This window comes from Salinicoccus halodurans (genome assembly GCF_900114445.1).
In the GTDB taxonomy this organism is placed as follows: domain Bacteria; phylum Bacillota; class Bacilli; order Staphylococcales; family Salinicoccaceae; genus Salinicoccus; species Salinicoccus halodurans.
The window spans coordinates 82,342-126,083 of the sequence record NZ_FOTB01000004.1 but is presented as its reverse complement, the minus strand read 5'-3'; the positions used below and the strand labels follow the sequence as shown (position 1 = coordinate 126,083).

Sequence of the window (43,742 nt, the reverse complement as noted above, 5' to 3'; positions counted from 1 at the left end):
CGGCCTTCGTTGGGCGCGACGATGTCCACATGCTGGGGTATCCGGCCTTCGTTGGGGGCGACGACGTCCACATGGCGCGGGTGCTGGCATTCGTTGGGGGCAATGACGTCCATATGCCGGGGTATCCGGCCTTCGTCTGGGGCGACGACGTCCACATGGCGGGGGTGCTGGCCTTCGTCTGGGGCAACGACGTCCATATGGCGGGGTATCCGGCCTTCGTCTGGTGCGACGACGTCCATATGGCGCGGGTGCTGGCATTCGTTGGGGGTAACGACGTCCACATGCCGGGGGTGCTGGCCTTCGTTGGGGGCGACGACGTCCACATGCCGGGGGTGCTGGCCTTCGTTGGGGGCGACGACGTCCACATGCCGGGGTATCCGGCCTTCGTTGTATTTGTGGCGGCCGCCACAAACACAAGACCCGCCGCCCATCTCACAGAGACGGACAGCGGGTCTTACATCATCATTTGAATTTTTTCATCTTCTCTATCGTTTTATACCCCAGCATATTCAACACGCTTTTTGGGCTGGAATACGGCGGGGAATAAGCGACTTCTATATTTACGAGATCTTCGGCAGTGCCGCCGAGCCTGATGTGCGCCGCCAGTAAATCGATGCGTTTGTCGACACCTTCCGTACCGACGACCGCAGCGCGCAGGATTCTGCCGTCTTCTGTCGAAACATAGATCCGCACACGGATCGGCACGCTGCCGTCCATATAGCCGGCCTTGTTCTTCTGCTTATGATCGACGATGAAATGATCATACTCCCGGACTTCATTCTGCTGCAGTCCGAGGGTGGCTATGTCATAATCGAAGAAACGGATGATGTTTGTGCCGAGAAGCCCCTCGAATTTCACATCGTCATCGCCGCCGATCTGATTGGCAATGACATAGGCCATGCGGTGCGCGCCCCAGGCGAGGGCCACCGTCGTCTTCCGATCGACGTGCTGATAAAATGTCTCGATGGCGTCCCCAAGCGCATAGACGCAGTCGGCGCTCGTACATCCGGTCTCATCGGTACAGATGAATCCCGCATCATTCAATGCCACACCGGAGCCACCGAGGAATTCCGTTCTCGGCAAAATGCCGATGCCCGCTACGATCATCGGCGCATCAACTTGTTCCCCGTTGCTCAGCGTCGCAACATTTCCGTCGACTTCCACGATTTCAGTGTTGAGCCTGACATCAACGCCCTGACGCTCCATCTCTTCGATGAAGAAATTCCCGAGATCATCTTCGAGAGGCCGGTAGACTTCCTCGCTTCTGTGAATAAAGGTCACATCCATGCCGCGCCTGACAAAGTTCTCTATCAGCTCGAGGCCGATATATCCGGCGCCGATGACGACCACCTTATTCACATCATGTTCCGCAATATGGGCCTTGATGTCATCGAGGTCTTCCAGGTTATGCAGGACAAATGCCTGCGGCACATCGAGCAGCGCCGGTATTGTGCGCGGTGCGCCGCCCGGCGACAGTATGAGATAATCATACGCTGCTTCAAACTCCCTGTCTTCCTCGAGATCCTTCACAAGCAGTTTCCTGCCCTCGCTGTCCACACTGCGCACTTCGTGATGCGTCTTCACGACGATATCACGTTCCGCCATGGTTGCAGGCGTCGCGGCGACCAGCTTGTCCCGGTCACTCACCTCACCGCCGATGTTATAGGGCAGACCGCAGTTGCCGAAGCTGATGTCGCGCCCCTTTTCGTAGATTGTAATATTGATATCGGGGTTTATTCTGCGGAGTTGGGCCGCAGCCGTTGCGCCACCGGCCACACCGCCGACGATAATTACCTGTTTCATATTAAACACCTTCGTTGAAGTAGAATAGGGCCACTGTGCCATTACCTGTGTGGCTGCTGATTGTCGGGCCGATCATGCTGATTTTCACTTCAGCCGCATTTGTCTCTTCCATTATTTTCTTCTGCAGCTGTTCCGCCTGGTCGTGTGCATTCGCATGTGTGATGTGGACTTCTGCAGCAACATTGTCTGCCTTCATGTGTTTGACCATGCTCGAGAACACCTTCTTTAGGCCCCTGTGTTTCTCAAGCGGAACAAGCCTGCCGTCCTCGACATGGAGCAGAGGTTTGATGTTGAGCAGCCCGCCAAGGAAAGCCTGGCCTTTCGACAGGCGGCCGCCTTTTGCGAGATAGTCGAGGTCGTTTACCGTAAAGAAGTGGCGGATGCTTTTCACATCACTTTCCACCTTCTCGAGGATTTCCTCTTTGGACAGCCCCTCTTCAAGATATCCATGGGCGCGCTCCACGATGAGGCCGAGGCCGTAGCTTGCCGCTTTCGTATCAATGATTGTAATGTCGGCATCAGGGTAATCCTCCAAAACCGTATCCCGTGCAATCACAGCACTCTGATAAGTGCCGGACAGCTCGCTTGAAAATGCGATGTACAGGACAGATTCGCCCTTTTCGACATATGTCATGAACATATCCGTGAACTGCTCCGGATTCGCCTGGCTCGTAAGCGGTCTTTTTCCGCTGGAAATTTCGTTAAGCACTTCCTGGCTGGAGATTTCGATCTGATCCAGATAGTCTTTTCCGTCGATGGTGATCTTCAGCGGAATGAACTCAATGTTTTTTGACTTGAAATCCTGCTGTGATATGTCAGAACAGCTGTCTGCAAATAACTGCATATCAGTCTCCCCTTTCATTTATAGGTTCAGTTTGAAATAATCGTTGAGGAATTTGCCGACGCCGTCGGTTTCATTCGATGATGTTACATAATCCGCAGCTTCCTTCACTTCCTCGATCGCATTGCCCATGGCAACCCCGTGTTTTACATATTTTATCATTTCAGTATCGTTGTCTTCATCGCCGAATGCGATGGTGTGTTCCTGTTCGATGCCGAGGTAGCCGCGGACATAGTCGACACCGACCGCCTTATTGATCCCTTTTTTGACGATCTCGATGACAGGGTAGGGCGCACCCCAGCGGCGGTGTTCAATCGTTTCGGCAAACAGGTCATCAAGCGCCTTCCTTATGCGGGGCACTTCAGGCTCCTCCGCCTGGATCAGTATCGACGTCGGCCCCGATTCCATATTCTGCACCAGATTGCCGATTTTCACCTGCGGGTTGCCCATGCTGAACGCTTCGAAAAGCACTTCGTCATGATAGTGGATATAGACGTTATCCTTCACTTCCGCAATGATATTCTGTATATTCAGATCCGGTACACGATCCACTATTTCCTTCGCCACTTCAAGGTCAAGTTCTTCATGGACCGTTTTGAAATAAAGATCCTGGGGATGGTGGACGAACGCCCCGTTGAAGTTGACGACAGGCGTCGTCATTTCAAGTTCCCAGTAATAAGGTTCGCTCGCCCTGTAGGGGCGGCCGGTGGAGATCATGATTTCATGACCCTGTTTCTTCAAGTGCGACAGCACTTTTTTTGTATATGGACTGATTTTCTTCTCATCTGTCAGAAGTGTACCGTCCAGGTCGAGACATATTAAATATTTGTGCATCAGCTATACTCCTTGTTAATCTTTCATAAAACTATCATATCATTTATATTTTAATAGTGTAATTTTTTTGGTATATTATATAGTATATACTCTAAGAAGGAGTGATATTAATGGATAAAGCTATGGAAGAAAGCATGATGGGCGCACTTGAGAATGTAATTGACCCTGAGCTTGGTATAGACATTGTGAACCTTGGACTTGTGTATGGCGTACATCTCGATGAAGATGGCAAAGCCGGTGTTGAAATGACACTCACATCCATGGGCTGCCCGATGGGGCCGCAAATTGTTGAACAGGTTGAAACTGCACTCGGCGAACTGCCGGAAGTGAAGGAAACCGAAGTCAACATCGTCTGGAACCCGCCGTGGGGCAAAGACAAGATGAGCCGCTATGCAAAAATCGCACTTGGCGTCAGCTAAGATCATATACGTAGGACACCTGCCGATTTGGGCAGGTGTTTTTTTACGCAAAAAACCCCGATCCGCCGGGACCGGGGTTTTTATTCATATGAAGATATAGTAGTAGAGGATGGAGAATGTTCCGAGTGCGAAGCAGTAGTAGCTGAATATCGCAAGGTTTCCATTCGCCATGACATTCTGGAGCCATTTCACCGCAAAATATGTGGCAGCAACTGTGACAAGGAAGCTGAGTGCGTACGGCAGTGCGAGTGCCGCAAGATCAGGGTCATTGACAAGGTCGCCGACGGAAATGAGTGCAGTGCCGAGTGAAACCGGGATGTACAGCAGGAAGACGAAGCGGAGTGCACTCTTCTGGTTCAGGCCGACAGCCATCGAACCGACGAGTGTTGCACCACTGCGGCTTATGCCGGGTGTCAGGGCGATACATTGTGCGAGCCCTACGATGATGGAGTCTTTCACAGTAAGCTCCCCGTCACGTTTCTGTCCGCGTTTGTTTTTGATGATCCAGAGCGCGATACCTGTAACAAGCAGCATGAATCCGACGAATCCCATGGATATGTTCTCCCCGATGACATCTTTGAGGAGGACGCCGAGCACCCCGACGGGAATCGTTGCGATGATGAGGTACATTGTATATTTGAAATCTTTTACAGCCTCCTCATCCCTCTCACGCCTGAAGAAATACCTGTAGAGGTTGCCGAGTATCGCATAGATGTCCCGGCGGTAGACGAACAGGATTGCCAGCAGTGAAGCGGTATTCAGAAAAATTTCAAAAGACAGTCCTTTTGCTTCAATATTGAACAATTCTCTTGCTATGACGAGGTGGCCGCTGGATGAAACGGGTATAGGTTCAGTGATTCCCTGCAGCAGCCCCAGGAATAAGTATTTGATAAGTAGTATGATGTCCAAAAATAAGCCCTCCTAAAATCTCTAAGATATAATATAAATTAATTTGGTTTGAAAAGCTATCAATTACTTGAAAATGCGGGGAGAAAGTGTATAATTAAGTTATGGTCAAAAAAGGTCAAACTTTTATGAATCACTTATTTTCGAAGGAGTGATACACTTGGATATTAACAAAATGACGTATACGGTCCAGTCGATCATCGAGCGTGCCCAAGCGATTTCAGTCGATCTCAAGCTGCAGTCAATTGAAATTGAAGCAGTGATGAAAGCGATGCTTGAGCTGGACGGGAGCATGGCGCCGGATGTCCTGGAACGTGCGAATATTGACACATCCGCACTGCTTGCGGAATACGATGAAAAATTAGGGAAATATAATGTAGTGAGCGGCGACAACGTCCAGTACGGGCAGTACATGTCGAACGGCTTCACACAGCTCGTCAGCCGGGCTGAGAAGATCATGGCGGAGATGAATGATGAATACGTCTCCGTCGAACACCTGGTGCTCTCAGCGGTTGAAACCGAACCGATTATGAAAGAAATCGTGGGGAATAAAGACCAGGTGATCAGAGAGATCATCAACAAAGTAAGAGGGGGAAACCATGTGACAACACAAAATCCGGAAGTACAATATGAAGTATTGGAAAAATACGGCCGCGACCTTGTGGAGGAAGTGAGGAACGGCAACGTCGATCCTGTCATCGGCCGTGATGAGGAAATCCGTAATTCGATCCGCATTCTGAGCCGTAAACGGAAAAACAATCCGGTGCTGATCGGTGAGCCCGGGGTCGGCAAGACGGCGATCGTTGAAGGGCTGGCACAGCGCATCGTGCGCAAAGACGTGCCGGACAGTCTCCTGGACAAGACGATTTTTGAACTGGATCTGTCCGCACTCGTCGCAGGTGCGAAATACCGCGGTGAATTCGAAGAGCGGCTGAAAGCGGTCCTGAAAGAAGTGAAGGAATCCGACGGCCGGATCATTTTATTCATAGATGAAATCCATATGCTCGTCGGCGCCGGCAAGACGGAAGGTGCGATGGACGCAGGCAACATGCTAAAACCGATGCTCGCCCGCGGCGAACTGCACTGCATCGGTGCCACGACGCTGAATGAGTACCGTGAGTACATCGAAAAGGATTCGGCGCTGGAACGCAGATTCCAGAAGGTGCAGATTCCGGAACCGGATGTCGAAGATACGATTTCAATACTGCGCGGCCTGAAGGAGCGCTACGAGGTGCACCACGGTGTAAGGATTACAGACCGTGCACTTGTGGCTGCGGCGGAACTGTCCGACCGTTATATTACAGACCGCTTCCTGCCGGATAAGGCGATCGACCTGATGGACCAGGCGAGCGCGACCATCCGCACGGAGATGGGGTCGAATCCGACGGAGCTCGATCAGATCAACCGCCGTGTCATGCAGCTTGAAATCGAAGAGCAGGCACTTAAGTCTGAGGATGATTCAGTGTCCAGGAACAGGCTGGAGGAGCTGCAGAAGGAATTGTCCGAAGCGCGTGAAGCGCAGCAGGCGCTGACGCAGCGCGTCGAGAAGGAAAAAGCACAGATTCAGAAAGTGACCGGCAAGCGGGAAGAACTGGATCGCGTCCGCAAGGAACTCGAGGAAGCGGAAAACAACTACGAGCTGGAAAAAGCAGCTGAACTCCGCCACGGTCGGCTGCCGTCACTCGAGAAGGAGCTTGCAGAACTGGAAGCACAGCTCCAGGAGGAAAGTGCAGGGGAGAACCGCATCATCCGTGAGGTTGTGACGGAAGATGAAATCGGCTATATCGTCAGCCAGTGGACGGGCATCCCTGTCACCAAACTCGTGGAAACCGAAAAGGATAAACTGCTGAAACTTGCAGACATACTGCACGAACGTGTGGTGGGGCAGGACGAGGCGGTCGACCTGGTGTCGGATGCAGTCATCCGTGCAAGGGCCGGCATCAAAGATCCGGACCGTCCGGTCGGGAGCTTTTTATTCCTCGGTCCGACCGGTGTCGGTAAGACGGAACTCGCGAAGACGCTCGCTGCAACGATGTTCGATTCTGAAAAGCACATGATCCGCATCGACATGAGTGAGTATATGGAGAAACATGCCGTGTCCAGGCTGATTGGTGCACCTCCGGGCTATGTCGGGCATGAAGAGGGCGGACAGCTGACAGAAGCCATCCGCAGACAGCCGTACTCCGTCATCCTGCTGGATGAAGTGGAGAAGGCCCACTCCGATGTATTCAACATCCTGCTCCAGCTGCTCGATGAAGGGCGTCTGACAGATTCGAAAGGACGCGCCGTCGACTTCAGGAATACGATCATCATCATGACATCCAATATCGGATCGCACCATCTGCTCGATTCAATGATAGAAGGCGGCGGGATCACCGATGAAGTTCGGGATACTGTGATGAGCGAAGTGCATATGTACTTCAAGCCTGAAATCATCAACCGCATGGATGACATCGTCATGTTCAGCCCGCTGTCCAAAGACAACATGAAGATGATTACAGATAAACTGATCAATGACCTGAACCGCAGACTGCTGGATCAGCATATGACAGTGGAAGTGACAGATGCAGTCAAAGACTGGATTTCAGACGAAGCATACGAACCGCAATTCGGTGCCCGTCCGTTGAAACGCTTCATCCAGCGCCATATCGAAACACCGCTTGCAAAAGAGCTGATTGCGCGGGACATGGAAGACGGCCTCAAAATCAAAGTGGATTATAAAGACGGCGAATTGAAATTCGATATGTAATGAATACAAAAAACCTTCCCGGAACCTGGTTCCGGGAAGGTTTTTTGTGCCGGCTAACGCTCCATGTGGCCGTCGCCGCGCGGACGAATGCCGGCTAACGCTCCATATGGCCATCGCCGCGCGGACGAATGCCGGCTAACGCTCCATGTGGCCATCGCCGCACGGACGAATGCCGGATAACGCTCCATGTGGCCATCGCCGCGCGAACGAATGCCGGATAACGCTCCATGTGGCCATCGCCGCGCGAACGAATGCCGGCTAACGCTTCATGTGGCCGTCGCCGCGCGGACGAATGCCGGGAAGCACCCCATGTGGCCGTCGCCGCGCGGACGGAAACCGGTCTTTATTCTACATATTCGTTCTTTCAACCGGATTGGCAAAGAACTTCTGTGTTTCAATCCTGATCACCTTATAAAGGAAGAGCAGGCCGATCAGGTTCGGAATCATCATCAGCGCATTGGCTGTATCGGCGAATGCCCACACTGTGGTGAGATCCATTACTGTGCCGAGGAATGTGGCGGTGATGTAGATGACGCCGTAGACGGCCACATATCTCAATCCGAACAGGTACTCGAAGCATTTCGTACCGTACACATACCAGGCGATGATCGTGGAAAATCCGAAGAATATGACGGATATGGATACGATATATTCACCGGCAATACCTAGAGTTGAACCGAATGCGGCACTGGTCAGGGCCCCCGCTTCGAGGTTCGGATCGTGTGTGATTCCGGACAGAAATCCGCCTGACGGATCCCAGAAACCGGTGACTATCAGCACGAGCCCCGTCATCGTACAGACAACAATCGTAACGATGAATGTACCGGTCATCGCAACGAGTGCCTGTTTCACAGGGTGTGTCGTTTTGGCATTACCTGCAATCAGGGCGATTGTACCGAGCCCGGCTTCGTTGGAGAATATCCCTTTCGAAACACCGTGCTGCATCGCCTGGGCAACAACGACACCGGAAAATCCGCCTGCCGCTGAAACAGGGTTGAATGCATGATGGAATATCAGTTCGAATGCCGGGATGATCTGGTCGTAGTTCAATACGAGAATCAGAATGGAACTGCCTACATATAAAACAGCCATGACCGGCACGAATACGCCGGCAACGTTACTGATCCGCCTGATGCCACCGAAGACGATCAGACCGGTCAGAACAACGAGGATGACGCCTGTAATCCATCCTGATACATGGAAGCTGTTGTCCATGACATCGGCAATCGTGTTGGACTGGACGCCGTTCCCGATGCCGAGCGCTGCGAATGCTGCAAAGAATGCGAATAAAACTGCGAGCCACTTGAATTTCGGGCCGATCCCTCTTTCTATGTAATACATGGGCCCGCTGGAATACTCGCCGTCGGAATTTTTAACCCGGTAGATCTGTGCAAGCAGGGCCTCTGCATATTTTGTCGCCATGCCCAGAAGTCCGACGACCCACATCCAGAACAGTGCGCCCGGTCCGCCAAGAGTGATGGCTGTTGCCACCCCCGCGATATTTCCGTTGCCAATCATGCCGGCAAGTGAAGTCATGAGCGCCTTGAAATTACTGACGTCACCTTCCGCGTCTGCATCCTCCTCATCTTTAGTAAATGCGAGCTTGAAAGCATACCATAGCTTCGAGAACTGCAGGCCTCTCAGCTGTAATGTTAAAAAGAGACCGGTCCCTGCGAGTAATATCAGACTGGGCGGCCCCCATAATACTGCGTTGATACGATTCAAAATCTCTAACATAATCCCACTCCTGTTTTTGTGAAAACGCTGTCAAATTGTGCTAAAAAAATATTGGATGAAACAATGATTGATTTATTCACTATAACAGAGAAATAAATTTTTGGTATTGTAATAGTTCGCATTTAAACCATATATTTTCATTTAGAATATAATTTCTCTTTTTTTGAGTGGGAGAGACTTCTGTCCTGCCATGATAAAAAAACCACCCGGCGTTTGAAACCGGGTGGGAACTTGAGTTTTATGCATCGCGGAATCTGCGCAGAAAGTCCTGCAGTCTCGGGTTGTCTGATGTGTTGATCACTTCATCCGCTGTGCCGGATTCAGCGATCACACCGCCGTCCAGGAACAGCACGCGGTCCGCCACTTCCAATGCGAAGTCCATTTCATGCGTGACGAGAACCATTGCCATATCTTCGTTATCCGCAAGGTCACGGATGACTTCAAGGACTTCACCGACAAGCTCCGGATCAAGGGCGGATGTGACTTCGTCAAAAAGCATGATCTTCGGCTTCATCACAAGTGCGCGCGCCATGGCGACACGCTGTTTCTGGCCGCCTGAGAGATGTGACGGGTATGCTTCGTATTTATCGTTGAGCCCGACCCGGTCGAGCATCTGTCTGGACAGTTCGACTGCATCTTTTTTGCTCATTTTCCTCACTTGTACGAGCGGTGTGACGCAGTTGTCCAAAATCGTCTTATGGGGGAACAGGTTGAAATGCTGGAATACCATGCCAATTTCATTTCTCACTTTACTGAGATGTTTTTCATTGGCTTTCTTCATTTTGCCGTCCCCGCCGGCTTCCATCTTCCATAGATTCGTCCCGTCCACTATGATATCCCCGTCCGTCGGTTCCTCCAGGGTCATCAGCAGCCGGATGATGGTCGTCTTACCGGAACCACTGGGCCCGATGATTGCGATTTTCTCAGACGGCCGGATATCCAGGTTGATCCCTTTTAAAACATGAGTATCGCCGAATGATTTATGGATATCTTTATATTGAACAATCGGTTCCATTATTCAGTCACCTTCACTTTCGTGTTCTTTTTATCGAACCTGCGGTTCAGTTTGTCCTCAAGTTTTCTGATCAGCAGCGCTGACGGATAGCTGAGCAGCAGGAACAGGATGGCTACGATTGTCAGCGGTTCGATGTATGACCACGTGTTTGCACCGTATGTCCGTCCCAGACTCAGAATGCCGACCACACCGATTGTCGCTGCAAGCGGCACTTCCTTGAATAAAATGATCAGATAGTTGCCGAGCATCGGAATCGTAGGCGGCAGCGCCTGCGGAAGCACAACTTTCATCCATGTATCTTTTCTGGAAAAGTTGAGTGCCTTCGCCGCTTCCCACTGGCCTTTATCGACACTTTCGATGCCTGAGCGGTATACTTCTGAGATATAAGTCGAGAAGTGCACGCCCAACGCGATCATCGCCGCAACGAACGGGGTAAATGATGTCCCGATATATGGCACCATCGGCCATGCGAAATAAAGGAAGAATATCTGTACAATCGGAGGTGTCGACCGTATGAATTCCCGTATCCAGTAGATTACGAAATTAAACGGTTTCAATGGTGTCGATTCGAGCATGAGCCAGATGAATCCGGCCGCGATGGCAAGCAGATAGCTTGTGAACGTCAGGCCGAGCGTAACGTTTATTCCCTTGATGATGAAAGGAAATGCATCAATGAATGTTTCCCAGCTCCACATCAGCTTGCCACCCCTTTCCTGGCGATTTTCTCACCTTTTTTAGACAGCCAGATTAATGGCAGAGCAATGATGAAGTACATGATGAGCACCATCAGATAAGCCAAAGGACCTTCGGACAAGTTGGTGGAACGGTAAATGTCCCCGTAGTAGAGTATATCCGTCAGTCCGATCAGTGATACCAGTGCCGTCCCTTTAAGTATCTGTATGGAATAGTTCCCGAACTCAGGCAACATCAGGCGCAGTGCCTGCGGCAGTATGATATGCCTCATCCGCTGCACAGGGGACAGATTCAATGCGATGGCGGCTTCGGTCTGTCCTTTATCCACAGCAAGGATTGAAGTCCTGACCACTTCCGACATGTATGCCCCGTAGTTCAATGCAATGGCAATCACCCCGACCCACCAGTTGCTGCCAAGATGGATGTCGAACAATATCGGTACCGCATAGTAGAGCCAGAACAGTTGGACAATCAGGGAGGTCCCTCTGAACACCTCTACATAAAACGCCGTCACACCGCGGATGATGGGGTTTTTCATCATCCGCGAGAGACCGGCAATAAACGCCATGATATATGAAAATAGCGCTGCTGTTAAAAAGATACTGACCGTCGTCCATAATCCCTGAGACAGGTACGTCAGTATATTCAAGGCGGAATCAAACATCCACTCACTCCTTATTCAGAAAATAAAAAGGTCCAGTCTTTCCTAAAGGATTACTGGACCAAAGCATAATTATTAACCTTCGCTTCCACCTTCGCATAACTCTGAAGCAGTGATTCCATCAACTTCCACGCGGTTGTTTTCTGCAGTGAAACCTTGGGAATTATCCAGAATTTCATCAATGGTTCCATCTTCTTTTAATGTTTTCAGCGCTTCATTGTAAGCTTCGCGGAGACCTTCATCCTCCATGTTGAATGCAGCTGCACCGAAGCTTGGAATGCCTTCGATATCCGGCTGTTCGAAGTCTTCTACGATTTCCACTTCGTCGCTGCCGAGTGATTCATATGCAGCACGGAGTGTCGCTTCAGTCGCTGCAGTTACGTCAGCATTTCCGGATTGTACAGCAGCGAGCTGTCCCGGAATATCTGCAACTGACATGAACTGGCTCGGATCCACGCCTTCACTTTCAAGGAATTCAAATTGGGTTGTCCCTTCCATCAGTGCCACTGTCACATCAGGATTTTCTGCAATGTCAGCATAGCTGTGGATATCGTGGGGATTGCCGGCCGCAACAACCAGACCCTCACCATATTGCATTTCAGGTTCTGCAAACAGTGCATTTTCACATCTGTCCGGCTGGATCGCCATACCGGCAGTTATGACATCGTACTGACCAGCCTGTACACCAGGAATCAGTTCGCCCCAGTCCGTCAGATGGCCCTCCACGTTTTCAACACCCATTTCTTCGAATACAGCAGTCGCAATATCAATTGCCGCACCCTCAAGTTCTCCTGTCTCCGAATTTTCATATGCATAAGGCGGTTCATTCGCGAAACCGATATTCACCGTGCCGGCTTCCTGCAGTTCAGCAACGCGGTCATCAGCTTCAGCATCGCCTTCACCGCCGCCTCCGCCGCATGCACTCAGTACGAGTGCCGCCCCGAACGTAAGTAAGATCGAAAGTTTCTTCAAAACAATCTCCTCCTAGTAAGTATTTTTTTCCTTAAATTGGATACATCGTACACGAACAGTATACCGAAGTGACTTTCTATGTCAAATTCATGATGAAAAGTATAAAAATGGGTTTTGAAGCGTGCAAGGGTTACTTAATACAGTGGAGTTGTAAATTAAAAGCAAACCTCATCTGCATTTTACTACAGATGACAGATAATTCAAACTACTTTTGAGGAAAATTACAACCAATTCGAATAATTATTGTACTAATACACCTTGTATTGGGTCCCCCTGTATATGTATAACCAGAGGATTCGCCGGATATGAATAAAGACCTCTCAGTGTCCAGGGAACCACTTTACCGGTCACTGTAATTCCACAATGGCCGATAACATCACTTTGCCCTCACTCCCAAAGCCGGCACAAAAAATCCCACACCTCATCAGAAGAGGGTGGGATCATTATCAAACCATTCTATTTTTCTGCGACCGGCCGTGTGGCTTCACGGTAGGAGCGGTCGAGTTCCGCTTCATATTCAGCGCGCTCTGCATCATCCCATTCCAGGATGCTGCTCATCAGTTCCACGACACCGTCGCGGTACTGATTCACCTTGTCGATCGAGAAGTACATATCGCTGCTCCTTCTCACAAAGTAGTCCGTCGGCTTGTACACCATCTCATGCTGGATGGAATACAGCACCTGGGCGTGGACTGCGAGGGGCAGGCCGTAGCGGTTGAACTCGGCAGTGTCTTTCAGGTTGCCGGCAATTTCAAATATCAGTTCCGTGTTGCTGCCGTATTTCTTCGCAACTTCGCGGCCGTCATCCACCGTCAGGCCGAATGAAGGGGCACGTCCCGCCATGCGCTGCACATACGGCCAGTAGTTGTCACTGCCGCCGATGTCGCCGCCTGACATCGGTTGATGTTTCGTATCACTTTTCCTGAATTTCAGACCGTAATCGGATTCCAGACGTTTGGTAACCAGATCCACAATCTCCTTGGCCATATGGCGGTAGCCCGTCAGTTTGCCGCCGGCGATGGTGATCAGGTTGCTGTCCGCTTCCCAGATCTCATCCTTCCTGGAAATGTCGGACGGATCCTTGCCTTCTTCCAGTATCAATGGCCTGAAACCGGCCCAGGTGGACTCGATGCTGCTGTCCCTGAGGTCGAGGCCGGGGAACATATAGTTCGCCGCATCCAGCAGATAATGCCTGTCATCGGCGGTCACCGCCGGCATCTCCTTATCATCACCGTCATAGAACGTATCCGTTGTACCGACATACGTCTTACCATTGCGCGGTATCGCGAAAATCATGCGTCCGTCGGACTTCGCATCAAAATAGACCGCCTGTCCGAGCGGGAAGTCCTCATGATCGAATACGATATGGACACCCTTTGAAAGCTGCAGCTGCTTTTTGCCTTTCTTCGCTTCAGGGTCATGGGAGCGGACATCATCCACCCACGGCCCCGTCGCATTGATCACCCGGCGGCCGAGGAGCTGGTAAGTTTCACCGTCCAGCTGATCTTCGGCACGGATGCCGACAATCTTCCCTTTATCATAGACGAAGCCGTCCGCCTTCACATGGTTCACCGGATCGGCACCGAATTCAGCCGCCTTCTTCATCACTTCAATCGTCATGCGTGCATCATCGGTCTTATACTCGACATAATAGCCGCCGCCGAGCAGCGCATCACGTTTAACCAGCGGCTCTTTTTCAAGCACCTGATCAACAGAGAGCATCTGACGGTGTTCACTTTTCCTCACCTCTGCAAGCATGTCGTATACGCGGAGACCGATGCTTGTCGTAAAGCGGCCGAACGTCCCGCCTTTATGGAAAGGCAGCAGCATCCATTCAGGTGTCGTCACATGCGGCCCGTTTTCGTACACGATGGCACGCTCACGGCCGGTTTCACGCACAACGCCGACCTGGAACTGCTTCAGGTAGCGCAGTCCGCCGTGGACAAGCTTCGTACTTCTGCTGCTCGTCCCTTCGGCAAAATCCTGCATCTCGACAAGGGCGACCTTCATGCCGCGCTTCGATGCATCCAGTGCAATCCCCGCACCTGTAATGCCCCCTCCGATGACAACGATATCGTAATCCACTTCCTGCATATGCTTAAGCTGATCTTTTCTGGTTAATGTATTGAGCATGATGTCCCTCCTAATTTTTTGGGTAATAAAGGGCCCGCGGCCTTTATTATTCTTCGTTCTGAGTGTGTTTGCGTTTAGGTTTGAATGTCTGCGTGGCTTTCACTGCAGCCTGCCAGCCTTCATATAAGTCTTCCCGTTCAGTCTGTTCCATCTCCGGTTTGAACACGGTATCCGTGTCGCTGACCCTTTTCAGCTCATCCGTGGAGCTCCAGAAACCGACGGCAAGTCCTGCAAGGTACGCAGAGCCGAGTGCAGTCGTTTCAATCACTTCAGGGCGCTCGACTTCCGTATCGAGCAGATCCGACTGGAACTGCATCAGGAAGTCGTTGGCAACAGCACCACCGTCAACGCGGAGCGTCGCCATTTTTATATCAGAGTCCTTCTGCATCGCATCCAGGACGTCCTTCGTCTGGTAGGCGAGAGACTCGAGCGTCGCTCTGACGAAGTGTTCTTTCTCAGTGCCGCGGCTCAGGCCGAATATGGCACCGCGTGCCTCGGAATCCCAGTAGGGCGCACCGAGTCCGGTGAATGCCGGAACGACATAGACGCCCTCTGTCGATTCAATGCGGGTAGCATAATTTTCAGATTGCGGGGAAGACTTGAACATGCGCAGCCCGTCGCGCAGCCACTGGATGGCGGAACCGGCTACGAAGATTGAACCTTCGAGTGCATATTTCACTTCGCCGTCCATTCCGTATGCGATGGTCGTAAGCAGTCCGTTCTCACTTTTGATGGCTTCCGTGCCCGTATTCATCAGCAGGAAGCAGCCGGTGCCGTATGTGTTCTTCGCATCGCCTTCGTTGAAGCATGTCTGCCCGAAGAGGGCAGCCTGCTGGTCCCCGGCAACCCCGGCAATCGGAACATTGCGTCCGAAGAAGTGGGATGTCGTCGTCTCGCCGTATACCTCACTGGAAGATTTCACTTCGGGCAGCATGGACTCCGGTACTCCCAGAATATCCAGCAGCTCCGTATCCCATTTGAGATCGTGGATGTTGTACATCAGCGTCCGGCTTGCATTCGTATAGTCCGTGACATGCACTTTGCCTTCCGTAAATCTCCAGATGAGCCATGTATCGATCGTACCGAAGAGCAGATCGCCGTTCTCCGCCTTTTCACGGGCGCCGTCCACATTGTCCAGAATCCATTTCACCTTCGTCCCCGAGAAGTAGGGATCGAGCAGAAGGCCGGTCTTATCGCGGAACGTCTCCTCGTAATCCTGATCCTTCAGCTCCTCGCATATATCCGCAGTCTGCCTGGACTGCCAGACGATCGCGTTATATACGGGCCTGCCGGTATTCTTGTCCCAGACGACGGTCGTTTCACGCTGGTTCGTTATACCGATTGCTTCAACCTGTTCTGCGGAAATATCATTCTCTGTCAGGGCGCCGGCGATTACGGCGAGTACTGAGCTCCAGATTTCATTGGCGTTATGTTCCACCCAGCCGGACTGCGGAAAGTACTGTTTGAATTCCCTTTGGCTGTCCGCCACGATATTGCTGTCCTTGTCAAAAAGGATGGCACGGGAACTTGTGGTCCCCTGGTCAATTGACATGATGTATTTTTCCATAGATTAAAAACCCCTTTTATGATTTGTTTTTTACATAAGTTTCGATGTATTTTCCTTAAGGATGCTCTTATTAAGAAATACCCCGAACAAAAGAACTAAAACGGTGGCGGCGATGGCTATAATCAGGAAAATGTCCGTTTTACCGGTGAACACCGTGTTGTAGACCGCTGCTCCAAGTGCACCGCCGGTGAGCGGTCCGATGAATGGAACCACCGCGTATTTAAAGTTGGATGTTCCTTTGCCGGGAATCGGCAGAAGGAAATGGGCGAGTCTCGGTCCGAAGTCACGTGCCGGGTTGATTGCGTACCCTGTTGTACCGCCGAGTGACAGACCGATTGCTGTAATCAGGAAGCCGACGATGAGCGGGTTCAGTCCTTCCGTGAAATCATTTGCACCGATGAATAAGAGGCCCATCACCAGGATGAAAGTGCCGATGATTTCACTTGCGAAGTTGGAGACGTAGTTGGGATATGAAGGCCCTGTTGAAAATACACCCAGTTTTGTCCCTTCGTCCTCTTCAGCTTTGAAGTGCGGCATAAAGTGCAGCCAGACGATGGCAGCACCGAGCATGGCTCCTGTAATCTGGGCGATGATGTACGGGATGACCATTCCCCATTCAAAATCACCTGCGACAGCGAATCCAAGCGTTACGGCCGGATTGATGTGGGCGCCTGAAAACTGCCCGATGGCATAGATGGCAAACGTCACGGCAAACCCCCAGCCGAACGCGACAACCACCCAGTCTGATCCCCTGGCAAGGGATCCTTTCAAATTGACGTTGGCGACAACACCGCACCCGAAGAGGGCAAGGATTGCCGTACCAACAAATTCTGCAATGTAGACATTCACTGCAAATCACTCCTTTGTTTGTTTAAATGCGCCGATAAAACTTAAAAAAGCCCGCACTCATAGCTATGTACAGCTATAAATGCGGGCTCTAGATCTCCGTGTCCTATCAACTTACTCACTAATTTATACCATTTTGGTAACGCTGTCAACTTATTTCAGAAATAAATAATGCAGGCATGCATATTTTATTCAGCGGACTATTGGTTGAACCACAGAGCACGGTTGGATGTGGTAACATATTTTGCACCGGCGGCCAATGCATCTTCAACTTCGGCCTGCGTTTCGATCAGGCCGCCTGCAATGACATCGGCATTCACTTCCTGGGTGAACAGATGGATGACTTTCGGCACGACGCCCGGAAGGATCTCGATCAAGTCCGGTTCGGTCTGTTTGACGAGTTCGATGCTTTTCTCGATCGCGGAAGTGTCGATGACGAATATGCGGAGGACCGTCTTCATCCCGAGACTGTTCGCCTTCTTTATCAGCCTGCCGCGCGTCGTGATGATGCCGGTGGGTTTAAAACGCTGATGGATGAATTCCAGTGAAGCGATATCAGCGGAAAGCCCTCTGATCAGATCAAGGTGCAGATAAACTTCAAAACCATGCTGTTTCATCGTGGTCAGATGGCTTTCGAGATGTCCGATATGGATATCGAGGACGACGCATTCCCTGTAGTCACTGCCGATGAGCTTTTCAAAATCCTTCATCGATCTGACTGCCGGTAGTATTTTAACCATTGTGATACTCCATTCGTAATTGATTTCAATAATATTCCATGATAGCTGAAACGGACAGTTTTGTATAGTTTTACCCTTATAAGTGTGTATAGGGAAGCGCAGTACAGGGTATAGGGAGTTGGATGAAGGTCATTTCGAGCCCGGAATGCGGGCCGCTCCGTATCGATGTTCCTGATCCATGTTATTTAATGCATTTTTAAATGGGGACTATATAATAGAAGAAAGTGGTATGACCACTGAGCAGTAATCATAGGACAGGAGGAGATTTACAATGGATTCAAAAAGAGTGAGGGGGCTGCTCGGAGTGGAGCATGCAATCATCCAGGCACCGATGGCGGGCGGCATTACGACGAGCGGACTCGTGTCGGAAGTGTCGAATGCCGGAGGGCTCGGAATGATTGCTGCCGGAAGCCTCGGCCCTGAGGATCTGCGTGGTCTGATACAGGAAACGAGGGCACGGACCGGAAGGCATTTCGGAGTGAATCTGTTCATTCCGCGGGATTTCGAAGTGACGGACCGAGACATCAGCCGGGCACTCGGACTTCTGCGGCCGGCGTATGAAGCTTTCGATCTCGGGCAGAAAGAGATCACGCCGCCCGCCCCGGAAGATATCCGTGAAAAATTCGAAGCCCAGCTCGATGTCGTCATCGAAGAGGGAGTGCCGATTGTCTCTTTCATCTTCGGCGTTCCGCACGATGATCAGATCCTGCGCCTGAAAGAAGCGGGCATCATCATGCTCGCGACTGCAACGACTGCAGAAGAAGCCGCAGCCATCGAGGCCGCCGGCATGGATGCAGTCATACTCCAGGGTTCGGAGGCCGGCGGCCACCGCGGTGCATTCCTCAGAAGCTCAGAAGACAGCCTCATCGGCCTCATGTCCCTCATTCCGGATGCAGCCGCCCGGGTGGATATTCCTGTTATAGCGGCGGGCGGCATCATGACCGGCAGGAATATTGCGGCCGCCGGGATACTCGGAGCGGAAGGTGTGCAGATGGGGACCGCATTTCTGGCGGTGCACGAAAGCGGGGCGCATCGGCTTCATAAGAGCATCCTGACTGAATTCAGGGATGCTCCGGCTGTGCTGACAAAACTGTTTACAGGCAGACAGGCGAGGGCCGTGAAGAACAGGTTCATATCCGAGTTCAGCGGCGTTCAGGAAGAGATGGTGGATTACCCTGTCCAGCGCAGTCTGACACAGCCGTTTCAGGATGCGTCAAAAGAGAGCGGTGTGCCCGATTATGCAATGCTGCTCTCGGGCCAAGGCAAACAGTCTGCGCGCGATATCTCTGCCGCGGATCTTATGGAAAGGCTGGCCGCTGAAGCGGAGGCGTTTAAATTCAGGATATAGGAAGATGATGCGACTGGCTGTTTTTCAAGTGTACCGGTTTTTATTTCTAACTGGATGGCGGGCAGGAACTGAAATGTGTTATACATTAAAACGATGCATCAATTCACATTAAAAAGGTCGGTTATAAGCGCTTTTGCCGCCGAAAAAGGGGGGCCGGGAAAGTACAAAACTGCCGCGTCTTGAATATAAACCGGATGCCGGCTGAGCCCGGCAGGAAGCCTGGAGTTCACCCGGCGACACCAGTCCGGATTTCAAATTCCCGAAACTGAATATGAAATAATAAAACCCGCAGCCGGTTATGGTCTGCGGGTTTTAAAATCGTATTAATGGTTGTGCTGTGCTTCATTTTCCTCGTCGGGATGTTTAAGCATTACGTCAAAGATGGCGATTGTGGCTGTAATGATCACTGCCAGCGCAACACCGCTCCAGAACATATAAGGGCTGCCGCCGCCAAGACTGTTCAGGACGAAGTTAACCATCTGTGTAAGCATGAATGCCCAGATAAAGCTGATTACGTATCTCATGGTCCTGCCTCCACTACATATATTATATAAATTAATAATAACTTAAAAGGGTGTATATGTATAGTGCCAATCAGAGTGATTGGTGTCAAAAAGCAAACAAAATATATTTTTCACAAAATCACATGATAAACAGAACATGGACGCATTCTTTTTGTAAACGCTTACAAATTTCAGAAAAAAATATTGGCTGAGGGTATTGAAAAGGGTTATGCAATGGTGTATATTTAACCTTTGTAATATACAAATTATTGTTACAATTCAAAAAACAGATGTTGCATATTGTAATCTCCGGAATTACAATATGTATAACATCGGATTTGCTGCACTGTCTGATAAATCACATCGTAATCCTGATCAGGCAAAAGACTGTTATATTCCATTTGGGAGGATATACAGCGCCGCAGCGGTTTTGATTTTCAAGAGAGATAACAAAGGGTTGAAGAGTAAGAAAAGAATGGGTGGGTAAAAATGTCTGAGAAATTACTTGAGGTCAACGATCTTACGACTTCGTTCAAGATCAAGGGTGAGTATTATCCGGCGGTCGACCATGTTTCGTTCAGCATCAAACCGAATGAGGTGCTGGCGCTTGTGGGAGAATCCGGGTCAGGGAAGAGTGCTACGGCATTTTCGCTGATGGGCCTGCACACGAAGGCCCGCATAGAAGGGGAAGTGAGATTCCAGGAGAGGGAACTGACGGAACTCAGTACCGGTAAGATGAATAAAATACGCGGCGGAGACATGTCGATGATCTTCCAGGATCCGATGACCGCTCTGAATCCGCTGATGAAAGTAAAACTGCAGATTATGGAAACACTGAAACTGCATGGGACGAAATCGAAAAATGAGAGAGAATCCTATGCGGTTGAATTACTGGATAAAGTCGGGATACCACGTCCGGAAAGGGTGGCTGAAGCTTTTCCGCATGAATTGTCCGGGGGGATGCGACAGCGTGTCGTCATCGCCATCGCCATTGCGAACAGGCCGAAACTCCTGATTGCGGATGAACCGACGACTGCACTGGATGTGACTATCCAGGCACAGATACTGGACCTGATCCGGGACCTGCAGGATGACCTGGGCTCAGGTGTCCTTCTGATCACGCATGACCTTGGTGTTGTTGCTGAAATGGCGGACCGTGTAGCGGTGATGTACGCCGGGCAGATTGTCGAAGTGGCACCGGTGCGGGAACTGTTCAAGAACCCCCGGCATCCATATACACGGTCGCTGCTGAATTCGCTGCCGTCCGAAGACATGCTCGGAAGCAAGCTGCATGTAATCGAAGGTGTCGTCCCGCCGCTCAACAAGATGGACAGGGACGGCTGCAGATTCGCCCCGCGCATCCCGTGGGTCCCCGCTTCGGAACATGAAGACAATCCGGAGCTTCGTGAGATTGCCGGCGACCACTTTGTAAGATGCACATGCTACAGGAATTTCCATCTGAATAATGAAGAAACGGCAGCTGAATCATTGGAAACCGGTACCGGAGGTAGAGCCTGATGACACTACTTGAGATAAAAGACCTTAAAGTGCATTATCCGATCAAAGGCGGATTTTTCAACACCGTCAAAGACTATGTCAAAGCGGTGGATGGTGTGAGCATCAATATTCCCGAAGGGACGTCCTACGGCCTGGTCGGTGAATCCGGTTCGGGCAAAACGACAACGGGCAAAGCGGTGATGGGACTGAATCATATCACCGGGGGGGATATTTTATTCGACGGCCGGAAACTGAACACATCGGGCAGGAAAGTCGATGTCCGGGATGATATCCAGATGATCTTCCAGGATCCGTATTCTTCATTGAATGCCCGGAAACGTGTAATAGATATCGTCGCTGAGCCGATTCGGAATTATCATAAACAATCCAAAAATGAACTGATGGAAGCAGTGCTGGATCTTCTGGACCGCGTGGGGCTTCCGAGAGATGCCCTGTATAAATACCCGCATGAATTCTCGGGCGGTCAGCGTCAGCGGATTGGTGTGGCACGTGCCATCGCCCTTAATCCGAAACTCATCATTGCTGACGAACCTGTATCGGCACTGGATGTCTCCGTCCAGGCACAGGTGCTCAACTTCATGCAGGAAATCCAGCGGGATATGAACCTGACGATGATGTTCATCGCCCATGACCTGGGCGTCGTGCGTCACATGTGCCAGCATATCGGCATCATGTACCAGGGACGCCTCGTGGAAGAGGGGACAGCAGAGGATATATTCTCAAACCCACAACATATATATACGAAACGTCTGATTGCGGCCATTCCCGACACGAATGTGGATAGAATCGAACGCAACCTGGAAATGAGGCAGACGGTCAAGACGGAATATGACCAGAACTTCTCAGACTATCTCGACGACGGGGGAAGAGCGTTCCCATTACAATCCATTTCGGAGACGCACAGAGTTGCGCTGCCGGTGAAAGGGTGATGAACTGATGCTGAAATTTACGATTAGACGTTTACTCGTCACATTTCCACAGCTGGTCGTGCTCAGTGTCCTGGTCTTCATAATGGGCTCACTGATGCCCGGAGATGCATTGTCAGGCCTGATCGATCCGACGATACCGAGAGAGGCGATCGAAGCGAAGCGTGAAGCGCTCGGACTGAACAACCCATGGTACATACAATACAGGGACTGGGTGTTCGCGATGTTCCAGGGCGACTTCGGGAATTCGATTTTCCACCAGCGTCCGGTACTGGATGTCATCGGTGACAGACTGCTGAATACTATCTGGCTGTCGCTCTTCTCGACAGTCCTGATCTATCTGCTCGGTCTGCCGCTCGGCCTCGTATCCGGCCGCTACAATGACTCTCTGCTTGATACGACGATCACAGGGTATACATACCTTGGCTTCGCGACGCCGCAGTTCATATTCGGATTGGTACTGCTCTGGATTTTCGGGTATAACCTGGGATGGTTCCCGACCGGCGGCTCAGTAGGGCCAGGCATAGAACCGGGGACGCTTGACTATGTCCTCAGTAAGATGAACCATCTGGTGCTGCCGAGTTTCGCAATTGCACTGATCGGCCTGGTCGGTACGGTGCAGTATCTCAGAAGCGGCATTATCGAAACGAAACAGAAGGACTTTATCGTATTGGCGCGTGCCAAAGGGGTGAATGAGTCCGCAGTGTACAACAGACATATATTCAGAAACTCCATACTTCCGATTGCGGCATTCTTCGGCTATGAAATCGTGGCGCTCCTGGGCGGATCAATTTTCATAGAGATGATCTACAGCTACCCGGGCATGGGCAGACTGTTCCTCGATTCCATATCGACGCGTGACTTCAGTGTGGCAAACGTTCTTATCCTGTTCTACGGGTTCATGGCAATTGTTGGTGCACTGCTGTCCGACATCATCCTGAGTATCGTAGATCCAAGGATACGCATCAAGTAAGGGGGCGGATAAAATGGATAATAAAGATAACAGAGGCAGAATGGGCCGGGGGCGGGAGGAAAACCGTTCCGAAGAGGAAAGAAACGAACAGGAACGCGTCCGCCGCCGCGAACAGATCGGAGACCGTGAAACGGCAAGTGACGGAAGACCCCGGGCCAAAGACGCATTTGAAGCAAGAAGCGATGATGAACACAGATATGAGAAAGGCGATATGGACATGAGCGTCAAAGCGGATCTCCCGCACGGTGTCGCCGGCCATGGAGCCCTGGATTCAAAGAACCTCCCGAAAAGTACACCGGGATGGAAAATACTGATTCAGGAAGTCATCGCCGACAAACTGGCACTTTTCTCACTCATCATATTCGTACTGATCACATCCTATGTGTTTGGACTCACGATGTTTCTCGACCGCCAGACGATCGTCACGGTGGACCTTTTCGCAATCAACCAGCCGCCGAATGAAGAATTCAGGCTGGGGACGGACTACGGCGGCCGTGATATATTCGGGCAGCTGATCATCGGGACAAGGAATTCGCTTGCGATCGGTATTCTCGTAACCATAATGAGCGTCGGCTTCGGCATTGCGTACGGCGTCATTTCCGGGTACTTCGGCGGACAGATTGACAACATGATGATGCGCGTCGTCGATTTCTTCATGGTCCTTCCGTTCCTTATGATCATCATCGTGTTTGTGACGATATCACCATCATATGATATTTTCACCTTCTCGCTCATCATGGCGGCATTCCTGTGGACGGGCACCGCGAGGCTTGTGCGTTCGCTTGCCATCCAGGAGAAGGAACTTGATTATATCAATGCATCGAAGACGCTGGGAAGTTCGCATATGAAAATCATATTCACGCAGCTGATGCCAAACCTGGTCGGTATCATCATCGTCAACAGCACGCTCTCACTTGCCGCAAACATCGGAATCGAATCCGGCCTGTCATTCATCGGGTTCGGGTTCCCAGAGGACTATCCGTCACTCGGCACGCTGATGGCTTATGCGACGAATTCGCAGACGCTCCAGCACAGATGGTGGATCTGGGTGCCTGCTGCAGTGCTGATTCTGCTGCTGATGCTCTGTGTGCGCAACATCGGTGAGGCACTGCGCCGCGCCGGTGACGCAAGACAGCGACAGGCATAGGATTTCAAGCGGGTTCCGGGACATTCATTGTGAAACGGAATCCTGCTTTTAAAATGATTTGCAATCGCTTCTTGTGGAATAATCTGAAAAATCACGGAACAGTGCAAATCGGTTGCTAAAATACACTTTTTGGTTAATTTGTATTAATAAGGCAATTGATATTTCAGATAATTGTGATAATATTATGCATATACATACTTACATATACAACTCAGGGGTATAATATTAACTAATTTTTGGTACTAAGTTTCAGTTTATCACTGAACTTAAGTATATATATCAGTTCAAATATTATTTTAGGGGAGGAAATATTATGACTAAATATTCGTGGTCGAGGCTTATGTTCTTCATGATGCTGATCATGGTATTGGCGCTTGCTGCATGCGGCGGCGGTTCATCTGAAGGGGAAGAAGGCACAGATGAAAGCTCCGAAGAAGGCGGCGGCGAGGAAAGTTCTGAAGAGGGAGGCGCAGAAGGCGAAGGCGATTCCGCTTCAGGAGAAGAGATCTACAACTATGAAGACTATAATACAGTGGTTGCCAACGATGCGGAGCCAACAGGGGAAGGTACGCTGAAAGTTGGACTTACATCCGATACACCATTCGAAGGCACACTCAACTTCAACCTGTATCAGGGTAACCCTGACTTTGAAGTAATCAGCCTTTTCGATGAACCATTGTTCACGATGGACGAGGATTTCCAGTATACGAATGACGGGGCAATGCAGTTTGAAGTCAACGAAGAGGATAATACGATCACATACACTCTTCAGGAAGGCATTACCTGGCATGACGGTGAACCGATGACAATCCAGGATTATGTCTATTCCTATGAAGTGATCGGAAGCCCTGACTATCCGGGCATACGCGGTGCGACGGACGGCTTTACGCTGCTTGAGGGATACAATGAGTATAAAGCGGGAGATGCGGAAGAAATTTCCGGAATCGAAGTCGTGGATGATCATACTGCAGTATTCACATATACCGAGATCGCACCATCACTCACTGCAGGCGGCATCTGGGCATACGCAATGCCTGAGCATCACTATGAAGGTGTAGCAATCGCCGACATGGCGGAAGCACCGCAGACACGTGAAAACCCGATCGGTTTCGGACCTTACAAAGTCGAATCCATCACACCGGGCGAAGCGGTTGTCATGACGAAGTTCGAAGATTACTGGAGAGGTGAGCCTCAGCTTGACGGCATCGAGCTTTCAGTTGTGTCACCATCTTCTGTAGCGAATGCGATGGAAACCGGCGAAACCGACGTTGCCATCAACTTCCCAACGGACCAGTTCCCGGATGTTGAAGGGATGGAAGGTGTGGAATGGCTTGCGAATATCGAAGGTTCCTACACTTACATCGGTTTCAAATTGGGCGAGTGGAATGAAGAGGAAGAGAGAGTGGACTACAAGCCTGAAGAAATGAAGATGGGCGATAAAGAGCTCCGCCGTGCAATGTGGCATGCGATGGACAATGATGCTGTGGGAGAACGTTTCTACAATGGTCTGCGCTGGAAAGCCACGACACTGATCACGCCATATCACGAAGCATGGCATAATGAGGAAGTGGAAGTGCCTGAGTATGATCCTGAAAAAGCGAAACAGATTCTTGATGAAGCAGGATATGAAGATACAGACGGCGACGGTTTCCGTGAAGATCCGGATGGCGAACCGCTTGTGATCAACTTCGCTTCAATGTCCGGCGGCGACATCGCTGAGCCATTGACGAACTACTACATCCAGTCATGGAAAGAGATCGGTCTGAACGTGCAGCTTACAAACGGCCGTCTGATCGAGTTCAACACATTCTATGACATGGTGGAAAACGACGATCCGGAAATTGACATCTACCAGGGTGCATGGGGCGTAGGATCTGACGTGGACCCTTACGGCCTGTATGGTCCGGATGTTCCATTCAACTATCCGCGTTATGCAACTGAAGAAAGCACAGAGCTGATGGAGAGAGGAAACTCACCTGAAGCGATGGATGTTGAAACAAGGAAAGGCATCTACAACGAATGGCAGGAACTGATGGTGGAAGAAATGCCTGTAATCCCAACGCTTTACAGAGCTGAAGTTGAACCTGTAAACGAAAGAGTTGTGAATTACGGTATTGAGATCGGCTATAATGAAGAAACACTTCCTTATCAGTGGGGTGTAAGCGAGTAATACAGACGCTTTAGAATCCGGCACTTATGCTTTCGCATAAGTGCTTTTTTTATTGTGGAAATGTTTGATTTGTGTTAGATTAGTACCTAGTTATAATATGAGATTATAAGGTGTGGTCAAATGAACAATGTAGGTGTTTTAGGAATCGGAACCTATGTGCCTGAGAAAGTGTTTACGAATGAAGATTTCGAAAAGATATTAGATACATCAGATGAATGGATTACAGAAATGACGGGCATCAAAGAGCGCCGTTTCGCCGAAGACATGGAGACCAGCGATCTTGCGTATGAAGCGGCGAAGGAAGCGATTGAGAATTCCGGCGTTTCCAAAGAGGATATCGATATGATCATTGTTGCAACATCGACAGGAGACCAGAAGTTCCCGACCGTTGCGACAATGCTCCAGCATAGACTCGGCCTCCGCAATATTCCTTCCATGGACCAGCTTGCTGCATGTACGGGATTCATATACGGTGTCGTTACCGGTGCGCAGTTCATCCAGACGGGAACGTATAGGCATGTGCTTGTCGTCGGTGCGGACAAACTGTCTAAAATTACTGATTTCAGCGACCGTTCAACAGCAGTTTTATTCGGCGATGGTGCAGGCGCGGTTGTCCTGGGCGAGGTGGAGGAAGGATTCGGAATGAAATCATTCGACCTCGGCAGCAACGGACAGGGCGGCTCCTATCTTTACGGTGATGAGGAAGATGGCGGCAATATCCGGATGAACGGACGGGAAGTGTTCAAATTTGCCGTGCGTCAGATGGGCGAATCCAGTGTCATTGTGACCGAAAAGGCGGGTCTGGATAAAGATGACATCGACAGGCTCGTCCCGCACCAGGCGAATATCCGCATCATGAATGCAGCGCGGGAACGCATGGAGATGCCTCCGGAGAAAATGAGCTCGACAATAGATAAATATGGCAATACTTCTGCTGCATCCATACCATTAAGTATCCATCATGACGTGAAAAATGGTAAAATAAAATCAGGAGATAACCTTATTTTAGTCGGCTTCGGCGGCGGACTCACTTGGGGTTCAATATGTCTGACTTGGGGAAGCAATAAGGAGGAGACACATGGATAAAAGAAGAGTAGTAGTTACAGGGGTCGGTGCGCTCACACCTATTGGTAATACGGCGCCAAAGACCTGGGAGAATGCCCTTAATGGTGTAAATGGTATAGGCAGGATCACCCGTTTCGACAACAGTGAATATAATATTCATGTTGCCGCTGAATTGAAAGATTTTAATGTAGAAGATTATATAGACAAGAAGGAAGCGCGCCGCATGGACCGCTTCACACAGTACGCGATGGTGGCGGCGGATGAAGCGGTTGCCGACAGCGGACTTGAGATTACCGATGAAAATGCTGAACGCGTAGGTGTCTGGATCGGGTCCGGAATCGGCGGCATCCAGGCGCTTGAAGACGGCTTCAAAGTGCTTTATGAGAGGGGGCCGCGCCGCGTGAGCCCATTCTTCGTACCGATGATGATTCCGGATATGGCAAGTGGCCAGGTTTCCATCAAACACGGTGCCAAAGGACCGAACGGTGCGACAGTGACGGCATGTGCCACAGGTACGAACTCCATCGGTGAAGCATTCAAATTCATCGCGAGGGGTCAGGCGGACGCCATGATTTCAGGCGGCACGGAAGCGCCGATCACAAAGATGGGCGTGGCAGGATTCCAGGCCAACAAAGCACTTTCAACATCAGAGGATCCGGATAAGGCATCCCGTCCGTATTCCGCGGACAGGGACGGCTTTGTAATCGGTGAAGGTTCCGGAATCGTCATGCTCGAAGAGCTCGAGCACGCAAAGGCACGCGGTGCAAAAATCTATGCTGAAATCGTCGGCTACGGTTCAACAGGGGACGCACACCATATCACGGCACCGGCTGAAGACGGAGAAGGCGGCGCACGCGCCATGAAAGAAGCGTTGAAAGACGCCGGCGTCAAACCTGAGGAAGTCGGATACGTCAACGGTCACGGCACAAGCACGCCGTACAACGACCTGTTTGAAACGAAAGCGATCAAAACAGTATTCGGCGACCATGCTTATAAAATGCTGGTCAACTCGACAAAGTCCATGACAGGACACCTGCTTGGCGGCGGCGGCGGCATGGAACTCATCATCACCGCACTGAGCTTGAGAGACGGCAGAGTCCACCCGACAATCGGCCTGGAAAACCCGGATCCCGAATGTGACCTGAACTACGTGCCGGACGGCGCAGTGGATGCAGATCTGAAATACGCGATCACGAACAGCCTCGGATTCGGCGGACACAATGCAACACTGCTATTGAAAAAATATGAAGAATAAGAATAAAATTCTTACAGCGGCACCTTCATCCCGGACGGGGTGAGGGTGTTTTTGCGTTGGGCAGAGTGTGAAATTGTGACGGCGACGTCCATATGCCAGTGTATCCGGCCTTCGTTGGGGCGACGACGTCCATATGCCGGTGTATCCGCCCTTCGTTGTGGCGACGACGTCCATATGAAGCGTTATCCGGCCTTCGTTGTGACGACGACGTCCATATGAAGCGTTATCCGGCCTTCGTTGGGGCGACGACGTCCATATGCCGGTGTATCCGGCCTTCGTCGTGACGACGACGTCCATATGCCGGTGTATCCGGCCTTCGTCGTGACGACGACGTCCATATGCCGGTGTATCCGGCCTTCGTTGTGACGACGACGTCCATATGAAGCGTTTATCCCACCCCCGCCCGACCACAAACCGTCTCCCCATACAAAAAGACACATCCACAATAAGTGGATGCGTCCCGTCCAAAAATCACATCAATATTTATCTTCTCTTACGTCCGAGGCCCATCGCGCGCTCCATCTTTTCCACCATTTTGTCAGCTTTACGGGAAGCGCGCTCCGCACCGGCATCCAAGATGTCATCCAGTACGCCGCTTTCGAGGTAGTAGTTTACTTTTTCCTGGAAGCCGGTCAGGAATTCTTCAACGACTTCGCCGAGTGCGGTCTTGAATTCACCGTAGCTTTTGCCGTCATAGTCCAGCTCAAGATCTGCGACTCTTCGGTTTGTCAGGCTGGAGTATATATCCAGCAGGTTTGAAATTCCCGGTTTCTCCGTCTTATCGTAAGTGATTTCGCTGCCTGAATCGGTTACGGCGCTGCGGATTTTCTTTGCTGCCGCTTTTGGATCGTCGAGCAGCGAAATGTATCCCTTCTGATTCTCGTCACTCTTCGACATTTTCCTGGTCGGATCATTCAGGCTCATGATGCGGCCGCCGACTTCCGGATGCTTGACTTCCGGCACGGTCAGGATATCATTATATTTCGCGTTGAAGCGCTCTGCCAGATTGCGTGTCAGTTCAAGGTGCTGCCCCTGGTCGTCACCGACAGGCACGACATCGGATCCGTAGATCAGGATATCCGCGGCCATCAGGGATGGGTATGTCAAAAGACCCACGCTGATACCTTCTTTATGACTCTGTTTACGGGCTTTGTCCTTGTACTGCGTCATGCGTTCGAGTTCGCCGATGTATCCGACACACTGCAGCATCCACGCTGCCTTGGCATGCGCAGCCACTTCGCTCTGGATGAAAAGTGTGATCTTGTCCGGATCAAGGCCGGAGGCAAGATAGATCGCTGCAAGTTTTTTCGTATTCTCCCTCAATTTGAGCCTGTCCTGTGGTACAGTTATGGCATGCTGGTCGACGATGCAGAAGTACGAATCGTATTCGTGCTGCATCTCAACGAACTGTTTATATGCGCCGATATAGTTTCCAATAGTGGGAATGCCGCTGGGCTGTACACCCGAGAATAATGTTTTCATGTCGTAATCACCTTTTGTTATGTCATTATATATATGATAATAAACTTCCGGGTTCCTTGCAATATTGGTGCAAATGGTTGCATCTTCAAAATATCTTAACAATTTTCTTTGAATTTTGCGAGATTATTAGAGTTTTCTCATTTTATTTTAATGTTGGAGAGATATAATTATAACTGTAAATAAGTCATATACGCGTTTTAAAGACGAATCATGGTATTTGGTTTATGATTTAACGATTGCGGGTATAGACCAATGTTACAAATCTTTTGAAATTGGAGTGTGAGCGACATGGTAACACTTTTTACTTCTCCAAGCTGCACATCATGCCGTAAAGCGAAAGCATGGTTACAAGAAAACGATATTCCTTATACTGAAAGAAATATATTCTCTGAAACACTTACACTAGATGAAGTGAAATCCATCCTGAGGATGACTGAAGATGGAACGGATGAAATTATTTCTACCAGATCTAAAACTTTCCAAAAATTAGATGTTGATATTGACAGTCTGCCTATGCATGAACTGTACACATTGATCATGGAAAATCCGGGGCTTCTCAGAAGACCGATCATCATGGACGAAAAACGTCTGCAGGTGGGTTACAACGAAGATGAAATTCGCCGTTTCCTGCCGCGTACTGTAAGAACGTTCCACCTTATGGAAGCTAAACGTTTAGCTGAAATGTAAGTTTTCCCCCTTAAACTGATATATGATACTTACGTTGAATAACACCTGCGGATACCTTGATATCCGTGGGTGTTTTGACGTATAATGGGTTACAATTCCAAAATTGGTATTACCCTGAGTTTATGGGGTATAATATATATATAGAAACCATTCTCGGTGAAAAAGGAGTGAGAAGGATGAGAATTGAAAGAGTGAATGATTCGACGATCAAGTTTTTCATTACGTATCAGGACATTGAAAAACGCGGCTTCGACCGGGATGACCTATGGATGAACCGAAAACGCGGCGAAGAATTCTTCTGGTCTATCATGGATGAAGTAAATCATGAACAGGAAGACGACTTTACGATGGAAGGTCCGCTCTGGATCCAGGTGCATGCATATGACAAAGGAGTGGAAGTTGTAGTGTCCAAGTCACGCGATGAAGATGATCCTTTCTCAATGGAGCAGACGCCTATGAATATAAATAATAAAGATATAGAGAGCTTCCTTGATGAAGCGGCGAAAGACAACGGGGAAACAGTTCCAGTGACAAAAGAGCCTGTAATGGTGCATTTCGATGATATAGAAGATCTCATCAAGTATACCCACGAAGTGGAACTTGACGAAACACAGTACGAAGACCTGCTGTTCACACACAAAGGCAAGTACTACTACCAGATTTTCTTCGATTATCGCCTTGATTATATGGAAATCGAACGCATCGAAGCGAAATTGCTCGAATACAGTACACCGGCTGAAATTGCAGCAATGGTGATTGAAGAATACGGTACAATCATCATGAGCAATAACGTCAGAGGTCAAGTAAGAAAATATTTTAAAGTAAAATAATTTATCTGACAGAAAAAATAATCAAAAACCTCCTTTTTTCCTATATATAGAAAAGGAGGTTTTTTATATGTTTTTAGCAGTTGATGAAAATGGTATCCAGATTACCGCGGCAGAAGCCGTTAAAAACCGGAAGTACTTCTGCTCTGTCTGCGCCGCGCCGGTGACATTCAAGTCGGGGAGTATCAAATTGCCCCATTTTTCGCATCACAGGATTCTGGACTGCATCCGTTACATGTACAAAAGAGAGTCGGCACGCCATCTTGAGGCCAAACATGACCTTTATTTGAAAATCAGAGGTATTGCACCGCTCGCAATGGAATACTATCTGCCTGAAATAGAGCAGATACCGGATTTGCTGGTGGATGATGAACTCGCCCTGGAAATCCAATTTTCCATCATTCCGGCGTCTCTGATCGCGGAGCGGTCAAGCGGCTATCATTCGCTCGGCATGGAAGTCATCTGGCTGCTTGATGAAGCATCGATCCGTATGGATAATGGTATGTGCATCCCGACGCAGTTCCAGTTTTCGACCGCTTACCGGCGGTCTTTATTCACGTACAATACAAAAACCAAAAAAATGCACAGGATTATCCTTCATCTCCACCATGGCTGCGGCAGATGGTCGTTTACTAAAACAGAGGTGTCGGCAGAGGCGCTTCTTGAGAGGAAAGAGGTTCCTGCACCCCGGAAAGTACAGCTGACGGAGCATGAAGTCGGGCGGATGATCCACCGGGAGAAGCAGCAGAAATCCGTTTTGAATCCGACATTGTCCTTCATGTATCATCTGGGGGTTGATGCAAAGAACATGCCGCGTCACCTGTGCTGGTCGATTGAAGCGGAGCGGTGGATATTGAATCCGCCGCTTGAATGGAAGCTTTTCCTGTATCATCATATAGAAAAAGGGACATTCGACATGGAGGCGTTCGGGCATTTCATCCGGATGCGCATTGTGCAGGGCAGTCCGCCGAAACAGAAAGTGCTGAGTGAGTTATTGCACGGCTATTATATGTTATATAATTCACAATAAGTTTCGGCACTTGAAATTTCAAGAGAATATTGAGAAAATTATCTTATCTTGAATACTGGAGGGGTAAGAATGGCAAAAGTCATTACAAGGGACGAACAACAATTGGAAAACACGTGGAATCTGACATCGATATTCGAATCGGATGAAGCGTTTGAACAGAAATATAAAGAACTTGAGAACCGCCTGGGCGAAGAGGAGAAGTTCAAGGGTTCTATAGATTCCGCCGAAACACTTGCAGACGCCCTGGAAGCGGAACGGGAAATTGATGAAGATGTCAGCAAAATCTATGTCTACGCCCATCTGAAGCATGACCAGGACACTTCCAACGATATCTACAGTGCGCTGGAGTCGAAAGCCAGGACGCTTGCGGTCAAATTCAGCACTGCCTGGAGTTTCCTCGTACCTGAAATCATGAAAATCGATGAAGAGACCCTCAAATCCTGGATGGAGGACGAACGGCTTTCAGAGTTCGCATTCGATCTCGAGAAGCTCAACAAAAAGCGTGAACACGTCCTCAGCGACAAAGAGGAAAAACTGCTTGCACAGGCCGGCGAGGTCATGGCCGGTCCGTCGTCAACGTACAGCATGTTCAACAATGCAGACCTGGAATTCCCGGATGCGGTTGATTCTGACGGGAATAAACATGCGCTGACACAGGGGACGTATATCGATCTCCTGAAGTCACAGGACCGTGAGCTGCGCAGGTCGGCATATGAAAACCTCTATACCAAATACGGTGATTTCAAAAATACGCTGAGCCAGACACTCCAGGGCGTCGTGAACACGCACGTCTTCTCGGCCGGGGCGAGAGGTTATGATTCGGCACGCCATCAGGCGCTGTCCAATAACTTTATTCCCGAAGCGGTCTACGACCAGCTTATCGAGACGGTGAACAATAACCTTCATCTCATGCATCGCTACACTGAGCTCCGCAAAAGGCTGCTCGGTCTGGATTCACTTAAGATGTATGACGTTTACATGCCGATGGTCAAGGACATCGAGTTCGAGATGAGCTATGAAGAGGCGAAGGACTGGATGCTGAAGTCACTCGAGCCGATGGGTGAGGAGTACGTGTCGATCATCCGTGAAGGTCTGGAGAACCGCTGGGTCGATGTCTACGAGAATAAAGGGAAGAGAAGCGGTGCGTATTCGTCCGGAACTTACGGCACCAATCCGTTCATTCTGATGAACTGGCAGGATAATGTGAATAATCTGTTCACGCTGACCCACGAGTTCGGTCACAGTGTGCACAGCTACTACAGCCGTCAGAACCAGCCGTCGAACATGTCCGGCTATTCGATTTTCGTGGCGGAAGTGGCAAGTAACTTCAACGAGGCGCTGCTTGCGGATTATATGTATAAAAATCTCGATGACAGCAAGAAGAAATTATATCTCCTGAATGAACAGCTCGAAGGATTCAAGGGATCGGTCTTCAGACAGACGATGTTCGCCGAGTTCGAGCATAAGATCCATTCCATGAAAGAAGCCGGCGAGCCGCTGACGGCAGGAGTGCTCAATGAAATCTACGGTGATCTGAACAGGAAATATTTCGGTGACGCCGTGGACTATGATGATTATATCAACGTGGAGTGGGCGAGGATACCGCACTTCTATATGAACTATTACGTGTATCAGTATTCCACAGGGTATGCCGCAGCAGCCAGCCTGTCCAAGCAGGTATTGGAAGAAGGGCCGGAAACCGCAGAAAGATATGTAAGGGAATTCCTGAAAAAAGGTTCCTCGGATTATCCGATTGAAGTGCTGAAAAACGCAGGTGTCGACATGACGACATCCGAACCGGTTGAAAATGCGATGAAAGTGTTTGAGAAACAGCTCGATCAGTTTGAAGCATTGCTTGAAGAGACGGAAATATAAAAATAATGCAGACAAATCTCCTGGCGGGGTTTGTCTTTTTTTGATTTTTTAGTTTATCTGCTGAACTGATTCGGGTGTTTTTATGAAATATTGAGTGAAAAACTGTGATTTTGTATTGATTTCTGGAGGTTTGAATCAATGATCTGAGGGATAAGTAGAAGTAAATGAGAGTGATTAATAACTCTTATGATGTATTATTACATTTTATTTTTGGCGTTATTGGTCAAAAATCTGACACGTTTTTTATTCGGTGAATTTGACAGAAATCGCGTGTTTTCAGCATTTCTGTCTGAATTTAAAGGTCAGACTTCAAAAATACTTTGTGAATACGTTTTCATTGTGTCATTATTGTGAAAAGTAGTTCAAAGTGTTGTACATCCTTGAAAACCGTGATATAGTTTAGACATGAAATTTTTATCACTGAAACATACCCCTTTGTTAAAACAGTGAGAAATTTCTCCCATCCCCTTTGTTTGAGCGGCACACTACAGAAGGTGTGCTGCTTTTTTTATTTTAATTAAATCTTTATGTATTATCGATTGCGTTAGCGCGCAATCACAATCCAAAAGAATGACGATATGAAGCAGGCCAATCGGGTCTGCTTTTTTTATGCCGTTTTTGAGAGAGTGAGAGTCGGGCGTGACACGAACGACGGCCGATAACGACAACGACAACGACAGCCACGCCCGGCGCCGTCCGCCCCCGGCACAAAAAAGGACCGGCCCCCGGGGCCGGTCCTCCAATCAATCAAATCTATTCCATTACATCTCATGCAAAGCAATCATATAATTTACTTTCCCAGACTCGACGTACCCCCGAATATCTGGTAATAGATACCTTCGTCGGTCTCTACTTCTTCAATCAACCGCTGCAGACGCAGCTTTTTCAATTCGCTGAGCAGCAGTCCGCTGCGCCATTCGAATACTGTTTTCAGCTCGTGGAAGCTGACGACTTCGAAAGATTCGATATAGTCGTAAATGCTCGGAAGCGGGTGTTTCTCTATTTCTGCGTCGACCAGTTCATTGATGATATATGTGTAAATATGATAAGGATATACGCCTTCCACCTTTACACCTTCCGCATGGACATCTCCTGAGAAGAAGACCATGGCGGGCAGTGTCCCGACGTCCATCTCCCGGTAGACTGAAAGGTCGCGGCGGAGCATCGTCCGTACATCTTCGGAACGCGCGTCGCTGAAAAATGAGGATATATCAAGACCGGCGAGACGCGCGCTTGATTCCATGTGTTCGACGGTGCAGATGCTGCGCGTCGGGGCGATGCGGTTCAGTACGTAGCGTATGAAGGCGCGGGCTTTATTGCGTCCCTGGATTTCGGCCGCCTTGTAGGCGAGCGCAATGTTATCGACATCTGATGTGGATTGCGCCTGGCACTTGGTCAGCACGGTAAGTGACGGTGCAAGAATCTTGGTGATGGAAACATGTCCACGATATTCGATCAGCAGCTTGTTGATGATGGGTTCCATCTCACGGCAGCTTTCTGAAAACGGGTCAAAAAAGTAGAAAATCTCAACATGGTGGGTCGTCGGCTCTAGTACCAGTGACTGTTCGCGAGAATTATTCATTTCCTCACCCTGCTTAATCTGTTGAATTCACCATATGGTTCGCGGTCATAGTGTAACGCGCCAGTAAAAATGACTTGAGCTCCGGATCGAGCCCGACATCATTCATCGCTTTCTCCATGTTTTCAAGCCATGCTTCCTTCGCTTTTGGTGTGATGCGGAAGGGCATGTGTCTCATTTTCATCATCGGGTGGCCGTATTCCTGGTTGTACAGGTTCGGGCCGCCGAGGAACTGTGTCTGGAACAGCTTCTGCTTATAGGCTGTTTCCGCAAGATCGTCCGGGAATAAAAAATTCATCCGGTCGTCATCAGCAACATAGGAGTAGAAGATGTCGATCATCCGGTAGAGTTTCTCCTCGCCGATCTGCTTAAAGGGTATAGGCATAATTATCACCCGTTCTGATGCTGTCAAGCTTATTGTAGAAGCGTTCGCTTTTTGTGACCTCATCGCGGCGTTCGATGCCGGCCTCTTCAAGAAGGCGGACAAACCGGGTTTCCCCTTTGTCATGATTGTCGACTTCATATTCCAGCTCAAAATCCTCCTGGTCCAAAAATGTATTCCGGTCGAGTACGAGGAGTCCTTCCTTGTAGGGAACCTCCCGGCGCTCAGTGGAGAGCGCACCGTAGATTTTAAGCTGTGATGTATCGATGTCGAGGCGTGACAGTTCACCGCGTATGATTTCCGGAAGCTCTTCTGTACGGATGTTACGGTCGAAGTTCAGATCGCTCGGGACATCGCCGTGATACTCCATCACGCCTTTTTCCGTCGGCTCCTTCAAAGTCATGACCTGACTGCCTTCAGCATCCCGGATGCGGAGCAGCAGCCTGTTCTGTCTCATCTCAAGGTTTGGTGTATCTATATAGAAATTTGTCTGCACAACCGGCTGTGCAGTGCTGAAATATTTCTCCTGCAGGCGTTCGTATTCCCGGCCGCTCAGCATATTCTTGAATTCGATTTCCAATTCTTTCATCTGGGATCCACTCCTTAACTAACATTATCTATAAATTGAAATGGACTGTAAAGTAAACAGATTTCAACGTTATCAAAAATGGTGTATTATGGTAGAATAAAGTGCGCAAGGAGTGATTGATTTGGATATATATGTAGACGAAATCAAATATGAAGAAAAAGCATTGAAATGCCATGCAGAACAGGAAATCAAGGGGATGACAGCTGCATCACGCATGATTGTGGACTCCGATAACATGAGCTTCATCTATCTGCTGGACGACGGTGAAGAATTCCAGAGGGTGCACTTCGTAAAAGAGACGTGGTCCATGCTGAATGACTTCAAAGACACGCAAATCGTACTGAATGATGAAGTGATACTCACGGATTTCTGGGAAGAGATGGATTTCCTGCTGGATAACATCGTGGACAACAACAATTACGGCAAAGAATTCGAAAGTGCCGTCAGAGAGCAATTCGGTTTATAGTACGGACATAAGACTGGGGTGTTTGTGATGGAAGAATGGGAGAAGTTTCTCAGACCTTATAAACAGGCAGTCGAGGAACTCAAAATCAAACTGAAGGGGATGCGGAAAGACTACCAGTTGAACCGCCAGTCCTCTCCGGTTGAATTTGTAACCGCCCGGGTGAAACCGGTGCAGAGCATCATTGAAAAAGCGAGCACACGTGATATTCCATACGACCGCCTGAGGGAAGGCATGTATGATATCGCAGGCATCCGGATCATGTGCCAGTTCGTCGATGACATCAAAGTCATTACGGAGCTGATCCGCAGCCGCGCGGATATGAAAGTGGTCGAAGAACGCGACTACATCGAGAACACGAAAGAGAGCGGGTACCGTTCCTACCACCTCATCATTGAATATCCGGTGCAGACGATCGAAGGGACGGTGGTGATCCTCGCCGAAATCCAGATCCGGACGCTCGCGATGAACTTCTGGGCGACGATCGAACATACGCTGAATTACAAATACAGCGGTGAGTATCCGCCTGAAATCAAAAAACGACTCCAGAATGCGGCGGAAGCGGCATACCTGCTGGATCAGGAGATGTCCGAAATCCGCGAAGAGATTCAGGACGCTCAAAAATACTACACTAAAAAACGCAATATATAGGCACGCACGGCGGCCGGTTTTTATTCTAATGAAGGAAGGGCGGATGCAGATGAAATTTTTCATCGTCTCCAAGGGGGACACGAAATCGAATGCGCTGAAGGACAAGATGATGAACTATATGATCGATATGGGGATGACGCCGGATGAGAAGAAGCCGGAGATCGTCATTTCGGTTGGCGGGGACGGGACGCTCCTGCAGGCATTCCACCGCTACCAGCATCTGATGGACCATACGGCGTTCGTCGGGGTGCATACGGGCCACCTCGGATTCTACGCAGACTGGCTGCCGCATGAAGTGGAACGGCTCATCATCTCGATCCAGAATGATGAGTTCCAGGTGATCGAATATCCGCTGCTCGAGACGATCGTACGTTATGGGACAGCCGGCACGGAGACGCGCTATCTGGCACTGAACGAGGCGACGCTCCGCACGAACAACGGGACGACGCTCGTGATGGATGTGGATATCAGAAACCAGCATTTCGAGCGGTTCCGCGGTGACGGCCTCTGCATTTCGACGCCGTCCGGTTCCACCGCTTATAATAAAGCCCTCGGGGGCGCACTGATCCATCCGTCACTCGAAGCGATACAGATGACTGAGATCGCCTCGATCAACAACCGGGTGTTCCGGACGGTCGGGTCGCCGCTCGTGCTGCCGAAGCACCATACATGCCAGGTCAATCCGGTGAACAGTGAAGTCTACAATCTGACGATAGACCATATCAACCTCGTACATAAAGGGGTGAAATCCATCCAGTTCAGAGTGGCGGATGAAAAGATCCGCTTCGCAAGATTCAGACCGTTCCCGTTCTGGAGAAGGGTTCATGATTCATTTATCTCCGCAGAATAAAAAGCACTTGAAAAAGTGCTTTTTTTATAATAATGATGCTTTTTTGCCGTCTTGCGGCAGGTTTTTATATGATGAAATGACAGGTGGTGGGCGAATTGCCTGATATCAGTGAAAAACAAGACAAAATGATGAGTTACGAAACATTGCGCTCCATGCTCAAAGATGATAATATAGACGACTTCCGGAGGGACTTCCTCGAGCTCCATACATACGAGCAGAGCGAGTTTTTCCTGGAATTGGATGAAGCGATGCGCACGCGCCTCTATCATTTTCTCGATCCGGAAGAAGTCTCCGACTTCTTCGACAGCATAGAGCTAGAACCGGATGAATACGAAGAGATCTTCGATACGATGGATGCACGCTATGCGGCGCATATGCTCGGCGCCATGCAGTACGATAATGCGGTGGATATTCTGAATAAAGTGTCCAAAGAGAAACTGACATCATTCCTGACGCTGATGGACAGAAAAGATGCGAAAGAGATCCGCGCCCTCCTGAACTATGAAGAGGACACTGCCGGCGGTATCATGACGACGGAATTCGTCAGCGTGACGTCACTGATGACGGTGCGTGAAGCGATGCGTCATCTGAAACAGAAAGCCCCGGGATCCGAGACGATCTACTACGTGTTCGTCGTGGATGAGGAACGGCGGCTTGCCGGCATCATGTCCCTCCGTGAACTCATCATCGCGGACGATGATGAATATATCGGGGACATCATGACCGGGCGCGTCGTTTCCGTCCGCGTATCGGATGATCAGGAAGAAGTCGCGCAGATCATGCGGGATTATGACTTTCTGGCAGTGCCGGTCGTGGATTACCAGGATCATCTGGTCGGTATCATCACGGCCGATGACATCATGGACGTCATACATGAAGAAGCGGGGGAGGACTACTCCAGGCTCGCCGGTATGAGCGAAATCGAAACGGCTTCGAATTCATCCATTTCCACTGCAAAAAACAGGCTGCCCTGGCTGGTCGGCCTGACATTCATGGGTATGATCACAGCGACCATGCTCACAACATTTGAAGAAACCCTGGCCCAGGTCGCAATACTTGGCGCCTTTATCCCGATCATCGGCGGGATGGCCGGAAACGCCGGCACACAATCCCTCGCCGTTGCTGTCCGCGGTATCGCGACAGGGGAAATACAGCAGGCAAGCAAAGTGAAGCTCGCACTCCGTGAGATGGGCTCCGGCATCATCACCGGTGTCATCTGCGGTGCGATACTGTTTACCATCATCCTTCTGATGTACCAGTCGCCGGTGCTCGGACTGATCGTGAGTACGAGTCTCATGATCGCGATGACACTTGCAACGCTGCTTGGTACACTGGTGCCGCTTCTCATGGCACGTGTGGGCATCGACCCTGCAGTGGCAAGCGGTCCGTTCATCACGACGTCGAATGATATCATCAGTCTGCTGATCTACTTTTCGCTTGCCAATGCATTTATGTCTTACTTGATCTAAGGAGAAACTATGGAACATGGACCATCCGTATTATCCTTGGCCATCGTCGTTCTGGCAGCCCTGCTTACCCCAATACTCATCAACCGGCTTAAAATCAGCTTCCTGCCGGTCGTGGTTGCAGAAATCATCGTCGGTGTCGTCATCGGTAATTCGTTTTTAAATATCGTGGATCCGAACGATCCATGGCTTAACATTCTGTCGACGCTCGGTTTTATATTCCTGATGTTCCTGAGCGGACTGGAAATCGACTTTGATGCATTCATCCAGAAAGCCGGGCAGAATAAAAAATCTAAAGTATTAAAGCGTCCGCTGCCGAACACGCTGGCACTTACGCTCTCGATATTCGGAGGCATACTGCTGCTCAGCCTGCTGTTTGCATTCATGATGAGCTGGGCGGGCATCTTTGACGATGTGTTCCTGCTCGTCATCATCATCTCCACCATCTCCCTCGGTGTCGTTGTACCGACGCTGAAGGAGACTAATCTGATCACGACGCAGATGGGACAGATCATCCTGCTCGTCGCGGTCATTGCGGACCTTGTCACGATGATCATGCTGGCACTCTATTCGCAGCTCTATGCGGATTCCAGCCAGCCGATCTGGCTGATGGGCATACTGGTCGTGTTCGCCGTCCTGTTCTATTTCCTGGGACGCGTCATGCACCATGCCCAGTTCCTGAAGCAGCTCAACAACGGCACGATGCAGATCGGCATACGCGGTGTATTCGCGCTGATCATCATGCTCGTTGCACTGGCGGAAGGCGTGGGAGCCGAGAACATACTCGGTGCGTTCATCGCCGGCTGTATCGTCAGCCTGCTGAAGCCTGAGAAGGATATGCACACAAAACTGGATTCATTCGGCTACGGCTTCTTCATCCCGATCTTCTTCATCATGGTCGGGGTGGACCTCGATCTGCCGTCGATGTTCCAGGACAGCCGCGTCTTCATCATGATTCCGGTGATGCTTGCGGCATACTTCCTGAGCAAGGTGATTCCGGTTGCCGTGCTGCTGCGTTACTTCGACATCAAACGCGTGTCGGCGGCGAGCTTCCTTTTGACTTCAACGCTGTCGCTCGTCATCGCCGCCGCGGTCATCGCCGAGCAGATCGGCATGATTTCCGACATCGAAAGCGGCATGTTCATCCTGAGCGCCGTGATTGCATGCATCATCACACCGGTATTCTTCAAACAGCTGTATCCGGTGCATGAAGAAGTGAACAAAGTCATCAATGTGACGATCATCGGGAACAACCAGCTGACGGTGCCTGTGGCAAACAGCATCGCCGGCGGCCTCTATGATGTGAAACTCATCTTCCACAGGAACTTTTCAGATTCGCGGGGGTCAAACAGTGAGAACATGACGTTCCACGAAATATCGGAATACAGCAGGGAATCACTGGAAGCGCTGGACGCATTCGATGCAGATATCCTTGTCGTCGGCGCCAACGACTCCTCGATTAACTGGCAGGTCGCCGGCCTCGCCAAAGAGGCGGGCGTCGAACGGATCATCTACCGTGTGGACGACCCGCGCCAGGAGGGAGAAGTCAGGAAACTCGGCTACGAGCTGTTCTCCACGATGCTCAGCTCCAAGACGCTGCTCAAAGGTCTGATAGAGTCGCCGAACATGATCGAACTCCTCTCGGACGAAGAGACGTCCATATACGAAATACACATGAACAACTACAGGTACGACGGCATGATTCTGAGGAACTTCCCGTTCTCGGGGGACATCATCTTCCTCAGGATCCTGCGCGGACAGGAATCGCTCGTGCCCCACGGGGACACGCCGCTGCAGGTCGATGACAAGATATTCGTCACCGGTGCGACTGACTACGTCGAAGAACTCAAGCGGGAGCTTGAACTGTACTGATGAACGCCGCTGTCCTCCGCGATGGCGGCTTTTTTTGACGGTGATTTCGCAGGAACCGGCGGCGGAGCACGGAGAGGCTGAGGGGTTTCATTCACCAAAAACATTTTTTTGTTGCAATTGGGGATGAAAAAATGTAGATTAGTAGTAGGTACTAATAACAAACTATAAATTGTTTTGGCAGAGGGAATAAAAACCCGGGCGCCAAATGTGAAAAGGGAGTTAATCATTTATGAATCTCGAAGGTAAAACCTATGTCATCATGGGTGTCGCAAATAAGCGCAGTATCGCCTGGGGTGCAGCACGTGCGCTCGACCAGATGGGAGCGAAACTCGTTTTCACAATTCTGAACGAGCGTTTCCGCCGTGAGCTGGAAAAGCTTCTGGGTGAGCTTGAAGGCGATCATGATATCGTTGTTGAATGTGATGTTCAGGACGATGCGCAGATCGAGTCTGCTTTCAGGGAAATCGGTGAGAAGACCGGTGGCATCGATGGTCTGCTTCACGCAATCGCATTCGCGGGCAAGGACGAGCTTAAAGGCGGCTACAGCGAAACGACGCGTGAAGGATTCAAAAATGCACTGGATATCAGCACATACTCGCTGACTGTTGTTGCGAAACATGCGAAGAAAATCATGAATGAGGGCGGCAGCATCGTTACGATGACGTACCTCGGCGGCGAGCGCGCTATGCCGAACTACAACGTGATGGGTGTGGCGAAAGCGGCCCTCGACTCAAGCGTACGCTACCTAGCATACGATCTCGGCGAAGACGGGTTCCGTGTCAACGCAGTATCCGCAGGCCCGATTCGTACCCTCAGCTCATCTGCTGTAGGCGAATTCAAATCAATCTTGAAAGAAATCGAAGAAAAAGCACCTCTCCGCAGAAACGTGGATCAGCTTGAAGTCGGAAACACAGTGGCATTCCTGCTCAGCGATCTCGCAAGCGGAATCACAGGCGAAGTCGTTCACGTCGACTCCGGCTACCATATAATGGCGTAGAAACTCAATATCACCTCAGCATCACAGCTGACAAAAACCCGGGCTCTCTTTGGAGGCCCGGTTTTTTTGCCGTGTCTGGGGTCGCGAAGGCCAGATGGCGCGGTTGCCGGCCTTCGTCGAGGACGACGATGTCCATATGCGAGGTTATGTGGCCTTCGTCGGGGATGACGA

Annotated in this window: 40 protein-coding genes; 21 read left to right on the top strand and 19 right to left on the bottom strand. The window is 50.1% G+C overall.

Annotated elements, in window-relative coordinates:
• On the top strand, positions 1 to 470 hold a 470-nt coding region (locus BM271_RS09165), incomplete at its 5' end, for a hypothetical protein (protein ID WP_234960523.1).
• Here the strand turns inward: BM271_RS09165 and BM271_RS09160 are convergent.
• Genes BM271_RS09160 through BM271_RS09150 form a run of 3 tightly spaced genes read right to left on the bottom strand, consistent with a single transcriptional unit; the run spans position 463 to position 3,478 of the window.
• Complete coding sequence (locus BM271_RS09160; protein ID WP_046789521.1) at positions 463 to 1,803, bottom strand: CoA-disulfide reductase; 1,341 nt, start codon at positions 1,801 to 1,803, stop codon at positions 463 to 465. The genes BM271_RS09165 and BM271_RS09160 overlap by 8 nt on opposite strands.
• 1 nt (position 1,804) lies before the next feature.
• Entirely contained in the window at positions 1,805 to 2,647 is an 843-nt protein-coding gene (locus tag BM271_RS09155; protein ID WP_046789522.1) for a DegV family protein, read from the bottom strand.
• An 18-nt stretch (positions 2,648 to 2,665) separates the two neighbouring features.
• Positions 2,666 to 3,478: a Cof-type HAD-IIB family hydrolase gene (locus tag BM271_RS09150; protein WP_046789523.1), complete on the bottom strand. Its 813-nt coding sequence runs from the start codon at positions 3,476 to 3,478 to the stop codon at positions 2,666 to 2,668.
• A gap of 110 nt (positions 3,479 to 3,588) precedes the next feature.
• Here BM271_RS09150 and BM271_RS09145 point away from each other — a divergent pair, with 110 nt between their 5' ends.
• Positions 3,589 to 3,897, top strand: coding sequence for a metal-sulfur cluster assembly factor (locus BM271_RS09145; protein ID WP_017548013.1), 309 nt, complete (start codon positions 3,589 to 3,591; stop codon positions 3,895 to 3,897).
• Between the two features lie 84 nt (positions 3,898 to 3,981).
• Here the strand turns inward: BM271_RS09145 and BM271_RS09140 are convergent, their stop codons facing one another.
• The gene (locus BM271_RS09140) at positions 3,982 to 4,806 is read right to left on the bottom strand and encodes an undecaprenyl-diphosphate phosphatase (protein WP_046789524.1); all 825 of its coding nucleotides are present in this window, start codon (positions 4,804 to 4,806) and stop codon (positions 3,982 to 3,984) included.
• Positions 4,807 to 4,963: 157 nt separating this feature from the next.
• Here BM271_RS09140 and clpB point away from each other — a divergent pair, with 157 nt between their 5' ends.
• The gene (gene clpB, locus BM271_RS09135) at positions 4,964 to 7,552 is read left to right on the top strand and encodes an ATP-dependent chaperone ClpB (RefSeq protein WP_046789525.1); all 2,589 of its coding nucleotides are present in this window, start codon (positions 4,964 to 4,966) and stop codon (positions 7,550 to 7,552) included.
• A gap of 348 nt (positions 7,553 to 7,900) precedes the next feature.
• Here the strand turns inward: clpB and BM271_RS09130 are convergent, their stop codons facing one another.
• The 9 genes from BM271_RS09130 to BM271_RS09090 all read right to left on the bottom strand — a co-directional run bounded on the left by BM271_RS09130 (position 7,901) and on the right by BM271_RS09090 (position 17,916).
• On the bottom strand, positions 7,901 to 9,289 hold the full coding sequence (locus tag BM271_RS09130) for an alanine/glycine:cation symporter family protein (protein ID WP_046789526.1): 1,389 nt from the start codon (positions 9,287 to 9,289) through the stop codon (positions 7,901 to 7,903).
• A gap of 238 nt (positions 9,290 to 9,527) precedes the next feature.
• Positions 9,528 to 10,307 carry an amino acid ABC transporter ATP-binding protein gene (locus tag BM271_RS09125; protein ID WP_046789527.1) on the bottom strand — a complete coding sequence of 260 codons (780 nt, stop codon included), beginning with the start codon at positions 10,305 to 10,307 and terminating at the stop codon, positions 9,528 to 9,530.
• Positions 10,304 to 10,999: an ectoine/hydroxyectoine ABC transporter permease subunit EhuD gene (gene ehuD, locus BM271_RS09120; protein ID WP_082103639.1), complete on the bottom strand. Its 696-nt coding sequence runs from the start codon at positions 10,997 to 10,999 to the stop codon at positions 10,304 to 10,306. Before ehuD ends, BM271_RS09125 begins: the two co-directional genes overlap by 4 nt.
• Entirely contained in the window at positions 10,999 to 11,661 is a 663-nt protein-coding gene (locus BM271_RS09115; RefSeq protein WP_082103640.1) for an amino acid ABC transporter permease, read from the bottom strand. Before BM271_RS09115 ends, ehuD begins: the two co-directional genes overlap by 1 nt.
• A gap of 72 nt (positions 11,662 to 11,733) precedes the next feature.
• On the bottom strand, positions 11,734 to 12,630 hold the full coding sequence (gene ehuB, locus BM271_RS09110; RefSeq protein ID WP_052749817.1) for an ectoine/hydroxyectoine ABC transporter substrate-binding protein EhuB: 897 nt from the start codon (positions 12,628 to 12,630) through the stop codon (positions 11,734 to 11,736).
• 456 nt (positions 12,631 to 13,086) lie between these two features.
• Complete coding sequence (locus BM271_RS09105; RefSeq protein WP_046789529.1) at positions 13,087 to 14,766, bottom strand: glycerol-3-phosphate dehydrogenase/oxidase; 1,680 nt, start codon at positions 14,764 to 14,766, stop codon at positions 13,087 to 13,089.
• Between the two features lie 43 nt (positions 14,767 to 14,809).
• The gene (gene glpK / locus BM271_RS09100) at positions 14,810 to 16,330 is read right to left on the bottom strand and encodes a glycerol kinase GlpK (protein WP_046789530.1); all 1,521 of its coding nucleotides are present in this window, start codon (positions 16,328 to 16,330) and stop codon (positions 14,810 to 14,812) included.
• Between the two features lie 30 nt (positions 16,331 to 16,360).
• Entirely contained in the window at positions 16,361 to 17,179 is an 819-nt protein-coding gene (locus BM271_RS09095) for an MIP/aquaporin family protein (protein ID WP_046789531.1), read from the bottom strand.
• A 197-nt stretch (positions 17,180 to 17,376) separates the two neighbouring features.
• On the bottom strand, positions 17,377 to 17,916 hold the full coding sequence (locus BM271_RS09090; protein ID WP_046789532.1) for a glycerol-3-phosphate responsive antiterminator: 540 nt from the start codon (positions 17,914 to 17,916) through the stop codon (positions 17,377 to 17,379).
• 271 nt (positions 17,917 to 18,187) lie between these two features.
• Here BM271_RS09090 and BM271_RS09085 point away from each other — a divergent pair, with 271 nt between their 5' ends.
• Positions 18,188 to 19,264 (top strand): NAD(P)H-dependent flavin oxidoreductase, encoded by a 1,077-nt coding sequence (locus BM271_RS09085; protein WP_046789533.1) that lies wholly within the window; start codon positions 18,188 to 18,190, stop codon positions 19,262 to 19,264.
• A 323-nt stretch (positions 19,265 to 19,587) separates the two neighbouring features.
• On the opposite strand, the gene BM271_RS09080 is transcribed toward BM271_RS09085, so the two are convergent.
• Entirely contained in the window at positions 19,588 to 19,788 is a 201-nt protein-coding gene (locus tag BM271_RS09080) for a DUF2929 family protein (RefSeq protein WP_046789534.1), read from the bottom strand.
• 468 nt (positions 19,789 to 20,256) lie between these two features.
• Between BM271_RS09080 and BM271_RS09070 the strand changes: the two genes are divergently transcribed.
• The 7 genes from BM271_RS09070 to fabF all read left to right on the top strand — a co-directional run bounded on the left by BM271_RS09070 (position 20,257) and on the right by fabF (position 28,821).
• Positions 20,257 to 21,285 (top strand): ABC transporter ATP-binding protein, encoded by a 1,029-nt coding sequence (locus BM271_RS09070; RefSeq protein ID WP_046789535.1) that lies wholly within the window; start codon positions 20,257 to 20,259, stop codon positions 21,283 to 21,285.
• Positions 21,285 to 22,214 (top strand): ATP-binding cassette domain-containing protein, encoded by a 930-nt coding sequence (locus BM271_RS09065; protein WP_046789536.1) that lies wholly within the window; start codon positions 21,285 to 21,287, stop codon positions 22,212 to 22,214. Before BM271_RS09070 ends, BM271_RS09065 begins: the two co-directional genes overlap by 1 nt.
• 7 nt (positions 22,215 to 22,221) lie before the next feature.
• Positions 22,222 to 23,184: an oligopeptide ABC transporter permease gene (gene opp4B / locus BM271_RS09060; RefSeq protein ID WP_046789537.1), complete on the top strand. Its 963-nt coding sequence runs from the start codon at positions 22,222 to 22,224 to the stop codon at positions 23,182 to 23,184.
• A 13-nt stretch (positions 23,185 to 23,197) separates the two neighbouring features.
• Positions 23,198 to 24,331, top strand: a complete 1,134-nt coding sequence (locus BM271_RS09055) for an ABC transporter permease (RefSeq protein ID WP_082103641.1) — start codon at positions 23,198 to 23,200, stop codon at positions 24,329 to 24,331.
• 313 nt (positions 24,332 to 24,644) lie between these two features.
• Entirely contained in the window at positions 24,645 to 26,501 is a 1,857-nt protein-coding gene (locus BM271_RS09050; protein WP_046789538.1) for an oligopeptide ABC transporter substrate-binding protein, read from the top strand.
• Between the two features lie 120 nt (positions 26,502 to 26,621).
• The gene (locus BM271_RS09045; protein ID WP_046789539.1) at positions 26,622 to 27,587 is read left to right on the top strand and encodes a beta-ketoacyl-ACP synthase III; all 966 of its coding nucleotides are present in this window, start codon (positions 26,622 to 26,624) and stop codon (positions 27,585 to 27,587) included.
• Positions 27,580 to 28,821 (top strand): beta-ketoacyl-ACP synthase II, encoded by a 1,242-nt coding sequence (gene fabF / locus BM271_RS09040; protein ID WP_046789540.1) that lies wholly within the window; start codon positions 27,580 to 27,582, stop codon positions 28,819 to 28,821. Before BM271_RS09045 ends, fabF begins: the two co-directional genes overlap by 8 nt.
• Here the strand turns inward: fabF and BM271_RS14170 are convergent.
• Together BM271_RS14170 and trpS are read right to left on the bottom strand one after the other, a co-directional pair.
• Positions 28,798 to 29,247 (bottom strand): hypothetical protein, encoded by a 450-nt coding sequence (locus tag BM271_RS14170; RefSeq protein WP_144412487.1) that lies wholly within the window; start codon positions 29,245 to 29,247, stop codon positions 28,798 to 28,800. The two genes, fabF and BM271_RS14170, sit on opposite strands and share 24 nt — an antisense overlap.
• A 57-nt stretch (positions 29,248 to 29,304) precedes the next feature.
• Complete coding sequence (gene trpS, locus BM271_RS09035) at positions 29,305 to 30,303, bottom strand: tryptophan--tRNA ligase (protein ID WP_046789541.1); 999 nt, start codon at positions 30,301 to 30,303, stop codon at positions 29,305 to 29,307.
• A 288-nt stretch (positions 30,304 to 30,591) separates the two neighbouring features.
• On the opposite strand from trpS, the gene spxA reads away from it, so the two are divergent.
• From spxA to pepF, 4 genes are all read left to right on the top strand, one after another.
• Entirely contained in the window at positions 30,592 to 30,990 is a 399-nt protein-coding gene (gene spxA / locus BM271_RS09030) for a transcriptional regulator SpxA (RefSeq protein WP_046789542.1), read from the top strand.
• Between the two features lie 176 nt (positions 30,991 to 31,166).
• Positions 31,167 to 31,820: an adaptor protein MecA gene (gene mecA, locus BM271_RS09025; RefSeq protein WP_046789543.1), complete on the top strand. Its 654-nt coding sequence runs from the start codon at positions 31,167 to 31,169 to the stop codon at positions 31,818 to 31,820.
• 67 nt (positions 31,821 to 31,887) lie between these two features.
• Positions 31,888 to 32,847: a competence protein CoiA gene (locus BM271_RS09020; protein WP_046789544.1), complete on the top strand. Its 960-nt coding sequence runs from the start codon at positions 31,888 to 31,890 to the stop codon at positions 32,845 to 32,847.
• 69 nt (positions 32,848 to 32,916) lie between these two features.
• Positions 32,917 to 34,722 carry an oligoendopeptidase F gene (pepF, locus tag BM271_RS09015; RefSeq protein WP_046789545.1) on the top strand — a complete coding sequence of 602 codons (1,806 nt, stop codon included), beginning with the start codon at positions 32,917 to 32,919 and terminating at the stop codon, positions 34,720 to 34,722.
• 790 nt (positions 34,723 to 35,512) lie between these two features.
• Here pepF and BM271_RS09010 read toward each other — a convergent pair.
• The 3 genes from BM271_RS09010 to BM271_RS09000 are packed head-to-tail and all read right to left on the bottom strand — an operon-like array spanning position 35,513 to position 37,272.
• A complete protein-coding gene (locus BM271_RS09010) occupies positions 35,513 to 36,304 on the bottom strand; it encodes a DsbA family protein (protein WP_046789546.1) in 792 nt (263 codons plus the stop codon).
• Positions 36,305 to 36,317: 13 nt separating this feature from the next.
• The gene (locus BM271_RS09005) at positions 36,318 to 36,686 is read right to left on the bottom strand and encodes a globin domain-containing protein (protein WP_046789547.1); all 369 of its coding nucleotides are present in this window, start codon (positions 36,684 to 36,686) and stop codon (positions 36,318 to 36,320) included.
• Positions 36,670 to 37,272 (bottom strand): CYTH domain-containing protein, encoded by a 603-nt coding sequence (locus BM271_RS09000; protein ID WP_046789548.1) that lies wholly within the window; start codon positions 37,270 to 37,272, stop codon positions 36,670 to 36,672. Before BM271_RS09000 ends, BM271_RS09005 begins: the two co-directional genes overlap by 17 nt.
• Before the next feature lie 112 nt (positions 37,273 to 37,384).
• Here BM271_RS09000 and BM271_RS08995 point away from each other — a divergent pair, with 112 nt between their 5' ends.
• From BM271_RS08995 to fabI, 6 genes are all read left to right on the top strand, one after another.
• Positions 37,385 to 37,738: a UPF0738 family protein gene (locus BM271_RS08995; protein ID WP_234960521.1), complete on the top strand. Its 354-nt coding sequence runs from the start codon at positions 37,385 to 37,387 to the stop codon at positions 37,736 to 37,738.
• Between the two features lie 27 nt (positions 37,739 to 37,765).
• Complete coding sequence (gene yjbM, locus BM271_RS08990; RefSeq protein WP_046789550.1) at positions 37,766 to 38,386, top strand: GTP diphosphokinase; 621 nt, start codon at positions 37,766 to 37,768, stop codon at positions 38,384 to 38,386.
• The gene (locus BM271_RS08985; protein ID WP_338061314.1) at positions 38,286 to 39,236 is read left to right on the top strand and encodes an NAD kinase; all 951 of its coding nucleotides are present in this window, start codon (positions 38,286 to 38,288) and stop codon (positions 39,234 to 39,236) included. Before yjbM ends, BM271_RS08985 begins: the two co-directional genes overlap by 101 nt.
• Before the next feature lie 125 nt (positions 39,237 to 39,361).
• A complete protein-coding gene (gene mgtE, locus BM271_RS08980; protein WP_046791424.1) occupies positions 39,362 to 40,705 on the top strand; it encodes a magnesium transporter in 1,344 nt (447 codons plus the stop codon).
• 9 nt (positions 40,706 to 40,714) lie between these two features.
• Positions 40,715 to 42,574, top strand: a complete 1,860-nt coding sequence (locus tag BM271_RS08975; RefSeq protein WP_046789551.1) for a monovalent cation:proton antiporter family protein — start codon at positions 40,715 to 40,717, stop codon at positions 42,572 to 42,574.
• Between the two features lie 229 nt (positions 42,575 to 42,803).
• Positions 42,804 to 43,571: an enoyl-ACP reductase FabI gene (gene fabI, locus BM271_RS08970; RefSeq protein ID WP_046789552.1), complete on the top strand. Its 768-nt coding sequence runs from the start codon at positions 42,804 to 42,806 to the stop codon at positions 43,569 to 43,571.
• Positions 43,572 to 43,742 lie beyond the last annotated feature (171 nt).

Bases quoted from the DNA above. Each gene is read 5' to 3' on its own strand.
- BM271_RS09160 (WP_046789521.1), bottom strand. From the start codon at position 1,803: ATGAAACAGGTAATTATCGTCGGCGGTGTGGCCGGTGGCGCAACGGCT.
- BM271_RS09155 (WP_046789522.1), bottom strand. From the start codon at position 2,647: ATGCAGTTATTTGCAGACAGCTGTTCTGACATATCACAGCAGGATTTC.
- BM271_RS09150 (WP_046789523.1), bottom strand. From the start codon at position 3,478: ATGCACAAATATTTAATATGTCTCGACCTGGACGGTACACTTCTGACA.
- BM271_RS09145 (WP_017548013.1), top strand. From the start codon at position 3,589: ATGGATAAAGCTATGGAAGAAAGCATGATGGGCGCACTTGAGAATGTA.
- BM271_RS09130 (WP_046789526.1), bottom strand. From the start codon at position 9,289: ATGTTAGAGATTTTGAATCGTATCAACGCAGTATTATGGGGGCCGCCC.
- ehuD (WP_082103639.1), bottom strand. From the start codon at position 10,999: ATGTGGAGCTGGGAAACATTCATTGATGCATTTCCTTTCATCATCAAG.
- BM271_RS09115 (WP_082103640.1), bottom strand. From the start codon at position 11,661: ATGTTTGATTCCGCCTTGAATATACTGACGTACCTGTCTCAGGGATTA.
- glpK (WP_046789530.1), bottom strand. From the start codon at position 16,330: ATGGAAAAATACATCATGTCAATTGACCAGGGGACCACAAGTTCCCGT.
- BM271_RS09090 (WP_046789532.1), bottom strand. From the start codon at position 17,916: ATGGTTAAAATACTACCGGCAGTCAGATCGATGAAGGATTTTGAAAAG.
- BM271_RS09085 (WP_046789533.1), top strand. From the start codon at position 18,188: ATGGATTCAAAAAGAGTGAGGGGGCTGCTCGGAGTGGAGCATGCAATC.
- BM271_RS09080 (WP_046789534.1), bottom strand. From the start codon at position 19,788: ATGAGATACGTAATCAGCTTTATCTGGGCATTCATGCTTACACAGATG.
- BM271_RS09070 (WP_046789535.1), top strand. From the start codon at position 20,257: ATGTCTGAGAAATTACTTGAGGTCAACGATCTTACGACTTCGTTCAAG.
- BM271_RS09065 (WP_046789536.1), top strand. From the start codon at position 21,285: ATGACACTACTTGAGATAAAAGACCTTAAAGTGCATTATCCGATCAAA.
- opp4B (WP_046789537.1), top strand. From the start codon at position 22,222: ATGCTGAAATTTACGATTAGACGTTTACTCGTCACATTTCCACAGCTG.
- BM271_RS09055 (WP_082103641.1), top strand. From the start codon at position 23,198: ATGGATAATAAAGATAACAGAGGCAGAATGGGCCGGGGGCGGGAGGAA.
- BM271_RS09050 (WP_046789538.1), top strand. From the start codon at position 24,645: ATGACTAAATATTCGTGGTCGAGGCTTATGTTCTTCATGATGCTGATC.
- BM271_RS09045 (WP_046789539.1), top strand. From the start codon at position 26,622: ATGAACAATGTAGGTGTTTTAGGAATCGGAACCTATGTGCCTGAGAAA.
- fabF (WP_046789540.1), top strand. From the start codon at position 27,580: ATGGATAAAAGAAGAGTAGTAGTTACAGGGGTCGGTGCGCTCACACCT.
- BM271_RS14170 (WP_144412487.1), bottom strand. From the start codon at position 29,247: ATGGGGAGACGGTTTGTGGTCGGGCGGGGGTGGGATAAACGCTTCATA.
- trpS (WP_046789541.1), bottom strand. From the start codon at position 30,303: ATGAAAACATTATTCTCGGGTGTACAGCCCAGCGGCATTCCCACTATT.
- spxA (WP_046789542.1), top strand. From the start codon at position 30,592: ATGGTAACACTTTTTACTTCTCCAAGCTGCACATCATGCCGTAAAGCG.
- mecA (WP_046789543.1), top strand. From the start codon at position 31,167: ATGAGAATTGAAAGAGTGAATGATTCGACGATCAAGTTTTTCATTACG.
- BM271_RS09020 (WP_046789544.1), top strand. From the start codon at position 31,888: ATGTTTTTAGCAGTTGATGAAAATGGTATCCAGATTACCGCGGCAGAA.
- pepF (WP_046789545.1), top strand. From the start codon at position 32,917: ATGGCAAAAGTCATTACAAGGGACGAACAACAATTGGAAAACACGTGG.
- BM271_RS09010 (WP_046789546.1), bottom strand. From the start codon at position 36,304: ATGAATAATTCTCGCGAACAGTCACTGGTACTAGAGCCGACGACCCAC.
- BM271_RS09005 (WP_046789547.1), bottom strand. From the start codon at position 36,686: ATGCCTATACCCTTTAAGCAGATCGGCGAGGAGAAACTCTACCGGATG.
- BM271_RS09000 (WP_046789548.1), bottom strand. From the start codon at position 37,272: ATGAAAGAATTGGAAATCGAATTCAAGAATATGCTGAGCGGCCGGGAA.
- yjbM (WP_046789550.1), top strand. From the start codon at position 37,766: ATGGAAGAATGGGAGAAGTTTCTCAGACCTTATAAACAGGCAGTCGAG.
- BM271_RS08985 (WP_338061314.1), top strand. From the start codon at position 38,286: ATGCGGCGGAAGCGGCATACCTGCTGGATCAGGAGATGTCCGAAATCC.
- mgtE (WP_046791424.1), top strand. From the start codon at position 39,362: ATGATGAGTTACGAAACATTGCGCTCCATGCTCAAAGATGATAATATA.
- BM271_RS08975 (WP_046789551.1), top strand. From the start codon at position 40,715: ATGGAACATGGACCATCCGTATTATCCTTGGCCATCGTCGTTCTGGCA.
- fabI (WP_046789552.1), top strand. From the start codon at position 42,804: ATGAATCTCGAAGGTAAAACCTATGTCATCATGGGTGTCGCAAATAAG.